Here is a 55,664-nt window from a genome sequence, read left to right as displayed (position 1 = left end):
CAAGGAAAAAGATTTGAGCAGTGCGGATCTGATTCGCCGTGCGTTGAAGGGGATGGGTTAAGTGATAGACGCCGACCGCCTGATAACCGCCACTGGTGGCCGTGATCGTGATGAACAGATGGACCGCGCGATTCGGCCACTGAGCCTCGCGGACTATATCGGCCAGCCGACCGTGCGCGAGCAGATGGAGTTGTTCATCCAGGCTGCCCGTGGTCGCAGCGAAGCGCTGGACCACACGCTGATCTTCGGTCCGCCCGGCCTGGGCAAGACCACGCTCGCCAACATCATTGCCCAGGAAATGGGCGTGTCGATCAAGAGTACGTCCGGCCCGGTCCTCGAGCGGCCTGGCGATCTGGCAGCGATCCTGACCAATCTCGAACCCAATGACGTGCTGTTCATCGACGAGATCCATCGTCTGTCGCCGATCGTCGAGGAAGTGCTGTACCCGGCAATGGAAGACTTCCAGCTCGACATCATGATCGGTGAAGGCCCGGCAGCGCGTTCGATCAAGCTTGATCTGCCGCCGTTCACGCTGGTCGGCGCGACCACTCGCGCCGGCATGCTGACCAATCCGTTGCGCGACCGTTTCGGCATCGTGCAGCGACTCGAGTTTTACAACATCGCCGATCTTTCGACGATTGTCTCGCGCTCGGCAGGCATTCTGGGTTTGGTCATTGAGCCGCAGGGCGCTTTCGAGATTGCCAGGCGCGCCCGTGGCACGCCGCGTATCGCCAACCGCCTGTTGCGTCGCGTACGGGATTTTGCCGAGGTTCGTGGCAATGGGCAGATTACCCGGCAGACAGCCGACAAGGCCCTCAACCTGCTGGACGTCGACGAGCACGGCTTCGATCATCAGGACAGGCGTTTGCTGCTGACCATGATCGAGAAGTTCGACGGTGGTCCGGTGGGCGTGGACAGCCTGGCGGCGGCCATCAGCGAGGAGCGTCATACAATCGAAGACGTACTCGAGCCCTATTTGATCCAGCAAGGCTATATCATGCGCACACCTCGCGGGCGTGTGGTGACCCGGCATGCGTATCTGCATTTCGGCCTGAATATCCCGTCGAGGATGGGCGAGATACCGGTACCGGACGATTTTGGCGATGGGCCTGTGGATTTATAGCGATGGCTTGCAATTTATTTGCGGTCTCTGTGGTCACATTGCCAGTCCTGCCGCCGATACCTGTAACTAAGTGGCAAAAGGTTGAAAAACAGTTGCCTGACCCGATTGGCAACCTGAGGAGTAAGCTCTAGAGTATGCGCGCGCAAAACGGGGTTCAGTCGTTCGCACATCGCTGTCGCGTTTATTACGAGGACACCGATGCCGGCGGCATCGTCTACTACGTCAATTATCTGAAATTCATGGAGCGGGCTCGTACCGAGCGGCTACGGGAATTGGGCTTTGCCCAATCCGAACTGGCGCAGGAAAACCTTTTATTTGTCGTGCACTCCAGTGAGGCTCGTTATCACAAGCCGGCGCGGCTGGATGACGAGTTGCTCGTCAGTGCAGAAGTAACCGAATTGAATCGCGTCAGCCTGCGCTTTAAACAGCAGATCAGGCGGGCGTCGGATGCAACGCTGCTCTGTGAAGGGCAGTTTCTGGTGGCGTGTGTACGCGCCGATAGTTTTAAACCCCGGGCCATTCCCGAAGCTCTGCGAGCGGCCTTCGCCGACCAGGGCGGCGCGGGCATACATTCAGAGCAGGAGATAAAGCGTGGAAGCTAACGTCGTCGACCATTCCTCCATGTGGAGTTTGGTCAGCAATGCCAGCATTGTTGTTCAGTTGGTAATGCTGATTCTGGTAGCTGCTTCGGTCACTTCGTGGATCGTGATTTTTCAGCGCAGCAACATGCTGCGCGCAGGTCGACGTGCACTGGACAGCTTTGAAGAGCGTTTCTGGTCGGGCATCGATCTGTCCAAGCTGTACCGTCAGGCGGGCAGCAATCCCGATCCGGACTCGGGCGTCGAGCAGATCTTCCGTGCCGGTTTCAAGGAGTTCTCGCGTCTGCGTCAGCAGTCCGGCGTCGATCCTGATGCGGTCATGGAAGGTGTGGCGCGCGCCATGCGTGTTGCCATCTCCCGCGAGGAAGAGAAACTCGAAGCCGGTCTGCCGTATCTGGCGACCGTCGGTTCTACCAGTCCTTATGTCGGTCTGTTCGGTACTGTCTGGGGGATCATGAACTCCTTCCGCGGTCTGGCGACTGCGCAGCAGGCAACGCTGGCTACCGTGGCACCGGGCATTGCCGAAGCACTGATTGCAACGGCCATCGGCCTGTTTGCAGCCATTCCGGCCGTTATTGCCTACAACCGTTTCGCCGCGCGCAGTGAGACCTTGATCAGCCGTTATTACACGTTTGCTGACGAGTTCCAGGCCATCCTGCACCGTAAAGTGCACACCAGCGAAGAGTGAGCAGGTAATTCCCCATGGCTTTAATCGCTCGAGATCGTCGCAGAAAACGCAAGCCGGTCGCCGAAATGAACGTAGTGCCCTACATCGACGTGATGCTGGTGTTGCTCGTGATTTTCATGGTCACGGCTCCCATGATCAACCAGGGCGTGAAAGTCGACTTGCCCAAGGTCTCCAGCGAGGCTTTGCCGCAAGACAACAACAATCAGGTCCTGACCATTTCGATCAAGGCTGACAAGACCTATTACTGGAACCTTGGCAGCGAAGTCGATACCGACAAGCAGATGGACAAGGCAATGACCCTGCCACAGCTGACCGCCGCAGTGACCAAGATCGTCGCCGCCGGTCGTGACGCAGGCAAGCAGACGCAGGTTTTCATTCGTGGTGACAAGACCGTCGATTACGGCTCGGTCATGGGCACGATGGGCGGGCTGCAGAAGGCTGGGGTCGGGAATGTTGGCTTGATTACCGAGGCACCCTGATGCAGCCGATTCGAGAGCCGTCCGCCTCGGAAAGCTACTTCTGGCCCAGTGTCTGGGCCGTGGCATTGCATATTCTGATTTTCGGCATGCTGTTCGTCAGCTTTGCCATGACTCCGGATCTGCCCGAAGCCAAGCCTATCGTTCAGGCAACGCTCTATCAGCTCAAGTCCAAGAGCCAGGCCACTACCCAGACCAACCAGAAGATTGCCGGTGAGGCGAAGAAAACCGCTGCGCGACAAACAGAAGTCGAACAGCTGGAGCAGAAAAAGATCGAGCAGCAAAAACAGGAAGCTGTAAAAGCTGCGGAACAAAAGAAAGAAGAGTCCGCTCAAAAAGCCGAAGAGCAGAAAGCTGCCGACGAAGCCAAAAAGGCCGAACAGAAAGCAGAGGAGGCCAAAAAGGCTGACGATGCCAAGAAAGCCGATGAAGCCAAGAAGGTCGCCGACGCCAAAAAGCTTGAAGATAAGCAACAGGCTGATATAGCCAAGAAAAAGGCCGAAGAAGAGGCGAAGAAAAAAGCCGAAGAAGACGCCAAGAAAGCTGCTGCCGAGGAAGCCAAGAAACAGGCTGCTGATGAGGCCAAGAAAAAGGCCGCAGAAGACGCCAAGAAAAAGGCTGCCGAGGACGCGAAGAAAAAAGCCGCTGCCGATTCCGCCAAGAAGGCGCAGGAAGCAGCTCGCAAATCCGCTGAAGACAAGAAGGCGCAGGCACTGGCCGATTTGCTGTCCGATAAACCGGAGCGGCAACAGGCTTTGGCTGACGAGCGGGGCGATGAAACGGCTGGCAGTTTTGATGACCTGATTCGTGTCAGGGCTTCCGAAGGCTGGAGTCGTCCACCATCGGCACGTAATAACATGTCGGTAACGTTACAGATCGGGATGTTGCCCGACGGTACGATTGCCTCTGTATCGATTGCCAAATCCAGTGGCGACGGACCGTTTGACAGCTCTGCGGTTGCTGCGGTGAAGAACATTGGACGTTTGACAGAAATGCAGGGTCTGAAGCCGGCTGACTTCGCGCCCTATCGTTCATTCAAGATGACATTCACACCTGGAGATCTAGCCTTGTGATCAACCTTTTTCGAGGACTGCTGGTCGTTCTCTGTTTCGCATCCGCAATGGTGTCGGCAGAAGAAAAGAACATTCTGGTCACCAGCGGCAGTGACCGTGCAGCGCCCATCGCTGTTGTGCCTTTCGGATGGCAGGGCGGTAACGTCCTGCCTGAGGACATGGCCGAAATCATAAGCAACGATCTGCGCAACTCCGGCTACTACGCGCCGATCCCGAAGCAGAACATGATCAGCTTGCCGACCCAGGCCAGTGAAGTCATTTTCCGTGACTGGAAAGCGCTGGGTGCCCAGTACGTCATGGTCGGCAACATCACGCCTGCCGGCGGACGTCTGCAGATCCAGTACGCACTGTTCAACGTGGCCACCGAGCAGCAAGTGCTGACCGGCAACGTGTCGGGTACCAATGATCAGCTGCGCGACATGGCGCACTACATTGCAGACCAGTCGTTCGAGAAGCTCACCGGTATCAAGGGTGCGTTTTCCACTCGTATGCTTTACGTGACGGCCGAACGCTTCTCGGAGAACAACACGCGTTACACCCTGCAGCGTTCGGATTACGACGGTGCTCGTGCGGTAACCCTGTTGCAATCCCGTGAGCCAATCCTGTCGCCGCGTTTTGCGCCGGACGGCAAGCGTATTGCGTATGTCTCGTTCGAACAGAAGCGTCCACGCATCTTTGTTCAGCACATCGACACCGGTCGTCGCGAACAGATCACCAACTTCGAAGGCCTGAACGGTGCGCCTGCCTGGTCGCCGGATGGCAGCAAGCTGGCGTTCGTGCTGTCCAAGGATGGCAACCCGGAGATCTATGTGATCAATCTGGCGTCGCGTCAATTGAGCCGCGTCACCAACGATTCTTCGATTGATACTGAACCTTTCTTCGGCAAGGACGGGTCTACGCTATACTTCACGTCGGACCGTGGCGGCAAGCCACAGATCTACAAGACCAATATCAATGGCGGCGGTGCCGAACGCGTGACGTTCGTGGGTAACTACAACGCCAACCCGAAATTGTCAGCCGATGAAAAGACGCTGGTAATGATTCACCGGCAGGACGGCTTCACTAATTTCAAGGTAGCAGTGCAGGATTTGGCCCGCGGTAGCGTAAAAATCCTCACAGATAGCAACCTTGATGAGTCGCCTACTGTTGCGCCCAACGGCACCATGGTAATCTACGCCACCCGCCAGCAGGGCCGGGGAGTCTTGATGCTCGTGTCCATTAACGGACGCGTAAGGCTCCCGCTTCCTACCGCTCAAGGCGAAGTCAGAGAACCTTCCTGGTCCCCTTACCTGAACTGACGCGGCGCTACACGATTTGCTTAACACACTGGGGTTCATTAGGAGTTTCAAGATGGAAATGCTGAAGTTTGGTAAATTTGCTGCGCTGGCTCTGGCCATGGCTGTAGCTGTAGGTTGCTCGTCCAAAGGCGGCGACAATGCCGGTGCAGGCGGTGCTGCTGTTGATCCTAACGCTGGTTACGGCGCCAACTCGGGTGCTGTTGACGGCTCCCTGAGCGAAGAAGCTGCTCTGCGCGCAATCACCACCTTCTACTTCGAATACGACAGTTCGGACCTGAAGCCAGAAGCCATGCGCTCCCTGGACGTGCACGCCAAAGACCTGAAAGCTAACGGCGCTCGCGTTGTTCTGGAAGGCAACACCGACGAACGTGGTACTCGCGAGTACAACATGGCACTGGGCGAGCGTCGTGCGAAAGCCGTTCAGCGCTATCTGGTACTGCAAGGTGTTTCCCCAGCTCAGCTGGAACTGGTTTCCTACGGCGAAGAGCGTCCAGTTGCTACCGGCAACGACGAGCAGTCCTGGGCTCAAAACCGTCGCGTCGAACTGCGTAAGTAATTTGACATGCGAACGTGCCGACGTGCTCTAACCGTTTTGGCCCTCGCCCTTCCGCTTTCAGCGTTGGGTGCGGCACCTGTGGTCGATAACAATTCTGGCTCTGGCAGCAGCAGTTATCCGCCAGCGGGTTATGGCACGTCCGGCGCCTATGCCGGGGGAGGGGTTACGGCCCCTGCCTCGGCACAAGGTCAGCTGTTCATGCAACTGCAGCAAATGCAGGACGAAATCGCGCGTTTGCGCGGTGTTGTCGAGGTCCAGCAAAATGACATCCAGCGCATGAAGCAGGAAGCTCTGGAGCGTTATCAGGAACTCGATCAACGTATAGCCAGTGGCGCAGCCGCTCCGGCTACCAATAATTCCCAACCTGCTGGTGGCGCTATCGACGCCGGCGGGACGCCTTCGGCCTCAGCGGCTCAACAGGCACCGGCAGCAGGCACCGAGCCTCCTGATCCGGTGAAGGAAAAGCTTTATTACGAAGCAGCCTTCGATTTGATCAAGGCAAAGGATTTCGACAAGGCCAGTCAGGCCTTCACCGCTTTCCTGCGCAAATACCCGAACAGCTCGTATGCGGGCAACGCCCAATACTGGCTGGGTGAAGTAAACCTGGCCAAAGGCGACCTCCAGGGCGCTGGTCAGGCGTTCGCCAAAGTCAGTCAGCAGTATCCGAAGCATGCCAAGGTGCCTGATTCGCTGTACAAGCTGGCTGATGTCGAACGCCGTCTGGGTCATACCGATAAGGTAAAAGGCATATTGCAGCAGGTCGTTGCCCAGTATCCGGGCACTTCAGCTGCACAATTGGCGCAACGAGATCTTCAGCGCCTTTGATGTTCTGACCCGCTGATCAAGAAAGCCGCGCTAGTCGCGGCTTTTTTCGTTAGAATCTCGCACCCGAAATTCCGGTACACCTTACGCTTTTCTGGATTCCGCGATTGCCGAGTCCCTTGAAGTGCCTGACGGAGGCGGACGGCCTGTTTAGCTGTTACGCCCGTGGCTGATATGCAAGACACATTACGCATCACCGAAATCTTTCACTCGTTGCAGGGTGAAACCCGTACGGCTGGCCTGCCCACCGTATTCGTTCGCCTTACCGGCTGCCCTTTGCGCTGTCAGTACTGCGACAGTGCCTACGCGTTCAGCGGCGGCACTATTCAGACGCTGGACGACATTCTTGGGCAAGTGGCCTCCTATCGCCCTCGCTACGTCTGCGTCACCGGCGGCGAGCCGCTCGCCCAGCCCAATGCCATTCCATTGCTGAAGCGTCTTTGCGACGCGGGCTATGAAGTGTCTCTGGAGACCAGTGGTGCTTTGGATATCTCGGCGGTGGATCCTCGTGTCAGTCGCGTAGTAGACCTCAAGACCCCAGGGTCAAAAGAGGTCTCGCGTAATCGTTACGAGAACATGGAGCTGCTGACGGCCAACGATCAGGTCAAATTCGTGATCTGCTCGCGTGAAGATTACGACTGGGCCGTTTCCAAGCTGATTCAGTACGGCCTCGATCGTCGTGCGGGCGAAGTTCTGTTCTCGGCCAGTCACCACGAACTCAAGGGTCGCGATCTGGCGGACTGGATCGTGGCTGACAACCTGCCGGTACGCCTGCAGATGCAGTTGCATAAAATTCTTTGGGATGACGAGCCGGGGCGCTGATATGAGTGAATTGACCAAGACTGAAAAAAGAGCCGTGATCCTCCTGTCAGGTGGCCTGGACTCTGCGACCGTCGTAGCCATGGCCCGTGCCGAGGGTTACGTCTGTTACACCATGAGCTTCGATTACGGCCAGCGTCATCGCGCCGAGCTGGATGCCGCTGCACGCGTTGCTGGTGATCTCGGCGCCGTGGAGCACAAGGTCATCGGCCTTAACCTCAACGGTATTGGCGGCTCGGCATTGACCGACAGCTCCATTGCCGTGCCTGAGTCGCCTTCTGAAGGCATTCCGGTCACCTACGTACCGGCACGCAACACCGTCTTCCTCTCGCTCGCCCTGGGCTGGGCAGAGGTCCTGGGGGCGCGGGATATCTTCATTGGCGTCAATGCCGTGGATTACTCGGGCTACCCGGATTGCCGTCCCGAGTTTGTCGAGTCGTTCGAGCGCATGGCCAATCTGGCTACCAAGGCCGGTGTGGAAGGGCAGGGCTTCACCATCAGAGCGCCGCTGCAGAATCTGAGCAAGTCGGACATCGTCAAGGCAGGCACTGCGTTGGGAGTCGATTACTCGCTGACGGTTTCTTGCTACCAGGCTGACGACCAGGGCCGTGCCTGCGGCAAATGCGACAGCTGCCGCTTGCGCGCCGAGGGCTTTACCGCTGCCGGTATCGCAGACCCGACTCGCTATTTTTAAAGTTTTTCAAAAAAAGTGTTGAATTACTGATAAAAATCAGTAATATACGCGCCACACAACAGAGGGTCGTTAGCTCAGTTGGTAGAGCAGTTGGCTTTTAACCAATTGGTCGTAGGTTCGAATCCCACACGACCCACCATTTCGAAAATCTGGAAGGCCCATGAAAATGCGGATTTCCAGATTTTTTTTTGCCTTGCAGATTATCCGGCCTGAGGTGGGGTAGCTGATTGGGCTTCCGTCACGGCATTGAGGCAACGATCTGTAAGGCAGCTGGCTAGTCTTTCGAAGCTGAAGGCAGGCGATACCGTTTGAGCGCGATGCGCACCCAGACAAGCAGCCGTCTGTCGCGAAACATAGCGCCGGCAAGCCGTGATGTCAAATTGCAAGGCGGAGTGCAGCTTCAGAGCTACTGGAGGCCACGCATATTTTTTCATCCTGACGCAGTGCGTGGCTGTTATCGGCTATCTTGCACGTTTACTGAAACTGAATACATGCTCTGGCGAGCGCTCATGATGATGGCATTTAGGGATCCGCCGCACCGTCGACTCACTTTACAGATCCACTGCTCCAAGGGATCCTGTAATAGCCGTCGGGCGATTGAATAGATGCCTTGCCTTCGCTGATTGTGCCTATGTCTTCTCCGGCTGCAATCTGAACAACCATCTCGCCAGCAGCATTTTCCCTGATCCAGCGAGCAATATCCTCCAATTCGCCGAACTCATATTCCATCTCCGGTGCGTCCGATATCAAACTCAATGCCTGCGCTTTGGCCTCGTTTGAGGTGACGGGCTCGCTATGAACAGAAACTGGTGTGGATTTTAATACATTGACCAAAGGTGCGGTCGACATCAGTTCGAGACGCTCCGCTACAGGGGGATTGGAGGCCGTATCGTCGGCTTTTTTGGCCTCACTCGATTCGGTCGTCGCCGGTTGCAGCTCTGTCCCGGATACCAAGCTCACCCCCGGTACTGCGCTGCCAGCCGCAGGGCCTGAACTTTTGGGGATTATCGGTCTAACTAGATAATTGATTTTGGCCTGTTGTTGACCTCTTTCATTCATAACTTCTCGCATCAGATCGTAGTCTGGTTCTATGTACTCCATCGTCGTTGCTATATTTGAATGATTCAGCAGATTCTTTGTGATGTGAATATTGCGCTCTGGCTGCCTCATCAGTTCGCTGGCTATCGTGTGCCTGAAGCGGTGCGGTGTCATGCGCGTGCCAGTCATATTGGTCAGCTTTTTGTACATGGCCTCCACCTGATCAGAGTTCATATGCTCCCGCTTGTAATGACCAGAGAATCTGTTGATATTGAAAACCTGGTCAGTACTAGAAAAGCCAACCTTCTTGGCTGTGTCCATCACCAGCACTAGATGCGGCATCAGTCCATCAGGTATCGGAATCATAAACTCCCGGTGCGTTTTCTCTGTTTCTCCCCTCACTCTTATCAGTCTCTGTCCCAGATCTACGTTTTGGTACCTTAAGCACAGCAACGCGTTGAGTCTTATGCCTGTGTAATAGAAGGTTTCAAACACTGCCAGCCAGAACCATGCCGGAGTGATCTCTGATCGTTTTCCAGTCGATAGTTCCTCTTGTACGAGAAACCTTAGCCAGTTGCGTGCCCGAACAATGACGTCGTTGCCAATCGTCTTCTTCGGACGTTTGGTAGGCATGACACGGGTATCCTTTAGCGGATTCACTTTCAGCTCGACAAGCCCGTGCTCCATTGCGTACCTGTACACCGTACGCAGATGGCTTGAGTAAGTATTCCAGCTCCGCTTGGAGATCCGTGCCAGTTCTGATCGGCGCCATTCGAGCATGTCTCGATGAGTGGTTTCGCAGGCTAGGCATTCGCCAAAAAAGTTCACGTACGCTTTTGTAGCCGCTCTGTAAATCTTTACTGTGTCAGGACGAAGGTCATGGGTGAGGATGTACTCCTGGGTCAGTTCCGGAAGCGTCATCGGTTTCATTCAGATGTGTCCTTGTCTACCAATTCTGCCAAGCTGATGACCGGGTTGTCATAGGGCACCTCGCTGAAAACGTCGGTAGGCTCTATGAGCAGATAGCCCCGCAGTTGCTTGCTTTTTCGTGGTCCTTTGACCAGGCATGTCCAGATGTTCAGGCCTGCGCCAGTCTTGCGATGTTTTTTCAGTTTCTCAAAAGAACGCTGAACGACCTGCCAAGCTTCCAGATCCCGCTCTTTAGCCTCACGCTCTATGTCTGGGTGCTCAAGTGCGTAACGTTTGAATATGTCCGGGCTAACCAGGAACGCAGTGCCATCCACGGTATGCACACGAGCCTTGGCGTCATTGATGATGATCCTGTGGGAGATCACGCCCCCCTTCAGCCAGGTGAGGAAATTCAAGCCGTGGCTTGAGCTACCTTCCGGCGAGACTTTTGCCGGCTCTTCGACCGGAGCTTTGTCGTTCGTTGCCTTGATACCCACTAGCTGCCGAGGTTGGCTAAGACTGGTAGCTGCCGGAGGAGGGGGCAAAAAGGGAATCTGATCATCATCGTCTAACGGCTCGGGTGCTGGTTGAGTCGGTGCTGTCGCTACCGGGTCGGGGAACAGATCGAGCAGCTCGTCCAGTGCATCAAAATCTTTTGCTGCAGCAGGCGCTTGCTTAGGTGTCGGGGGCGCTGCTGATACTGCAGGCGTATTTTTGCTGTTCACGGGTTGAGACTCTTCGCCTCCAGCAGGAGCTGGCTCGTTTTCATCTGCCGCTGGTGCAGATTCCACTGTCAGAGTGCCGGTATAGGTCTCAGGCCTATCAGTGGTGTTCGGCCAAATCAGCGCCGGCGCTATTTTCAGTACCGTGAACGTGTTCTTCCAGCCGCGACCATTGTCGATGCTGGCCTTCCAAATGGCTTTTCCCTCTCCGTTGGGCTGAATGATCGCCTGATCCTGGAGCAGGTTGAACATCGGGGCGTTGGATGAGGGGATGTGTTCGATACCCTGAGACAGTAGAAGAGCTCTGAGCTGATCTACGGCCGGCTTGCTGACAAGCCACAAGCCTTCCTGGGTCAGCCATCCGTCTGAGGGACCGTCGGGCTGGTTCAACTTGAATTTATCCGCAATGAGCATTCTCAGGCCTTCAGCCAGCTGCCGTTGGATAGACTGCTTGGGCGCTGACATAGCTCGGCCTGGATTGCCTCCGAGTTCCTGTGCCACGGAAGCCTGGTCAGCTTGGGAGACAATTTCACCAAGGATATCGGCATGCTCATATTGACCTGCGAACGCGAACACGAGTTGAGACCAGAGCTCGGGAAACCCGCTGAGCCAGTCCAATGCCTTCGCCGGAATCACATTGGAGTAGATCAGCGACGAAGCGGCTCCATGCAACCGATAGTCTCGACCTTTCACGTACTTGAATCGGTATGGCTGATCCAGAGGCCCGTGCCATGGATGCCAGATAGTGCCATCTGCGAGTTCAACCTTGACGTCTACCGCAATCTTGCCCAGGTCGTGGACGAGCGCACCATAGGCGGATGCTGCAGACCATGCTTCTGACTGGGCCGCCTGCGACTCGGGCGGTGCTCCGATGGGGAGCAGATACATTTGCCGTATCTTCAGCGCGTAGGCGACGATCTCAAGACCGTGATCCAGCATGCCACCATGATATGCATGGTGATGATTCTCAGAGGCAGGGAGATGCTGCACCAAGGCTGCGTAGCTCTTGAATGCCTGCATGTAAAGCGTCTCGAACTGCTCACGGGGCAGAGAGGTCCGCTGCCAGATGTTTTCAATCAACTGGCGCCGTCGGGAAGTCGACAGCAACGCGTCGGGAGATTCTGGTTTGAAAAAGCCTGCAGCAGTATTGGACGAGATCGGAGACACTTTTCTTCGCGTGAAGAAACTAAGCATGTAGGCACCCATGATGAAGTCATTGGTGGGCCTTTTGCTTTATATGGCTCAGCGTGACAAGTCGAAACCTATATCCATCCTGGAAAGGTTATATACACAAGCTGTCACTTGATTGGTTGGGATCCAAACAGTGCCAGTAATCGGATGTTGCCACGCTTGCGTCGAAAAATGTAGTCTCCAAGTACCTGTTAAGTAACATTTTTTTGAAATACATTTTTATGGAGGCCGCTTTCGAACCCTTTCGTCATCCATTTCCGGCGGACTCGCCGGCCTTTTCGGGTAAGGCACTTACCCTTATTCCCCCATTCCATTCAAACCCTTCGCTTTGCCATTTGCTTCAGTCCATTTCGCCCTTTCGGTGCGGACTACAGGGGGCAGACGAATACGGACAGCCGTTGGTCGGGTCGAAGTCAAAGGCGTGGGGCAGTCAAAGCTCAACGGGCTGGATGAGCTCCGGTCCTTGATTCCGCACGTTCCCCACTGCGCGATCAACCGGGAACCATTCAAAATCGTCAACAATCCTGCAGTGCTCTTTTGCCAAAGCTTCGGCTTTCTGCGGTGTAGTTTCGGAATCAAGCCATGCCCGCGCATCTTCTGCCGTCAGTACCACCGGGCGGCGATCATGAATGTCGACCATTCCCGAGTCGCTTGCCGACGTGATGATGACAAACCCGTCGCCATCATGGGGCTCAAGCCCTCTGTGGACCTGAGCCAATGCCGCGAAGAACATAGGCTTTTTACTCTTGAGACGGATGAAGTAGGGCTGCTTTTTCTTGGGGTCATCCGGGTCCTTCACCCATTCAAACCAACCGTTCGCTGGGGCAACTGCCCGTCCGGTAGGCCAGAGCTCTTTGAAGAACTTTCCCGTCATTACGGTTTCGACTCGAGCGTTGATTGGGGCTGGTCGCTTGTCTTTCGCCCAGAAAGGCTCCCACCCCCAACGAACCTTGTCGACACTCAGACCCTCCTCGGTGGGACGGATGATCTCAACCCGAGTGCTAGGAGCCACGTTGTAGCGCTCTATGGGCAGGAGGTCGTACCCATTGATCACGATCTGCTCTGGTGCAAGCTCCTTGAGGTAGTGGTCCATGGATTCGTAGATCGAGTAGCGTCCGCACATGATGTCGCCCCTAATGTCACTCGTCGAAAATGCCTTTCAGTACGATTGACCGCGCGCGGGCCGAAGAGTTAACTGTATATCTATACAGATAACTTATCGAAAGGTCTTCATCATGAGCGTAGTCATTCTTGGTCCGTTGTCTGAAGGGGGTATCAAGCTACCGCTCTACTCATTTCAGGTGCCAGCTGGGTTTGCTTCTCCCGCTGTCGATTACATCGAGAAGCACGTGTCCCTGGACGAGCTGGCCGAGGTACGGGCACCGCATGTGTATCTGGCGAAAATTCTCGGAGACAGCATGATTGGGGCAGGTATTTTTGATAAGGATCTGATCGTCGTAGACCGCAGCCGCACTGCCGAGCATGGTGAGATTGTCGTTGCAGCCCTCAATAATTCGGACCCTATTTGCAAGCGGCTCTTCATGATGGATGGGGTTGTCAAACTTCAATCCGAAAATAGTGCCTACCCGTCCAAGCACATCCTTGAGGGTGACAACCTCGTCATCTGGGGCGTAGTGAACTACAGCATGCGCCGTCATGGAAAAGCGTGAGCCCATTTTCGCGCTTATCGATTGCAACTGCTTCTATGCCAGCTGCGAGCGTGTTTTTCGTCCAGATCTGGAGAAGACGCCCATCGTGGTACTCAGCAATAACGACGGTTGTGTCATCGCTCGAAGTTACGATGCCAAGCCGTTTGTAAAAATGGGGGCTCCCTATTTTCAGATCAAAGAGGTGTTGCGCCGCAACGGCATAAAGGTGTTCAGCAGCAACTACGCGCTCTATGGCGACATGAGCGAGCGTGTCATGTCGATCATCGAGTCGATGGTGCCAGCCTCCGAGGTCTACAGCATCGATGAGGCGTTTGCAGACCTAACCGGGGTCCCTGGCGATCTCACAGCGTTCGGTCGACGCATCCGGGCGAACATTCTCAAATGCACTGGCATTCCTGTGGGTGTTGGCATCGGTCCTACGAAAACGCTAGCCAAGCTGGCCAATCATACTGCGAAGAGACTGCTATCCCATACAGGCGGTGTCGTAGACATTTGCGACCTGCATAACCGCAACTGGGTACTGCGTAATACGGCGGTCTCAGAGGTCTGGGGGGTAGGGAAGAAGATGAATGCCCACCTGGAGGCTATGAACATCCGCACCGCAATGGACCTTACAACCGCCGACCCGCGTACTCTGCGCGACCGGTTCAGCGTGGTCATTGAAAAGACCGCACGTGAGCTGGCAGGTACTTCGTGCCTGGAGCTGGGCGAAGCTGCACCACCCAAGCAGGAGATCTGTTGCAGCCGAATGTTCGGCAAACGGCTAACCACCATTCAGCCTATCAAAGAGGCGGTGGCCACCTACACTCAGCGTGCGGCCGAGAAGCTCCGTTCTCAAAACTCGCTGTGCAAGAAGATCCGCGTCAGCATCCGTACCGGCATGTTCAATCCGGAAGAAGCCAAGTACGCCAACGGCGCTTTGGTTGAATTGCCATACCCCACCAACGACGTGCGCTTGATGACCAGGGCGGCGACTGAGGCAGTGAATAGTTTGTTTCGACCAGGGTTCAAGTACAGCAAAGCTGAGGTTCTGTTGCTGGATCTGAGACAGCCTGGCGAATTTACGGATGACATGTTCGCAGCTTCGCAGCCGGCATCTTCAGAGAAGGTGATGGGAGTCCTGGACGAGATCAATACACGCTGGGGCAGAGGGACTTTACGAGCTGGGAGTGTTCCTTCCAATCCGGAGTGGGCTATGCGTCGCGTACTGATGAGTCAAAGTTATACGACCAGGCTCGATCAGCTGTGGGAGGTGAAAAGTCTCTAGTAGCTCTGTAACGTGCGTAATCGCATGGACTTGACCACCCATTTGCATTCGACTTGACCAATTGTTTGCATCGGATCTGACCCGCGCAATGGGCGCGCCTTGACCGGCAGGAGTCGACCCAAAGCGGACACCAGTTGCTGGAAGCAGTCGGCCCAAAGCGGCTTCAGATCAACAATGGGATTTCAGCTTCTGCGATTCACACCTACAAGCCGCATAGAATTTCGCGTCTCATCTGGAGAGCAATTGCTGCGAAGCCCTTTCCAGTGCCACGCTTGCGGGGCGCGTAGTCTTGATTAGCAGAAACATCCTCCCACTGAATCACCGATTCCACGTACCTATGAGAGCTATCGGTTTCAATTTCAAACTCTAGGAACCGCTCTGTGTGAGTGAGCAAAAGACCATAAAGGCTTGGCATTCCGGGAAAGTCGACTTCAAGGTCGAGTACGACGGTTTCTGACCATATAATGCCTTTTGACTCGCCATAGTTTTTTAAGGCGAGTGGAATACCTCTGGCCAACCAAACTTTGGCGGTTAGCATGAGCCTGTGGGCCACAAGAGCATTTTGCTCTTGCACGTTCACTTGCCGCTTTTTTAACAGACGGTCAATGTCCACTTCAATCTCCCCTAAAATGGTCGCTTCCAGAATGGCGATGACCTGCCAAACGCGCAACGACTCAGGCGATTCCCATCTCCACGCTGCTACCCAGTCCGCGCGCGGCGTAGCGAGGTCCCAATGTCGTTACCGAAAGACGCCTTTCGACCCAAAGCTTTCATCAAATTGAGGTAACGAAGCGCGTTTCGAGGCCCACGTTTACTGGCGGTAGGGCATTAATCAACACGACGGCATCGTCGCCTTGATTAAGGTAAATCAAGAAGTCACCAGTCTCGAACGTAACTCTGAATCCGGCCAACCAAGGCTCGTGTCCGCTGAAAGAGTCAAGAATTCCCTCGACTGCGCAAATTTTTGTGTTCCCAAGGTGCGTTGCTGATAAACCTGCGAGCAGGTTCTCCCTTTTCCAAGAGCAGGTCGCGTTCGGCTCTATCTCGAAAGCCGTTGGCGTATCGGACGGCAACCAGTCCGCGCCTACTCTCTCGCCGTCACTCAAGAGATACATTGATAAAACTTCTCGCTCGCCAAAATGCCACTCTAGAGAACCTATGTCTCCCAGTTCTTTCTCGTCGTTGAAATAATACTGGTCGTGCAGCAGCTCGCTCAGGCGCTTTCCCAAAAGCGAGCGTGCGTTTTGAAGGTCTTGTACAGCCCTTGATGGGGACGGAGAGTAGCGGCCAGACATCGTGTATCTCATACAGGTGGGAAGAGTGGCAGATACTACACAAACGCCATCACGTCTGCTTTTGGCCGGTTTCTGCCTATGCTGGCGGCGGGAGGGATACCGTCGCTATGCGACCCATAGCTGCCATCACTGACCTCATCGCCTAAGGGAACTGCTTACCTGCCTTTAGTAAAAATCATAATAAAGCGCCCACTTCCCCGTTTCGACATGCTTCCAGAACATCAGGCTGCCGCTGTCGATTACGTTCAGGTTGATCTTCGCATCCGACGAAATCTGGAACACAAATTTGAAGCCTTCACCGGGATCAACCCCTGATTGGCAAAACGAGGGGTAGCCGCCGATTTTATGTTCGTAGGTGTGGGTGATAAGGTCGTAATAGCTTTGTATCGCGCCCTTGCTTTCCAGCTTCAATATCTCTTGCTCAAGGTCCGCCGGGACACCACCGCCATCCCACAGCGGAAAGTCCTCCGCCACCAACTCTGCGTTTAGTGGGAAGGGTTTGAGGAACGACCCTTCCACGGGCAATGCCTTGCGTACCAACACGTCCTCTGGCCCATATTCACGGATGACCCAGTTTTGTCCCATCGGCTCAAAATGCTCGGGAAACGGGTTTGAAATAAACACCGTCAGTACACTGATTCCTGTCAGTAACGGGCTGGTAAAGGGCAGGCTGGGCAGATAGAACTGTGCATAGGGAAGCATCGGTTGCCCGGCTTGATTGGTCGGTACATCTTCATCAGGACGAAACAGAAAGATGCGACCTAGCCAGCTTTCTTCGTCAGTACCGGCAGGGCGGAAGCCACCGGCGCTGAACTTTACAGCGGGACGGGCCAAGAGCTGCTTTATTTGCTGAATTTCCATGGCGGTATAAAGCTCCTTTGCGACTCAGGCGTTCTGTACCGGGCCTCACAGAGGGCTTCGGCCAAGAGCAGACTTCAGCTATCTACCAGGCGATATAGCGCTTGAGCGTGGGATGTCGCTAGCCCTGTAAGCTGCAAATTTCGGCGACTTTGCGAGCTGGGAAGCGCGGTTGCGGCGATCACAAGACTGCCGTGTTTTTTTGCTTGCTCTATCCGATGAGATATCAGGGCTCCATGGTAGCCTTGGCCTCGTGCATTTTTTCGGGTGGCAGCCGTCCCTAGGTAGGCAACTCCATTGCAGGCCAAGTACATCAACGCTCCTGACACGACCTTTCCATCAACTTTAAGGACGTAGATTTTCAGACGATCATTTGACATCAGTCCTGCGAACGAAGCCTGGCTCAACTGAAGATGCTCTGGCTTGGTATGAAATCCACTCGCATGCACGGCTGCGAACTCAGGAAGCGTTTGTGAGGTGGCTTCTTCGATTTCGAATGAGTGGTGATTCAAGACCACATTTTCGATGGTGCACGCGAGTTGCAGATGCGTCCACCCCCTCAGACGCTCCAGCCGCTTCTCACCCACCAAAGCGTACTGTTCCAAAGTCGAGGCCTTTCCGATAAGAGGCGTTACTGTCGAATAGGCTGCTGATTCCTTGAGCAAGCTCAATAGTGACTTGGGGCTGTCGGTACTATCGCCGTAGATGCGATTGAGCATCGGGCTAGGTGATGCCTTCACCTGAAAGCATGGAAAAGCTTCGTTGAAAAACACACGAGCACCAAAAGGGTTTCCACTTATCCGAGACAAACTCTCGACGCGGGCACACAAATACTCGCTTTCTGCGGCCTCAATCGCATGAGCCATTCCGACATTCATGTGCAAGTCCTTATTGCGTGATGTCCAAAAGGGTAACGGCAAATTCAACAATACACACCTCCAAACCCACTGCTGGTAGAAAACCTGCTCCGGTGTCCCTTTGAGATCGATAACTGCCTGTCGCGAAGGGCTGCAATCGACCCAAAGCGGACGTTATCCGCAGGCAGAAATTGGCGGAAATCTCCAGTAAAGTTAGGGATCAAGGCGCGGATGCACTTGGATTACTGTGACAGTATTTCATTCGAAAACACTGTCGAACCGAACATCTGAACGGTTTGTATCAGTTGGTCGGCTATTCGCCGGGAGGTTGATTTCTAAGGGGAAGTAGGTTGAATATAAGATGGGATAGGTCTATAAATGATGTCAGAACGATATGTTCTATGACTGGTTCAAGGGGTGGGCTATGACCACAAACGCTGGCAAAAACGGTAGTGCTGCAATGCGCGTAGGGCATGTGCTCGGCCGAGGCGTGGGTGGGATTCTTCATACTGAAAAAGCTATATGGACCACATTGGTTCGAGCCGGTGTACCTAATGCAATCTTGACTCCAGTAAAGTGGGCCGCTCGCGCTTCAGCAATGGTGCTCACTGTAGGATTCGCAGCATGGGGGCTTCTTTACGCCGCAGGATTGCTTGCAATGGTGTCTGTTGCATTCGCTTTGCTCTCTGGCAGTAGAGGATCTATCTCAGGGTCCGGATCCTTGCAGACGAAGTCTTCCAACGCTGAGCTGCAGGATGGGTATGAAGGGTGCGGTCTATACGTAGACGATGTCCGCGTAGATTGATCCCGGTGTTGATCATTGGACCTGATCAACACCAGTCTCACGTCCAAGATTTTAAATCCTTCCCTTCGCGATTCCAATTGCGACATCAGCGCCTTTACCTCCTGCATCTTTAGCCCCGTTGGTGCCGATGGTAAGTCCTGTCATGAGTGAACCAAGTTGCATCCCGCTCCAGCCCAGCGCGACTACCCAAAACCCCGGAAGTGCTATAAACATTGCGCCCATCACAAAGTCCAGCAGTAAGTCTCCTTGGGCATTGCTGGCCCCAAACACTGGGTCAAAATTGGAGTGGGGGACGTTGCTGCCGATCCCGTTTCCATAAAGGGCGTCTAGAATCGTGCTGTCCACCCAGCGGGCCAGCTGGAACCAGAAGTCGACAAAGATCAAAGCGAACGCCGCAAAAGTAATCGTCATCACGACCTTCAGATCAAACATTCCGATTACCATGACAAATGGAATGCTGATGATGAGAGCCATCTTTAGGAAGGCCATCACCATGGGCGCTGCTTGCCTTACACTGTCCATGGCTGGATACATCACAAGAGATCCTGCTGCCTGACCAGCTGTAGCTGCAAGGCGTGTGAAGTCATTTAGCACAGAGCCACCGACTTGACCGCCATAGTCTGAATAAACCTGACCCTGGGTCAGTTGCTGCTTCCTCGGAGAGACCAGATCCCGGATGACCGAGTCGCTCACTTCGGTCTGGGTCATGAATTTTGCCCACTGAGCAAGCTTGCTCAGCAGATCTGGACTGACCTGTTCCAGCAGCCTGGTTCTGAGCCCGACGCTTTCATCCGACCACCATTGAGTGCATGTAGGAAACCCACCACCACCAGTGGTTTGTGGCAGGCCCGCGTCCCGGGTTGCGTCATAGGGCCATTTGGTTCGGGGAGTGTGTGACCTGAACCCAGAGAAACCATCGCTGTAATAGCCGGATGTTTGCAGAAAGAAGTGCGAACCGATCCAGTTGACGTCGTTGAGTTGATCATTGCTGAGGGTAGGCTGGGTCATGAACAGCTTTGCGCGCGCACGTGCGTAGCAATTGTTCGTGAAGTCAGCGACCTCCTGGGCAAGCAGCGGGTCGTTAATACGAGCCTTGTTGACGTCCATCCGGACCTGTTGCAAGTCCACTCCACAGGGAATAGCTGCAACTGAGGCTGCAGTTGCTGCCTTGGACATCGCATGCACAAATAGCCACCAGACGGGCACGGTGGCGCTTTTGCCGTTCAGCGTACTGAAGGAGGTTTCCCAGCCTGTGTCAGCTGGATTAGGTATCGAGTATTGGCATTGATCAGAGCGGCTTCGGTCGAACTGGATGGTATCGATGCTGACGTTCACCAGAGGCATGCAAGCCAGGATGATGACTAGGATTGCCGTGTAGAACCGGTTTTCTACTCGGGCCAACGAGAGGACGCCCTTGTTGCCCTCATCAGCTCCCTCACCGCGGGCTCTGAGCCATTCGCTGATGACAATGGCGGCAAAGGGGGCTGCGAAGAGTCCGCTGTCCTCGATCATGTTCCAGATGCCGCCGTTGATGAGCCATCCGACCAGCGTCAGGTAATACTCAAGGTAGTCATTCGTGTGCAAGATCATGGCAGGTCAACTCCCGCTACATTGGCGGCGCGCCGAAGCTCGAAAAGGAGGATGACGAAGATGGCCATGACCTCGCAGCGACGAAGTCCCGAGGGGAATAGATTAGTGTCTAATGCTCGCTGTTTAAGGGTGCGCCTTAGCATGTACCAGCCGAGCCCTATCGCCGCATAAAGCGACAGCCGCCAGGCCAGCATGTAGTTGTAGTGCGCTTTTTGCCATTCCCTGAACTGCTCAATATCTCCAAAGAAATGTACGATGGCTGTCATGAAAATCACAGCCAGAACAATGGTCAGCAAGACCGGCCAGGTGAACGACACTAGCGCCTTTGCGCCCCTACGTAGCCATCCCTTGGCAACCGGCAATGAACTCATGATCAGTTACCTTTCTCAGGGTTCTGCAGCTGATCGAGGCGGTCGGGCGTTGGATCCCCTTGAAAGATGCCTTTGGAGCTGTCCTTGCGGCTCTGAGCCCTCTGTAGGATGGCTGTCGGTGAGTTGCTGGCCAAGCTGCGACGCATATCCAACTCGGTCTTGAGGTTATCAATTTCCTGTTGCAGGCTGCTGTTCTGCTGACTGACCGCCTGCAGGGCCACATCGTTGGCGGCAATGTTCGGTTCTTTGCTGCCGGTGAACATAGTGCGCTGAAGCAGTAGCGCTTTGCCGAGAACCTCAGATAACGCTACCTCTGAAGCAAGACGTTTTGCGAGAATGTCCTGGTCATGCTCAGTCCTGAGTGCCTCGACCACTCCACGGGTAACAGGCAGAGAATCGCTGCTCGCTGCAGTCAAGTTTTCTGAAGTGAGGGCCTTGCTGCCCGAGATCAATTCCTGCAGCGCCTTGAGCTTGGAGTCGTAGGATTCCTGTATGAGAGGTGTGAGGCCAACGCCGGCAGTGGAGGTTGTTTTGGTGCAATCCTCACAAGTGCGTTGTTGTTGCTCTCCCAGTACCCGGTTGGCGAACGTGGTAGCTGCCTGAGGTGAGGACCAGGTGGAACACACCATGCCGTTGTTGCAGGCCGAAGGACTAATGGAGGATGTATCGGCAGCACTGCGTCCGTTCAGCAAGTTGTATCCCGCGCGAGTAACGTCGCCTACGACCTTAATAGGTTGCTGGCCAGATCCGCCGGCCTTATTTCCTCCGAGCCACGTGATCCCGTCATTCCCTCCTTGTTTTTCGACCTGCGCAACGGCTGAGACAGCATCTGTGTTCCCGTTTTTCACCGCCTGACTCATAGCCTGGCCTTCGGCGATCTTGTTCCAGCCCATCTGACCTCCAGCGACATCGAGCATCTTGTCGGCAATGGCGCGGCATGTGCCTTTGGAGCGGTCGAAGTCAAGACGACCTTGCAGAATGCCGTTTGTGAGGAGGTTGTACAAAGCCGGGTTAGCACGCTGAATAATCAGTCCTGGCAGTGATGAAACGGCGCTGGTTGCGTTAGAAATCATCGACCCCATGATCGTCTGAAATCCAGAAGTTGCTCCATTCAACTGATTCTGGAGCGTGTTGTTCATGCTCATGTTTCCGCAGACCAGGTTGCTGTTCCAACCTCCGCCGATGTTGATGCTATCCATATTCCCCGCCGTACCCATCGTCACTGCGTTGCCGCCGCCAACGCTGTACAGCACATCGTCACCGATCACACTGCCTGACGAGCTTGCATTGATTCCCGGGGTCTCAGCGAAAGCACTGTGGGCTGTCAGAGTGCTCATGAATGCAATAGTCAGAAAGGCAGCGCGGCGCATAGTTGAAGTCCTCTTGATCATCATTGAAAGTCCGTACTGCCAAGAAAGGTTTGTCCTTCCCGCTTGCAGCAGGAATACGGGCGCCATAACGCCCAGGCGTAACCACCATCGGTTGCCTGCACACGGGGTTGGGAGTTTGGAAATACCGCGCAGCTTTGACTGAGGGTCGGCGTGAGCTCTTGCCACTTACCGGTGGTAGCGTCGGTCTCGATCAATTCTCCTGCCGGCCAGTAGCCTGGCTGCGGCTGTGCCAGAAGCGGTTGATAGACGTGGACCTGACCGCTGCGAGTGACCACATCACCGGCACGCTGCGCGATCACGGATGCTGCCTTATAATCGTCGGCTTGATGGATAAAGCCACTGCGAGGGTAGACGCTTCCCCACATGTCCCCTGAGGTGAGGCCACCCACCTCTCGCCGGCCGGGAATCAGAGCTTCCGGATACGCAGATTCTGGAACGCCGTAACGCCAGGCGACAGTGTCCAAAGTGCTCAGCAGGTAGGGCATGTAGGGCGTGGCAGCACCCTGGCAGGCATAGCCCGAGGCGCTGGCAAACTTACTGAATGTTGCTCCTCCGGGGTGGCCTATGACGTCAGCGTTTTTGAATTTAGCCAGGCTATCTTCATTGTTGTGATTGGTGGTTCCGTCACCGCCGTCCTGGGCAAACGAAGTTGATGAGCTCAACGAAGAGACCTCAATCCACGGGTTTTCACCGGTATTCGAGTAGCTTGAGACCACGGCGTCTGGAACGAAGTGACGAACCTTGGTCGACGTCTTTACCTTGCATCCAAACGGGGTGCAGAGCAGCCAGTAGCAGATTCCGACCACCTTATACTCCAGGCAGTCAGGCGACAGGGTTGAGGCGACCAGGGTGGCAGATGTCACCGTGCCCGCTGCTGCCGGCCAGGTTGAGATCGACAAGGCCAAGGCTGCCCAGGCTGGAGGCTTTCGCAGGTTCATCGCGGGGCGTCTCCCTGGCCAGATGCGTTCTGAGGTTTGGCGGCGGCGCGCCAATGGGCAATGCGATTTTCGGCTGCCGTAGCGTTGGTTTCCCCGTACACAACAAACTTGCGGTCGACCACCACTGCAGGCACCTTAGTTACCCCCATGCTCCAAGCGTCTACGAGGTCTTGTTGAGCTAAAGCCAGATCTCGTTGCAAGCGCTGCGCGTCATTGCTTTTGAGGCGTTTATGCATGATCGATATGGCTTGTTGCTGATTTGCCGGCAGTCCTTCAGATAGCTTGGCCTCAAGTCGTTCTGATTCGTCCAGGAGGATCACCCGGACATGTGCAGGTGCCTGAACTGGGTGGTTCCGGTCAGTAATGATCCACGTTTCCGCGTTCGCGAGGGGCACCTGTGGGGCCGCAATCAAGATCAGGAAGGCCACGCGGTTTTTGCAACTGAAGCTATAGGGTCTGGATGGGGGCATGAGGCAGTACCTGCAGGTGGTGTCAGGTACAGAAAACGCGATTAATCAACGGTCTTCATTAAGCAACCGTTATCGGAACGGTTGGGGTTTGCGTACGTGCGATTTGACCTCACACGCGCCAGTGATCTATTACCCCAGTCCCTAGAACTCAGATGGATAGGTCACCCATTGTGATTAGCGTTCTATCTGACTATTTCTATTGGGATGGACATGGCATAGGATACAAAAAACACAGGGAGTGGCATTTTGCTGATACTTCATCTATCCGACATCCATTTCCGCAAGCAAGAAGTCGGAACCGTGCAAGACCCGAATTTCCATCTTCGGCATGAGCTGGTCCTTGACGTGGTTGAACAATGTGATCGTCTCGGTCCCCCTGACGCCATCGTTATTTCTGGGGACGTCGCCTTTGCAGGGGATCCAGATGAGTTCACCTTCGCCACCAACTGGCTTCGGGACCTTTGTAATGCCTGCGGGTGCCCGACGTCAGCTGTTTTCGTCGTCCCTGGAAATCATGATGTGGTTCGTTCATCTGCAGATCACAATCTTGTTCAGATGGTTCACGAAAGCATTAAGCGTTCTGACAACCCTGCGGCTGAAATCACTAGGCAGCTCAGAGATCCGGAAGCATGCAACTTGCTTTATCGGAGTCTGGATAATTACAACCAGTTCGCAGGTCAGTTTTTTTGCAGCCTGCTTCCACCTGAGAGAACTCGCGCTAAACGCGACTTGAAGATGAATGATGGTTCTACCCTTCGCCTCTGGGGGCTGAATACCTCGTTCGTATCAAGCAGCCGGGATCAACCTAGAAGTTTGTTCGTAGACACAGCTTCGATGCAGATTCCCCGTGAGACGGGTGTAGTCAACCTAGTAATCGCGCATCATCATTTATCTTGGCTGGCTCAGGCGAGGGAGCTGGAAGATCATCTAAATCATGTGGCTTGCCTGCAAATGTTCGGTCATGTTCATACCAATCGAGTAGAGATGAACCGTGACTACTTCAGGCTAACCGCAAGCGCTGCCAACCCTGACCGACACGAGCAAGGCTGGGAGCCGGGCTACAATCTAGTCGAATTAGCCGTTCAGACAAGGGCGACAGGCAGAATGCTGGACATCAAAGCGCACGTCAGAGTTTGGCAGACTGGTCCAGATGGTTTTTTTGCTAAAAGAGACAAGATGGGCGTTGATTATTTTGCCCATACCCTAACACTAGGGAGTTGGCGACCGCCTGCCGCTCCAGCGAGCGTTCCTGACATGCGAACTCCCTCCACGATCGAATCGGAGGCAATTCCAGTGGGGGAAGGTGACGTCATGGATACTCTCCGAGACCTGGGACTGCGTTTTTATCGCCTGTCTTTCAACAAAAAGTCTGAAATTGCTGGTCGGCTTGACCTTTTGCAAGAAAGTGATATGCGTCTTCCGGACCATGAACGATTCCGGCTTGTCATTATTCGCGCGCACGAGCGTTGTCAGCTTGACGCCCTTCGTGACGCAGTATACTCCGCCGAACAAGGATGAAATAAAGGAATATGAGTCAACCTACACTTGCGGACCGGTACGCCGAGGCTGGTTTGGTAACAACTGGCCCGATCATTAATGCTCGGGGCGAGTCAATCAAACGCATTGTGGCTGGCACGACACCAGCACGTATTTTTGACCTGGTCGGAGCTTATTATGAAATACCGGATATAGATTTGAGCTGGTTCCGGGACGAAGTAGCCCAGGACGATCCGACATTTAGCCTTATGACTGGGGCGCGTGAAGCTTGCATTCTTGCGGCAATTGCACTCGACCAATTGATTAGCAAAGGCAACGCTCGAGCAATTTTAGCTGTAAACACCACACATGTAGCTGGGAAGTTTCGTCCGGCTCAAGCTGACTGGTTGATTACGGTCGCGAAGGACGCCCTCGCAAAATTTTCAGTTGCCAATCGTACTCCGAAAAAAATTACCACTGCTATCACCGCTCCTACACCCGCTAAAGCGTTAGGGGAGCAATTGGAGGGGGTGGCAATAAATGATTGGGCTGGACTGTTGTCTGTGCTGAGCGACATGAGGTCTGAGACGCAGTTACTTGTAAAATCTAACGCTACTCAGACAACTAGTGCCCTTGTTGAACTTGATAGGCATGTAAAGCTCATGCGCGAAGAATCCCAAATGCTGTGGTGGATTTTTGGTGGTCATAGTAGGTCTCTTTGTCGAGGATTTAGCTGCCTAGATTCTTATCAAGCAGCGCTAGTGGGCGCGGTAGATCTAGCTAACCTGACAACCTTTACGCTACTCGGCCCAATTGCGGCGCCTGCGATGCTTGAGCGAGTCATCGCATCTTCAAAAAAACAAAAAGCGCCATCGGCGAAGTCGTTGCTGGCGACGCTTGAAAGCTTCGATCAGAGCGACCTAAATAACCTTGAGATCAGTACTGAACTCCCGGCAAGAATTACCCCCGTTTCAAGTGCCATCGATTTGGCTCGAACTCTTGGGAAGGGGGCATGGCATCAAAGATTCAAAACCTTGACAGGCGTTGATGCGTCTATCGAGCTCGAGCCAATTTCGCTCGCCGTCCAGCTGTACCATGAACATCTCTTAGGACAATTACTGTAATGGACCAACATGACGAGGTCGATGCGCTGGAGGATGTGGACGAGGACATTGATGTTTTTGAGCAGTCTCAAGGCAACGAACCGTCTGACACCGATAGCGATTGGATACAGCTTCCTTCTTCTGAGCTGTTGACAGCTGAAACCGCCAACGAATTTCTGAGGTGGCGTGCTGCTTCGATTGTCGCGGTGGTCGGTGAGCGCAATGGCGGAAAGACCACGTTAATCTCTGAGATTTATGAAAGGTTTCTTCGTGGAACCTTTGCAGGCACATGCTTCTCCGGAAGTTGGAGTTTGTCTGGCTTTGAGATGAAAAATTTCCAATCCCGTGCCGAATCGGGCGCAGAGCGTCCGGATACTCCTCGGACTTCTGCCCGCGATGGTCTCAGATTCTTCCACCTTGCAGTAGCGGACCTAGAAAATCTTCAAAGTCGTACAGACTTGCTCATCTCAGAGCGCGCTGGCGAAACTTATCGTGACGTTAGAGATATTCCTGCTCGCGCCACAGAGATGTTGGAGTTACAACTAGCCAAAGCAATCGCGTTCGTAGTAGACGGGGAACGAATATTAAACGACCGGAAACGAACCGAAGTGTTTGCGTCCGCGCGAAGTATCGTGCGTGCTCTTATCGAGACCGGCACAATCAGGCCAGGTGTTAAACTTCAATTTGTGACCACGAAATACGATTTATTAGATGGGGATGATGCTGTCGACGCGCGTGCTGCTCTAGATGGCTTTGAGAATCAAATGCGGACTCTGTTTGGGGAAATATACAGAGTTGAGTCTTTTCGTACAGCTGCTCGCGATCCTTCTGGAGGGCTACCCGCAGGAACTGGAATTGCACCGTTGTTTCGCAGCTGGCTAGAGCCGTCCCCCATAGTCGAACTGGTCGAACCGGCTCTACCTGAGTTAACTGATGAGTTTGATCGCTTGATATTACGAAGAGCTCTGTAATGAACGCAAAATTTGTTGTGATGGGGCTACCTGAGTCGGGAAAAACTACCTTTCTAGCTGCTCTTTGGCACCTGGTTGAGGCTGGAGACACCGACTGCAATTTAGCGCTTGATGGTTACAGAGGTAATCTGAAATACCTTAACAAAATATCGGAGGCATGGCGTACATTTCAACACGTGCCCCGAACTACCTACGGAGAAGAGGTCGATGTCTCTATCGGCCTTCGCAACCAAAAAACCGGAGAACGTGGCATTGCATTCTTCCCTGATGTTGCTGGCGAGGTGTTTGATAGGCAGGTGATTGAGCGTCGTTGTCGGTCTGAGTTTGTTGATGCTGTGTCGGCAGATGATGGCGTTTTGTTCTTCATCACTGCAAATACGTATGAGGATTTTCTTTCGCTTGCAGAGTTAAATGCACGACTGGGGTTTGCAGGGACTGAGACACCCATAGATGCTGATCAAACTCAAACTGCGGAAAGAAATGATGAGAGCGGAAATTCTGGAGCTAGCCCAGCAGGCCATGGGCGTGCTTGGCGGCGAGAAGATCTGCCAAGGCAGGTAAAGATTGTACAAATACTAAGCGATCTACAGCGCAGTCCCTTTACTCAGCGCCGCAGGCGTGTCGCAATTATGATTTCAGCGTGGGATTTGGCTAGGGGCATGAATATGACTCCGCGTGATTGGCTTGCCTGTCACATGCCATTAGTCAACCAATATTTGAAAACTAATAATGTATATTTTGAGCATGAGATTTACGGAGTCTCGGCCCAAGGAGTTGATCTCCGAAATGCTGATGCCGTTGATGCAGCGGCTAAGCTTCCCCAGTCAAGCAGACGAATCTCTATCGTCGGTCCAGAGGGTGATGGGCACGATCTTACCTTACCCTTGGTCTGGTTGATGTCGGCTATAAAATGAAAATTGATCAATGTCTCTTTGGCTACGACGATGGGCATAAACTCCTGTCATCTTCGCTTTCATTGGGAGGGGAGTTATCCCTGCTCACCGAGCTCAGCGATCTTGCGCCCAACACCATGTTTGGGGTATCTGAAGGTTATTGGACAGGGATTCCGGCGCCTAGCATAGGACGCTATGTGCTTATGCGCACATGGACAGCGCCTGAGATGTCACGGCCGGGATGTGTGTGGACACATGCCTTGTTAATTGAGCCCTCACTTCTTGAATCATTAGATCATTTGTCCAAACTGCAGCGATTGTTCTCACGGCCACGGGGAAGTATAGATTTCGGTCGATATAACGACGCGCTTCATAGCCGCGATATTCCAATTTGTGAACTTACGAATCTCCCCAGCGATAATATGGTCAAAAAATTAATCAATGCGCTGTATGGCCGGGGAGACTCATCAATTCATGTAGCAGCGCCCGATGATCTGGATATACCACTTTTTGCCGTTTGGTCACAACAGTGGCCGCGACTGAGGAGGAATTTCCGTTTTCAGACTGCTGCAGTCCGCAGCACCTCTTCTATCGGTAGTGCTCGTTTTGATATAACGGCCTCAATCGAGAGCCCGCTAGAATCACTAGGTGCTCTTAGCGATCGCTATCCAGAGTGGGTGACCGCAGCATGTAAAGATTTAGTGGAGTTCTCAAGAGGAGAGCTACGTAAGTTTCTTTGGCATTATGGGCTGGACGTCAGACGGCAGAAAAGCTCTTTCAAACCCCTTGTTGAGTTGTGGCTCGATTCCACTCGAATGTCTAGTGTAGATGGGGAGAAAATAGGTGAGCTGTTGAAGAGGAATTTTCCGAACCTGGAAGATGCACTTGATCTTAAATTGGACCTTTTAAATGGTGTTTTGATGCCTGCAGCGCAACCTGCGCTAATACGTCGATGGGTTCAGCAAAACAAGATTCCATCTTTGCCAGATCCTTCTATTGAAGGTGTCAGGCGTATTAAAGAGCTTTGGGCTAGTTGTTCTCAACAATTGCTTGAGCTCGCGGAGCTATCTGCCAGTAAAAACGGTCCCATCGAAAGCGAGATATTAAAATCCGTGACTGATAATATATCTTCTGCAGAGTTTTGGGAGTTGACTCGACACTTTGCAGATCTGCAGGGCCGTATGCTTGATGAGCGGCCAGAACTGTTATTTGAAACTGGTGCGCTTGAGCTAGAAGATGAAAACTTAGCTAGCAAGCTATCCCTCTTCGATGAACGGGATTCCAGGCTGGATGACTTTATTCAATCCCTGATACATAGGGGGAGTGAGAAGCTGATTGTACCCATATTCAATTACTTCCCACTGCGTGCAGCGAAGCAGGTTATAAAGGCTGAGAATAAAAACAGCGCTGCATGCGCAAAAGCGTGGCGTGCAGAATTGGTCCGTCGCCCAGAGCTACTCTTGACAAGCGAAGTCTTGGGGGCTGTCTCGCATAAAAGCACGTTGTATGATTTTCTTCAGCTTCTGGGGTTGTCTTCCCAAGCGGTTCTGTCAGTAGGCTCAGAGCCATGGGTTGTTGCTCTTTCAAGGGCTACCATCGACTTAAATGGCGAGCGTGATGACATTTTCAACAGTTCATTATTGGTTCTTTCCCTAGTTTCGAGTGCCACTGGACAGAAAGGAGTCGAGTTGCTTTTTGAATCAGTTCATGAAAAACTCATGGACAACTGTCTACACGGAAAAGCCTGCGAAATTTTGGATTCTTGGTTACCTAAGTCAGGTTGGTTTTCCAACTGGGACTTAGGGCTGCGATTAAGATTGATGGTTCTAAATGCATATATTAAAAATCATTGGCCTATCGAAAGTTTTATTGCCCTGTCCCACGACCCTCAAACTCGGGTAATGCTTTCTGAAACAGCATCTGATGTTCCCGGCGGTAAAAACTTTGCACGGGCGCTTAAGGGTTAGTCTCCCGGTTGTAGTTTGGATTTTCGTCTGTAACGCTTTAGGTTTGCACTGGCGTATCTGAGAGATCGAATTCACTATAGCGACAACGCATAAAATTTAAAAAGCGGTTACCTCCTACCCTCCTAGCCACTTAAACTGCCCGAGAATCGGATTATAAGCGCTCACTCAGTGACGCCGCTTGATCTCGTGGTGGCCAGCCAGTCCATTGCGGAAAGAAGCACGTCACCGTCAGGTGCTCCCTGCAGCTTGATCGAGCGGCCAGATTGTTTGTCCTTGATGACTAGCGTAGGTGTGGCCGTGATGCCGTCCTGGCTTGCCTTGTGAGCCTGGCTAATGACTGCCTGTTGCACGGACGGGTTGCTCGCAGCACAGGTATCGATGAAGTGCTGTCGATCTTCGAGCCCAGGGATCTGCGGATTGCCAGCAGTTCCAGCACCGTTCGACCGAGTACGCTGATAAATGAGCTCGACTGCGAGCCAAAAAGCGTCATTGCCTCTCTCAATCCCCGCGCACTCAGCCCACCGGGCCTCATAGCCCGCTGCAGGCTCATGCATAGGTAGGGGCAGATGGTGCCACTGAAGATTCACGTCTGGATGCTGATCAACCCAGGCTTTGAGATGTGGGAAGTAATCCTTGCAGTAGGGGCATTCCAGATCTGCATATTCGACGATGGTGAAACGGGCGCCACGGCTCCCGTATACCCATCCGCCACTATGTCTCTTCTGATCGGCTGCCGGCGCCACGGGGCCACCTGTGACGCCAGGCTTATTCTGCAGCTCGGTCAGCAGAAAAGCTGAGATAGCCAAGGCGACCGCACCGATGCAGTAGAGGATTTGCCGGCGCGTCGGTCGCTTCATGCGGAGGCCTCTTTGTCGAAAATCTGTTTTGCCAGCAGCTCCTGATCCAGCAGCGTCAGAAGAGCTTTCTGAGCGCTTTCAGGCTGAGGGTGATGCTCAAGCCACTGATCCAGTGCTTTGTGCAGTTGGGTTTGGATCTCTCGACGATCAACCGCTACATGTTTCACGACTTGCAAGTGCTCAATCAGTACCGGCGCGCAGATCTTCAATGCAATCAGGGATTCTTCCTGCGGGTTCGTAAGAATTTGAGTCAGACTGTCGATCAGGTTCTGAGTCAGGGCATCCATGGCTCTCATGCCAGGTTCTCCAATGCAGGGGGGGGTGGGAATGTAATGTTCAGGGGTTCAATACCTCGTTTCCGGTCGAGATCTGCAGCTACTTCCAAGGCAGCTCCCAACTCGTCGACACCCATGGACTGCATCAGGTCGTAACGTTGTTTTTTCTCTTCCGGCTCGGTCATGGCCAATGCCAGGTACAGGCTCGGCGGAACAGCGCGAAACAGGACTTCCATCGATTTCGAAAGAACCACGCCTTCGGTGTATTTACCGCTCTCTTTGCGTGCTGACAGCATCAAGCCCTTCTGTGCAGGTGTGAGCTCACGGAAACGGGAGATCTTTTCCACTTCGTCAGGCGGCATGTTCAAGCAGATCCACCACTCGATCATGTTGAGCATTGGTGCAGTCGAGGGAGGAAAGTCATCCATGTTCTGTGTTGCCAGCCAGAACCAGGCCCCGAGCTTTCGCCACATTTTGGTGATCTTCATAATGTAAGGGGCGAGGAGGGGGTTTTTGGTAATGATGTGGCCTTCGTCTGTCACGTTGACCAGAGGACGGCCCTTGTACTGATCACGCTCCGCTATGTTGTTCACGGTGTTGATCAGCGAGATGTAAGCGATCGACAACTGGGCGTTGTAGCCCTCACGTGCGTAGGTGGCCAAGTCGACGATGGTCAGATCTGCCTCAGGCCAAGGCGTACCGGTACGGTTGAACATCTCCCCGTCGGCGCCCATGCAAAACATGTCCATGGCTTCGGCCATTTCAAGCATCCGATTGCGTCTGCCCTCCGGGATGGAGGTGTCTTCCCCGGCCGCGCGCAACGCATTACGGACATCTTCCGTCAGGACGGTGCGATCGGCGTCGGAGCAAATTCTGGCCGCTGCAAGGATGCACTGTCGGATTACGCTGCGGTCAGCCCGGGTCAGCCGAGCTTCCTCTTTTTCCTCACCGCCGGTGATCATCAAACGGGCTACGATTTCCATCTCGCCGAGGACATCCCGTTCATCATCGTCTTCATCGGGCTTGGCATTCATGTCCTCGTCAGAGCTCTCTAAGTCATCAGCGTCCAAGGTCTTGACCTGGCTCGGTGTGTTTACCAAGCGAATAGCGTCGGCGAACGGAGCCAGGCTAACGCCTGAGTTCGGGGCCAGCTTGATCCTGTTGACTGTCAGCCCAAGCTTTTTCGCGAAATCCCCGAGTAGACCGAAACTGTTACCCGCCTCGACGATGAACAGGCGCGGTGCGTAAACCGCAATGAGCTGGTTGAGCAGGTTATTCAACGTGGCGGACTTACCTGCACCTGTGGGGCCGAACAGAAACATGTGGGCATTCATCTGACGATCCAGCTTGTTGAATGGATCAAATGTCAGTGGAGCCCCACCACGGTTGAATAGCGTGATGCCAGGATGCCCAGTACCACTGGAGCGACCCCACACCGGGCACAGGTTTGCAACATGCTGGGCGAGCATCATCTGCACGTACCAGTCCATGGCTCGCTTTTGATTGACGTCGAAATTCCCGGGAAGCCAACGCAGGTAGCTGTTGAGCGGGGCCACCTCGTCGTCAGATGCTACGGGTTCCATACCGGCACCCAGCAATGCGTTGGTCAACTGCATGCTGCGCGCGGTGAGCTGTGCTTCGTCATTTCCCTTGAGGTAAAAGGCGATGCTGCCTCGGTACAGCTTGTGCTCACGACCGATCAGTTTCCTGGCATCGTTTACCGCTTCGCGGGTCAGTAGTGAAGCCTGGTTGTCACCCACCGACTTGCGTGCCAGCTTTTCAAGATGAGCCTCCAGCACGTCTTGAGGTGTGATGACCAGGGTGATGGCCAACACAGTGTCCTCAGGCAACTTGTCGAACAGGGCATGCAAGGCATCACCGCCTTTACGTGTTTCGCCAGTCAGGTGGCCGGTCTTCGGGGCTTCGCGCAGCCGATCCAGCATGATGACTCTGTGAGGCTGGCCATCGAAGTACCACAAGCCTTTTTGACTGTCGGATTTTGGCTCTCGATAAAAGAGTCCCTGGGCGAAGTCGTCGCCAGTGACCAGTGGGAGATCCTCGCCTGCATCCTCTGTGCGTTTGTTCACCAGTTGAAAGAAGCGATCAAAGTCTTTGAGCGTCGTGCCCAGGTGATCAGGGTGAGGGTTGAACCACTGCAGGAGCCAATGTCGGATGTCGTAACCGTCCATCCGTTTGCTTTCAATGCCGGCGTTGGCCAGACCTCCTGTGAAACGCTGACAAATGTTGTCCAGGTGCATGGCAGGGGTTTGGCCACGGAACGCTGCATCACCGACTACCCGGCGATATACGACTACCCGCACTCGGCGCTGCTGGCCACGCCAAGGCAATTTTGAAACTGTGGTGTCTTCAAAAAGACCACCAGGTTTGGCGATTGCATCGAGGTGATGCTTGAAAAGATCCAGATACAGCTCCGAGAACGGGCTGCCTTTAGCCTGTGGTCGGATGTATTCACGCAGGTTACGAAGGTAGTCATCCCAGCTGGTTTCGTCCTTCGCGTAGAACTGCACAACCCAAGGTGAAGTATCGAGCTCGTCAAAACTGTTTTGCAGCGCGTTCTCCAGGGCATCGCGCACCTTGCGAAGCCATTCGGGATCACGGCCTTCAGTGCCGATCGGAGTCAGTTCGAAGAATGCTGCCAAGGATTTGCCATCCTCAAGCAGCATCGCTTGCTCAGCTGGCAGGTACTCAATCCATGGAAGGAGGTCGACAAAGCTCGGCTTGACGTCGTACAGCGCGGCGACGTCGCCAACTGTGGCAGGCTTCTGCTTCGGGTTTCTCCAATCGCCCGGCGCGGGTATGCCCTGATCCTCCAGTCGCTTCAGGTAACGTTCAAGGGCAGCATCCACATCGTTTTGATCTGAAGCTTTCAAATCCCCAACCAGATCATCCTCAGGCTGTTCAAGTTCGACCGCTGGAGGCTCGCTCAGCAGAGGGTCGCCCGCTATATCCGTCTGCGTAGCTGAATTGAGGGACGCGCGGCTTTTGAGCCGTTGAAAAAGAGTCATCAGTAGTCCTCGACCCGCTCGCCAGGCATGGCGTACTGCACACGCTGATAGAGAGGGAACACAGTGGTGTAGCCAGGGACTGGTGCTGGATCGGAGCCCGCAAGGTGCGGAAACACATACATGACAAGATCCGGATTGGGCAGTCGTTTGAACTGGCTGTAGATCTCGTTTTGAGCGGTACGGGTGTAGGCCGCGCTGTCCTGCAAGGGCTGGGTTGCGCGTACATCGATTGGACGGCGCAACTCCGAACGCGCATCGAGCAGCTGCCGGCCACTAGCGCTGCCGGCCGAACCGGTCGTGCCTTGATTCCAGACGTCCATCATGGTGTTTTGACCATGCGGCAGCATTTGCTCTTTGTTTGTCGAGCATCCAGCCAGCAATCCCGCCGTGAGAACGCAATACAACAGCGCGCTGCGCGCTGAGCCCAAGTGATCAATCCAGGTTGGCATTGGCATGGTTCGCTCCTGAGGCGTACTTGACCTTGCGGCCTTTGAGTTCGTAGTCAATTTCCAGCTCTTGATCGATGTGCAGTGAGACTTGCGCACCAGGCAGGACATAAATGGCCGCGAACGCTTGTCCGTAGAGTTTGTTAACCCAGCTCGAAACGTCCGTGACTCCTTGGGTCAGGATCTTCCCCATCGCCTCGTTACCAGACAAACCGGTGCTACCCAGCGTCCCAGATGCGTTCGAGACGTATGAGGAGGTGCTTCCCTCGGTCTTGATCAACGATGCTGCTCCAGCGCCTGCTGCGGTGATGAGGGCTTGTGAACCGATGTACTGCTGCGCATTGCTGCGTCGCTCGCCCGCAATACAGGGAATGCCATATGGATCACTGATCCAGCCAAGACCACCCTGGATGGGTTGTTGGTCTCCAGAGTTGTTCTGGTTGTTGTTCTGTTGATTGCCACCCTGAACCGGTGCCGGCAACGTGCGGACAGTGCCGTCGGTAAACACGAAGGTCAGACTTTTGATCTGCCCCCGCACGCATGAGAGGGTCCAGTCGCCGGACGCTGTACCGCTGGCCACCGCACCGGCTACGTCAGGAAGGTCGATGCCATTGGCAGTCAGGTTGTCCGGACCGATCAGAACCTTGAACGGGTAGGGGTCATTAACCGTCCCATCAACAGGAACCCGGCCGATCAATGCGGACATGGCCACCGAGCCCATCAACGTCGAGTTTTGAGGGAGGGTGTAGGCACGTCTTACCTTCTTACGCTCCTGTTGCTGGCCACCCATGTCATCGCGGACAGACTGAGCACCTGTCGTGAGCGCTTTCTGTCCTCGGTCTACGGACTCGCCGAAGGCTGTAGGAAAGCTGTAGGCGCTGGCTGGGACGCTATTGCCGGCAGTGATCGGTTTACCGTTACTGTCCAGGGCCGTCGCGTCCTGTGGATCAATCCACACGATGTCTGAACCGCTTGTTTCCGATTTGAACTGTTGGCCATCACCAGGCTGAACACCCAAACCAATCGGTAGGTCCGAATTGGAATTACTGTTTTGTCCCATTCGGGTCAGTTCATCCATCTGTTTGCGCAAGCCCTCCAACACGCTCTGCTGTTGCTGCTGACTATCCAGCTTGAACTGCTCCTGGGCGTTTTTAAGGCGCTGGTCGACGGTCTGATCAATGTTTGCCAGTCGTTGTTTGAGTGTCTCGTTATCCTGTTTGACCGCAGTGTTCTGTGCGATGACGTCGGTGATCTGTTGCTTGAGCTCGCGTCCTTCAGCGACGACCGTGCGCAGCGTGTCGCTCGGCGTGTCGCCTTCCACACCCAGGGCTTTGGCTTGCTCAGCCGTCAGTTTTGGAGCAGGGGTTTCGGTACTTGGTGCGGGGGCACTTCCCAGTGATTTGATGCCGACGAAAATCACAAGCAGGAGGAATGGAATCACCAGGTACTTGAGCAGCGGATTACCTTTCATGCTTCGCTCCTTGCGCTGCACGCGGATCTGTTTGGGTCGCCGAGAATACGGCCGCCTGTGTCAGCCCGTGTCCCCGCGTGACCAGGTACAAGGTCGTGGTGTCACTGGCATCGCCGCGTGATCCAAGATAAGGATGTTGGAACGCTGCAGTGACGAATTCACCCATGAGCTCTCGAGGATCAAGCGTGATCCGCTGCGCCGTCTGATTCTGCAGCTTCACGGCAGTCACCCAAAAATCATCCAGACGCCATGCGCCTAAGGGTGTGGACTTCACAGGTAGAGTGGGAAGCAAGGTCGCCAGATCAAGGCTGCGCTCAACCTTCACCTGGGCGATGCCGTCTACAGGCTCAACGGTGCGCAACGGCGCATAGAGCATCTGGGCTGCATAGCGGGTGAGGACGACTGGGACGGGCGTTTCTCGCTTGACCACTTCCTCTGGTTCATCGTCTTCATCGCTTGAACGGCTGGTTGAGTCCGTGTTCTTCGTAGTGGCGTTGGCTGAGCGTGCTGTAGCAGCCCCTCCATAGCGTGCTGATGATGTTTCACCTTCGACTATCTTCACCGGCTCGAGCGGCGTTTGATCCGTAGATGCCTCTGTAGCAGCGATGTCGACTAGAATGATCTCACCGGTCTTGGCGTTTTGCAGCTGAAGTCGAGTTGGCTCTATCGCTTCCTTCGCATATAGGTAGATCGCGCCCCCCGTACTCTGCACCCGCAGCTTTTCAGTCAGCGAACGCGGGAGTCCAACACGAACATTCTGATCAACGAAGACGATGCGTTCCTGATTGATGCGCAGAGGAATGGCCAGCGGCAACCGCTCCCAGCGCAGAATCTCGACCGCTGAGGCGACTTGGGCGTTGCCAGCCAACACCGCCAGTAATGTCGAGCATGTGATTACTCGCAAAACACTCATTTGAAGACTCCTTTTGACGGAGTTGCAGGAGCTTCAACGTTGCCCTCGATGCGTTGTGGTGCGCCGTTGTAGCAGTCCCAGGCCAAACCGAAGGGATTGGTTTCGGGGTCGACGTCCATACGTACAACGTGGAGCGGATATCTCGCGAGGGCACGCTTGACCAACTGCCCGCCGTAATACTCGTCTGCTGTGATATCCAGCGTCACGGTCCAATCGTCGATAGAGTTGGTCACCGTCCTAATCTCTGGCGAATCTCCATAGCCTCGGCCTGGAATTTCGTACACGCCCCGGACGCGCTTGCGTAGCTCACCGCTGGACCTGCGCAGTTCAAAATCACTCTGCAGGTAATGCTTGCAAGATGGCGTGATGTAAGCATCCAGACGGGTGATATTGGCTTGGTAGTCCTGCTCGCCGTCGACCGGCCACCGGTTCATTTGCTGAAAGATGTACAGGCCGAATGTGTATACCGATTGGGGAGGGACATCCCACCACATTCGCGTGCTTCCAGACCTCAGATCTGGCGGAACGTGAACGGTCAATTGCTTGGGGGCGCTCCACCAGCCGACACCGAGCCCGGCATTAATAAGCGCGAGCAATACAATGGCTATTCTCAAGCTTGTGATGTGGGCGCGTTGTGAGTCGGCCAACTTCAAGAAACGGCTCATCGGTGCTCGCTCCGGCGGCAAGTCCAGTTGCCTGATCGAAGGACCAGGTTGGCTTTGTTGAATGAGGTCGGGCCGAGCATCGCCGTTTGTAGCTGCAACCTGCGGTAGACCCATGTCTCTGGTCTACCGCGTTTAAGGCGTCGCAAGACCCTAGATGCGATGAGCATTCCCAATACTCCTCCTATGAGGGCGCATACCACCGGCATGGATGGAGTCACCATGAAGGCCAGCGGCAGACCAATCACAAAGCCAAACCCACCACAGCCAAATACAGTGACCCACATCTCGTCCGCCGTAAGACCGCCAATCACCACTGGCTGATTGTTCAATCGACTTGGCAGAAAACGCAGGGTGCCGTCTTCATGCTGATCTTGCTGGAGCTCAGTCATGGAAGCCTCTGCGACTCAAAGGATGTTGGAAGCTGTAGTGACCAGGTAGATCGTGACGCCAATCAAGCACACACCGACTATGGCAGTGCTGCCCAAGTCAGCCCATTTGGCTTTGCCCATATGGATTTCGTGGAAGACGCCAAGCGCATGGCGTCCGACCATCACGATGCCGTAAGCGCAGAGACACAACCCCAGTAGTGTGAAGCCATCAAACGCGTAGTTTTGAATCGTCTGTATGAAGCTGGTCCCCGTGCCGCGCGTCGGAGCCTGTGCGCCTGGTAGCGCTGCAAAAGCACTACCTGGGGTTACCGCCATCAGGACGATCGAGCGGCGGGACTGAAAAAGGGCAAATGCCTGGGAAAGTAATCGATACAGCGTCATCTTTGTCTCCTTGGAAAAATCAACTCAACAGCATGAAAGTCATAATCATGAACAGCACCGCCCAGCGAGTAGCTGCTACTGCAGCCGCTGGAGCTGCAAGATTTCTTGTCGCCCAACCGCGATAAATGCTTGTAAACACCCAGACGCCCCACAGAATCAGGATGCCCATAGCAAGCCCGGTCCACAGCGTGTTGCTGTTGGCCGGTGAAAAGCCGGCAGCGGCCTGAAAGGCACTGATCTGGGTGGAGGACATCGTCATCGCGTGTGATCACCGCTGACGTTGTATTGGCCTGATATCTCGACTGGGTCGCGGGGCTGTGCCCGAGAGGGAGTCAGATAATCCTGCAGGCCTTGGCGAATGCGTGCGATATCGCTGACTAATCTGGAGTAGTCCAGGTGATAGCGCTGGGCCGATTCACTGGGTAGGTCAGCGCTGCGCTGTGCTACGGCCTCAAGCGCATTGAGCTGGCGAATCATTACTTCCACGTTGGCCTGTTCAGAAGCCGTGCCGGCCGCCCGGGCATACGTGGAGAGCATCGGCGTGCACAGGAGGACTGCGGTCAAGCAGATCTGCACGTGTGAAGACGTTGATCTGATCGCGGGGAGTTTGATTTTCACGTCGCGGGCCTTGGAAGCTGTAGGAATCTATGTCCACAGCATGCCCATCGGCCCGGATGGAATCAGTACGAAACCCTTTTTAGGTCTGAGGGGGTTTGTCCAATGAAGTTAACGGTGTGGTGCAGCGTTTGAAGAAGAACAAAAAACCGGTGCTGATCGCGTAGCCAAACGCCCAGCCCTGCGCGTTTTGGTTGCCGATCTGTTCATGGCCGCGGTTGATCTGCTGAACGCTCACCAGATCCCATCCTTCTTTGCCATGGCGATTCAATACGGCCAGAGTTTCAGGGTTGCTCAGATACCTCTCAACATCCGGTTGAGTTGTCTCATCTGTCGACTTGAACATAAACACGCCGCTGGTCACGGTTTTGTAAGGGAGGGGGACGAAGGTCTGGGTGTATTCAAAAGTGCTCATGGGTCAGCCTCACGCTATGGCCGCGATTACGGATCGGTTGTCTTTGAAGCGTTGCATGATGTCGATGACCAGCGAGTTGACGGCCAGAATCTTCATGGCCCGTGTGACAGCGACGTATAGAAGGTTCAGCTCATCGTCGCGCTTGCCGGCATCGATGTCAGGCGAGAGCGGATCCGCAGAAAAATCCTCATAAAGCCCAACGAAGTCCCACTCCAAACCTTTGGCTCTATGCGCGGTGCTGAGGGTCACGGTTGCATCGAGCTCCGACGTGACTGAAGCAGCACGCAGCTGCTCGATTCGGTGAGGTAGGTCTGGGTAGTTTTCGATGATTTTGATCGAACGCAGCATCTCAGGATCCTGCGTGGCCTTCGCGATCACGACATACTGGTCGTAATCGGCATAATCAGTGAGCAGTTTTCGCTGCTGAATCTGGTCATTCATGTGCCGGCTGAAATAGAACAGGTCCTCCAGATCGCGCAAGGAATAGCTGTCGATCCCTCCGATCCACTGCATGCGGTGGTTTTGGTTGACCAGGCGCAGCGCGTTCTCGATCACACCGCTCACAGTGCGGTGCAGGTAGGTTCGGTGAGGTAGATCCTCCGGTAGGGCTCGTTTTACCAATGTTGGCTGTCCCAGGCCTTGCAGGGGGATCTTTTCACCCTTGAAGGACAGGATGACGTTGGCCACGTAGGCAACTGCCGGCCCAAATCTGAAGCTCTGGGTCAGAAAGTGTTTCTCAGCGTCCTTCATTGCGGGGCTGTTTAACGCATCAACAGCGCCCCTGAACCGATAGAGCTGCTGATGTCGATCACCGACGGTGACTTGCGTGATTTTTTGGATCTGGACCAGATTCGCAATGACCGGGTTCACGTCTTGCCCTTCGTCGAGCAGGATCGCACCGAAGCGCTGGCTCAGATCTGGTTGGCTCATCTGGTAGAGCTTCAGATAGCCATCGTGCGTCATGGGGACTGAGCGATCGTTGATATCGACCATCTTCTCCCAAACGTCTCTGGTCAGGTTGAGCGCTTTACTCATGTACTGCTGCTGGACCGAGGTCAGTGTGCGGTTGCTCTGGAATCGCACAAAGTGGTCTTCAAGCAGCTCCAGATCCTTGCTGGCCATGAAGGCATTGAGGGTAGAAACGATGTCTTTGGCCAGCTCCCAATCCTGGGTATTGATCGTCCTCGCGACGTCGGTCAAACGCAGATTGCCTGCCTGCTTGTGTTTGTACTGGCTGCCATAGACAGCGTAGGCGAGGCCGTGAGCTGTTTTGCAGGTCACATTGCGTGGAAAACGGTTCTTTGCCGCGATCTCAACGGCTTTGTTGTAGCAGAGGTACAGCATTTTGACCGACGAGTTATGTGTGGCGTAACCGACGAGTGTCGTTGTCTTCCCGGTACCGGCAAACGCCTGGACCAGTAGCTTCTTTGCGAAGGAGTGAATAGCTGGCAGTTGTTCTTCTGTCCATTGCATGGAGGGCACCTAAAGGTATTTTTTGAAGCTGGACGCCGTAATGCTGACCGCCAGGCCGAGCAGTGCTGCGCATGGCAGGAGCACCAACAATGGGCTCACGCTGAATGGCAGAGCCAGGTAGAGGCTCCAGGGGATGATCACCAGCGGCACCATCGTTGCTCGAGCTTTGTGATACAGGTAGCTGGACTCACGGCCGGCACCGAACCGCCGCAAGTCTCTGCGCACCAGTCCGTCCACAAAACCAACAAACGCCGTCATCACAAATAACGGGATTGCGAGGGTCAGGATCACCAGGCGCACGCAAAACACCAGTGTCGTGTAGAGCGCCGCAAGGCCGTAATCTTGAAACTTGCTGACTCCCACGCCGAGCATGTAGCGCATATCGACACCGCGTGATCGTTGTCCTGTCGCAGCATAATCAGCGGTATGTTGAACCCAGTCCTGAAGCCCAGTCTTGACCACTAGCCAGTCATATGTGGTTTGGACCAGCCATGTCGCTGTTCGGCCTGGCTCTTGAACAACCACACTCTGCAGGAACCCCTTGGAGAGCCAACTGAGTTCATGATTGAGCATCGCACGAGCATGCTGCCAACCGGCCTCCGGCCAGAAGAAGTACATGCAGATCCATTCGACGATAATGGCTCCCCCCAGAGAGAGGAACATAACTGCAGCGAATCGGAATGGCAGGGTGAAGAGAGATCCTATGAACGACTGTTCGTGGTCTTGTTGCTGTTTCGCGCGATCGGCAACGTCAGCCATATCAGATGCCCCCTTGCCGATCGCTCAAACCGCCGAGAGTCATGCCACATCCTCAGGTGCAACAGCGATTTTTTTGAAGTCGTCGAGCAGATCTGCAGGCAGCGACTCGTTGAGCGTCTGATAACCAGGCGCTGACCACCAGCCAGTGTCGTCGACCTTGCCCACCTGATACGTCTGACGCATGCTTTCCGCCAAGGCCTGCAGATCTGCCGGCATTACTTCATCAGGATCATGGCCAGGCAAAGGCATTCTGATTTTCCACAGATTGCCGCCTTCCATGAGCGCAAAGCATTGGCCCTTGGGGAGGCCGACGACATGCGCTGGCTCAATCATTGGCACGCTGACCTGCTGCACCTGGTCATGACTGGAGGATGTGAACGCGGTATTGCCCGTTGCACTGTCATTCGCCGAGCTGGCCGGGGTGGATGTGAAAACCTGAACCTTAGGCAACTGGTTTGTCAGCAGCTCGGCAGTGGACGTTTCGCGGACGCGCAGCATGAACACGTTGTTGAAGTTACCGATCACTTGGCCAGCCTTGGCCTTGTTGCCGATCTTCGCTTCGATATCGCTCATTGTCTGGGTGTAGGCAGTCACCTGCATGCCGGCACCGCCACCCTTGTTGATCATCGGAATGAATTCCTCACCCATCAGCTCGTTGAACTCATCGGCATGGAGGTTGATAGGCACTTTGGTGCCAGGGACGCTGTCCGGTAGTCCGTCGTCGACACCGAACTTGTAGATATGGCCAGCGACCGAGACCAGGTCGGAGAACATAGAGTTGCCGACGGCAGCGGCGACCTCTGTGTCCGACAAGGCGTCCAGGCCGATATAAACCACGGCCTTTTTGCGGACCACTTGCATCCAGTCAAAGATCGGTCGAGGATCGTTCACGTCCTGATAGTCGGGCGAGATCAGTTCCGCCATGCGGCCTGTTGTCAGCTTCTCAAGCAGTGGCAGCAGCGAGGCGACGATCTTGTCGAAATAGGTCTTGTCGTAGCGGACCGCGCTGCGCAGTCCATCCATCACTGGATCTGCCACGCGCGTCTGAGACAGGTATTGATCGATGGCCACCACACGGAACGGCCGGCCCTTCATGTTGAACGGTACGTTTTTTTCGTTGAGCTTGCCTTCAATAGCGACGATCGCCTCCCAGGCCTTTGGATCATATTCATCAAAGTATTTAGAGGCATACTCCTGGAAGATCCCTTCGATGTTGATCACGTGCTGCTGGATCTGCAGGTAGTCAGGTCGACGGCCCAGCGCGACGAGGGCTCTTGCGATGATGTTCACGAATCGCCAAGCGAATTCACGGAATGCTGCTGAGTTACCTTCCCCGGAGAGTTGCCCAGCGATCCTGGTGGCCACCTCTGAAATCCGCCCAAAACGCCCAACGGCGTTGTAGCGTGCCGAGTGATCTGGCCAGCCCAGGTGGAACACATAAAATTCGTTCAGGCGGCCGGCGCGTTTGGCTTCGAGATACATGCGCTTGAGCAAATCTGCATCGCCCTTTGGATCAAAGACGATGACGACCTCGTGCTTGCCGTGCTTTTTCCGCCGAATGTCCTGAGTGATGAACAATTCAGCCAGGCGCGTTTTTCCGACACGGGTGGTGCCCAGAACAATCGAATGGCCTACTCGCTCGCCCAACGGGAGAGAGACGTTCTCCTCGTATGGCTCGATGCCGTGCAGCCTTGGCAAGCCGCCTACGGGTGGCAGAGGTCGCACAGGATTGATGGGCACGTCCCATGATGTTGCTCTGGCCAGAAGCCGGACAGGGTATGGAGCGAACTCAGCTCTCTCCTCAAAGCGACGCGCTGCGCGGAACAGTGAGGTGGCCTCAACGTAGCTGGCGTACTTCGGCAGGTAAGTGTCCATCAGCCGCTGGGTATGGCGCTGCTGCCAACGGAAGCCAAGACCGATGAAGAGACGTTGATTGCTCACCGGCACTTCTTTACTGGTCATCGTGTAATGAGGCAGTCGACGGATGTTTAGACGATAGCGCAGCACCTGCCAAGCTTGTTTCAGACGCACTAAGCCCAAAGCGAGAAAGCCCGCGGAGGTCACGATGCCGAACAGCGGAGTAAGCGCAAACGCCCAGGGAGCGAACACGCACAGGAATGCACCTGCAGCGCACACGTACACGGTGTACAGCTCTACAGCGGGTCTGAGAAGTGATTCAATGGCGTAATCGTGAGCCATAACCCGACCTCCTATTGCTCGATGGCGGTTGGGGTGATCAACACCGGATAGTGATTCAGGCCGAGTCGTTGAGAAAGCTCGTCACCTGATGCGGGGGACACCAGCGCGTCGGGCAACCAACTCCTGACTACGGCAAGTCGTTCTTGTGTGGCCACGTTGACCACCAGTCCTACGGCCTGCATCTGCTTCAGCACCGCACCGCGTTCTTGTAGCCATCGGCGTGAAGTTTCATCGTCCCCGACCAGGAACAAAGGCTGCAGGCCTGGCGCGTTGATGATTCGGCCCTGAACTGTCCCCGGAGTCATTCGAGTGGTGCGTACCGGCAAACCCTGTGCTGCTACAGGATCCAGTTGCGAGGTCAGGTCATTTGAGACAGAAGAGGACGGCTCGGGATTGAGAGATCGATAGTAAGGCAGCGCTGAGTCACCACCTTTGTCTTCAACCACGGTGAGCTCTGCAGCTTGGCAGATCACAAATGGCAGGCAGAGCGCTGCGCCGAGGATCACTGATCGGGTCATGGATTGGTCACCAGCATTTGGATGCCGGTTACCCGACTGAGATGTTTGGCAAAGGCCTTGCGGTAATTGGCTGCTGGAGCGCCGCCGGCAGGGCGGTGATAGCGTCCGGCTACGGTGATCCAGTCACCGCCAAGCGCGCGCAGTTCGGCGAGCATTTGTGCAGCTACATCGAGGTTCTTGTAGGGATTGAGCGCGTCGCACGGATTGCTTGATTTAAATCTCTGGCCGTTCCAGCCCATGTTGACCTGACCTAATCCGACGTCGACCCGCTTGGGACCCGCCTGCGCGAGTGCGATGATAAGTGCGGTGCAGGCATCGGCACGGGTTGCAAAACGATAACTAGCGCCGGCAACGTTCAGCGTCCAAGGCCACGGGACCAGTTGGCCCCGCAGTGGGGTCCCACTTTCCTGCAGTGCCACCGAGTAGAGCACTTCCGACGGAATGTTCGCTGCGCGGGCAGCCAACTGATAAGCCGGCGGGGGAAGCTCGGCTGCATGGCTTGTCAACACGAAGCACAGCAGGGCAAGGCCTGCCCACGTCACTGACGCAGCCATTGCCCATTCACCTCTCGCACAACGGCCGGTAACTCGCCACCCAAGCTCAGGCCAAGCCAACGTCCACCGTCATGGTTGAGGGTGATTTGTCGGGTTCTGACATTCGCAGGGTCGATCCCCGAGACAATCGCCCAGTTGCGAATTCGCTCATCGTCGTTCTGGCTACCCACCATGTACACGTCAAACGGCTGCTTCTGAGCTTGAAGGGCCTTAACCCGAACTGAGCACTCCGGGCAATCGTCCTTGACGAACACTGCCAATCGGCCATTGCCCTGGTTAGCAGGGCTTGCGGTCGCCCCTTGGGGCGCCGAACTGGCGATGGGCATCAGATTGGGATAGAGGCGTTTAAAGGCATCGTCATATGCGCGTTGATACGCCAATTCTTTTGCCGTGCGCTGCGCCTCGGCTTTGACCTGGAGCTCTGCATACCGCCGGCGCTCTTCATCATTGCGGGCTTCGATACCCAATGCAGTCAGCGGATCCAGCCCGGGGGAATACACACCTCGTGAACTCTGCATCAGCGTTTGATAGCGCTGCCATTCCTGAGGACTCAGGTTCCAGTCTCGTGCCAGCATCTCGTCGCTCGATTGCGACTGGCTGTCCAGCAAAGCGCTCTGGTGCTCTCTACTGGTGGACTGTGCGGAGGTGTTGGTTGCAGCGTTGGCCATGCCAGCTGCTGTGATCAGGATGACTCCCGTCATTGTGAACATTCGCAGGTTGTAAACGGTCATGTGAACCTCTAAAGGCGCAGGGGCAGAATGCGGGTTGAGCCGTTGATGCTGAACAGGGCGCGCGAATCATCCAGGCTGTTGAGCTGCCAGTTGCTCCCCGCGACCATGTCGCCCGGGCGTATCAGGTTCAGTTGACTCAGTTGAGTGCTGCCAGGCGGGGCAACTGACAAGAAACGTTCGCCTCCGCGATACTCCACACCCACTACCGAAAACGGTGGAGGAGCCTCCGGAACTTTGCTTTGTGCTGTTGATTTGCGGGAGGGGGGTGGAGTCTTTGGCTTGGCTGCCGAGATTTGAACAGATGCTGGTTTAGCCGCACGCAGGTCCTGAAGTTTCACCTGCAGCTCCTCGATCCGAGCGTTCATGACCACAACTTCTTGCATTGAGGCACCCTGTTGGGCAGCGTCCTTCGCCGCCTCCTGCACCTGCTTCAGGAGGGCTTGAACGGCATCGATGCGGTTGGAAAGAGCCTGCTGGCCAGCCCTGAAATCATCGATGGTCACGGACTTCAGCTGGCTGGCAGCATCGAGCCGGTCATCCACGCCATTGATGCGTTGGGTAATGGCGTTGACGGTTTCCAGGTTCGCAGCTGATTCAAAACCTGTCTTCAGGTGGAGAATCTGCCACTGCTGGTAGACCAGCATGCCGATCAGGACGATCAGGGCCAGGATTTGCAGTACGGTGGCGCGGGAAAGAGAAGGGCGCAGTGGCAGCTTCATGGAGGACCTCACTCAAGATGTGAGGTACGTTCGCAAAAACCATGATTTGAAGCATTAGGAAACCCTTTTCCTATCGGATGGGGTTTCATGAGGGGCAGGTCTGGCTTTGAGCATTGACACCGTTTTGATGTATAGCCGAAGAGTGTTTGCTATGAATCGCGGACTCGTCAAAGCCATCTTCAGAAGACTCCAATGGATGAGTTTTCCCCTGATAGCACCTCGTAAGGTCCCGCGGAGAGCCGTCACACTTAATCGCCAAGTCTGGCAGTCAAAACCATCACCTACAACGGATTGGAAGAAGCACAATGGACTGCAATTCAAATTGTAACATTTTGTAAAGAAAACAGACATCAGTAAAAGGTATTCTGAAGTTCTTGAATCGCTCATTTTCTTAGAGGCTTAATAGCAGATGAGTGTTTTCAAGAACAACCAATCAATCAATCGATAGAGGGATTATCTATGAACGCTGATATGGATGCAAAAAAACTGACACTCGTGCCTGAAGACACTTTGACAGCCGATACGGTCTCCTACCCTTCAGAGGAAGAGATGGAATTATTCCAGCACGCTACAACCATGATGATTGATCGTGGTGACAACGACTGGATGGGTAACGGCATACAGAAAGCTGCATAATTTCATATGCAGGCGCGTCACCCCACCGGGTGACGCGTTGGAGATAAATATGAATAATGCAGAATTAATAGCTACTGCTTTTTGTGACGAAATAATACGTACGCTACACGGTTTGCGTTTTTCAATATATGTAGGTGGGTCGATAGCTTTAAATAAACATGACAAGTTTTCGGATATAGATATCTGCATCATACATGATGGGGATATTAGCATTGCGGATATTCCAAATGCAGAAAGGATTTTAAAAACGCCACAGGGGATTCAATCAAGCGTTAATTTTAAAGGTGAGAAAATTGATTTAAGGCTGGATTGTTTAAAAACCTTGACTAATAGCGTTGAGGATTTTATATCCCGAAATGACCTAACGCCCCGAGGTCAGCTCTATTTGTCTGCATTGAAAGCAGGGCGTTATTGCAAAGACGATCTGAACGTTAAAGGGCTAACCAGAAACTTGAGTATTGACGAAGAAGCCAGATCTAAGGTTATCGAAGATAATTGTCGATTTATTAGAGATTACGGATTTTTAATATATCTTGAGCGAGGGGATTACGCAACATTGGCAGATACGTTGCTGTTTACTTACCGTGCTTTCATTCATGTGTATTATGCTCTTGATTTCAGTCTGTTTCGAGGTTACAAACACGCAGCAGCCTTCGAGACGAATAAAAACAAAGGTGGGCAAGCAGTTATAGAAGCGTTTCAAAGTATATTTATGCAGCCAGAGGCAGGCAAGCTTAAAACTCTTTCACGCCATTTAAATTCTTTTTTTCAGCTTCACTTGCCTCAGTTGGAAATGAATTTTGACTTCCAAATCGGTCGATAACTATGATGGACAAGGAAACGCCAATAGTAGTAATAAATAGAGCCGAATGGAGTATTCCATGTATTTCCATAGATTGGCTTAAATTGATTCTTCAGCGAGACTGGGACTTAAGGGATTTTTTAGTTATAAAGAAAGGCAGCACATGTAAAGAGTCTGTTTATATCAGGCCTTGTAAAAAAGAAATGCTTTCCTTGATAGATAGACTTTACCTTGCCGAAGGATGTACGCTTTACTTGAGGAAAATTGAAAATTACGACCCTTCTTTCTTTAAATTCAAAACAGAGCTGGAAAAAGAATTTCCAAACTGTGCAATACAACTAAATGCATTCTTCACACCCCCTTGGTCGTGTGCATTAACTGCCCACGCAGATGACCATGATCTTCTAGCAATACAAATCGCAGGCAAGAAAAAATGGTCTTTCTGGCGACCTCTGTATGAGGTAGCTTGTAAGGGGCTAGATGCTCATCAAATAAGTGTGCTTTCCATGGAGCATGCAGGCAATTTTTCAGAAGAGCAAGAGCATGTTTTAGAAGCCGGCTCGTACTTTTTTATGGGTAAGGGCACCATTCACAAGGCTCAATGCTTCGATGAGCCATCTATTCATGTAAGTGTATGGCTTGAATATGATTAACTTTTATTTGTCTCGAGCAAGATTTGCAAATGAGAGGCTAGATTTTATCAGCCACATGAAAGTCTCCTCGCCGTTACTGTTCGCAAACTTGATTTCTAGCACTCAAGCATTTGTGCTACTTGCAATATCCATATCACTACTTTCACACCAAGCAATTATTTTTACTTATGCTGCAAGCATCGGGTTATTTTACACCTCGATGGTGCTAGCGGTCACTAATCCTGTAGGATACCGAGTAAGCTCGCATGTCGCTAAAAAAGACCATAGAGCTGCATTGATAACAATTGCGCGAGCTTACCCTTACTTGTTAATACTTATAGGTATTCTATGGCTTGCATTGGTGTATTGTCACGCATACACTATAAAGCCCATATCGGCTAGTGTTGATTTGGCTGTTTCAGCACAGTACATGAAGATTTACTGGGCTGACTCTGCTATCCTTACACTTTCTGTACCACTATACTTACTAGCACTTGCGCTCAAGAAAAATTTACTGATTTTGATGATTGCTATCTTTGGTGCGGTGGTAACATTAGTATATGCCTTTTACCAGGTATTCATCTTGCACGCACAGATACCCAGCCTGGCTGCTGCATCGCTTTATGGGAGAATCGTAATGGCTTTGGCTTACGCCATTATTTTTCTTACATATCTGAAAAGTGTTTGGCATGACCTAACGGTCGACGCAAATAGAAGTGATGAGAAAAGCAAAGACTTATTTTCGGACATAGTTGATTATGTTTCTGCTTCTCTCGCTAGTAATGGCTTGAGCCTTACTCAAGCTCTGGTGCTCTCTTTGACGCCTACGATACTTATTGTTAACGCAGCAGTTAGTAGCGTGTCCAATATTTTCAACTCGCTGGGACTTGCTTTGGGAACATCCGGCGGCATAGCTTTGGCGAGAGCAAATGCAATCGGCGAACCGTATTGTCTAGAAGTTTCAGAAGCGATAAAGATATATGCAAAAATATTTACTATAATTGTTTTTCTTTGTGGCCTTGTCATCTTAATTGTTCAACTTGGCCTGACAAAGTATTTTGATGGTCTTAAGTTGATTTATATAAGCGTTGTAACTTCGCTTATCGTATGTACGGCTTTTTTTACTAGCTACACTTCCAAAGCTATTTTAAGGGGGGACGCTCGCTTTCAAAAGAACCTGACTTTTCGATTTGTTAAATTCAGAGCCGTGGCGCTCGTTTTTTTCTATGCACTAACGCTCAGCGACATGCTTACTGAAGTTGTTTATTTCAGTTTGATGCTGCTTATGGCATTCTACTATGCACTAGCTATTTCAAAACGTATTGACAGTGGCTTGTGGGTGGAGAAATTCAAAAGGATATAAAAATGAATATATTACGGCCTACGCTAACTACACCTAGATTGAAGATTCGAGCGTTCCGTCCAGAAGATTTTGAATCGTTTTACACTGCGATCAATGAACCGAAAATAGCAACCAGTATGGGGGCCTTAAGCTACCCCTACCCAAAAGAAGAGGCTATTAAATGGTTTGAATCTCACGAGGAGATGGAAGTGTCAGGGCGGTCGTTGGTAATGGCTATTACCTTTGAAGAAAAAGTTATTGGCGCAGTGAGTTTGGTAGGTATTTCTTATCAACATTCGAGGTGCGCAGTGACATATTGGATTTCTACGCCGTACTGGGGGAACGGATATTGCACTGAAGCTCTGGAAGCCGTAATCCAATTTGCGGCTAATGAACTGTCGATTCACCGGATATTTGCACAATGCTTTGAAAGAAATTATTCATCGAGAAGAGTGCTCGAAAAAGCTGGCATGACTTTTGATGGGCTTTTTGTCGACGACTATAAAAAAGACGGTGTATTTGAAAATATTGTGCAAATGTCATTGATTAATAAAAAAGACTGACGCATTCATTAGCTGGCAGTCCGGCTAAGGCGTCTCGTAAAGCCTATAACGCAAATAGATGTGTCATACGCACGATGAACTTGGAGCCACCTGAAGGTTGATCCATCTACATATATACCAAAAAATGTAGGAGGTAGTGCGTTCAAAAAGCACATCAGGTCGTCGATGCGGTACCTTGCACAGCGCGGTGTGAAAAGGCCACCCGAAGGTGGCCATGTTCAAGCGTTGATGAGTTGTCTGGCGAGTGCCATCTCTACGGAATCGCCATCCTGGTTCAGTGAATCCAATCCAGACTCTGGAACATCCCCTGAAGTGCTCTGCGATACGGCGATCTTCTTGGCCATCAGCTGCAGGCAGGTGATCTGAGAGCTGCCGATGTAGCCGAAAAAGATCACTCGGACGTCCTGCTTCTGTCCGATCCTCCATGAGCGCCTTGCCGCCTGTTGCACCGTGTAGACGTTGTAACCAGTCTGCATGAAGGCAATGGTCGGAAAGTCGAGCAGATCCAGACCTGTTTTTACGAGCTCCGGGTTGGTGATCAGTACGTCGACACCTCGATCAACCTGGTCGAGGATCCAGTCCTCGCGCCTGGCGGTGTCCACTGATGCACGCAGCACTGCCACCTTCAGCCCCGATTGCTCGAGCACCCGCTTCATGCGGCTCGTGGTGTCTCTGGTACCCGTGTAAACCGAGTAGGCCAGAACCTTGCGGTTCCGGGCGTTTTCAGCAAGACATAGGTCCAGAAGGGCCTGTTCCTTCGGCATGAGCTCGTCGTCATCGAAGACCGACGGCACGAAAGCCAACGTGTCTCTGGATCGAGGATGTTTTACCACCTCAGGTCGAAAGCAGCAGTCCGGCCATGCCAACAGCACGTTCAACACCACCCCTAACAGCGTTGTATCTCTTCGGGCCAGCGCCTGCCGAAGCTCGACGGTCAATGTCTGGGCAAGCTTACGGTGAGCCGCCTCCTGGTCTGGAGACATCGGTACGTCAATGAACTCCTCCCGGTAACCAGGTAGCACGTTGCCGCCGATATCCTTGAGTTTCAGGAACACAGTGAAGGGTAGAACGAAGCGGTGAATGCCTTTCGGGCCGAACCCCGGAGCTTTGACCGTCCGCACTGAGAGTTTCTTGCCTTTGGCAGTCTTGTGAGAACTGCCATCACGCTCGGTGTAGATATCCTTCAATACCCCATGATCTCGCATAAAAGACATCGCCGCCGGCGCCATGCTTCCTCGCACGTTGGGCTGATAGCCGTCCTCGATCATACGTCTGGTGAGGATCCGGAACAGTAGGTAGAACAGATCGTCCGCATAGCCGCCCATGAGAGTGCCGGTCAGCAGCACAGTCTTTCGTGCTTTGGCTGCGAGCACGCCCATAGCCTGACCTTGTGCCGATCCACTGTTTTTGTACTCATGCCCCTCGTCCACGACCAGTAGGTCGAAGCACCCATCAGGCAGGTAGCGCTTGATGAACTCGGTGGGTTGGTAACCCCCCTCGCCGAACCCGAACTCGATGTTGGCCATCGCACGCTCCATGCGCTTGGCTTGGCGGTCGCTGAAGATGAAATTGCCTTTGGCGTCCATCAGGTTGATGAACTCAGAGACATTGTCCAGAAGCATCGAGGCGAGAAAGTCTTCGCCGAAGTCAGATAAAAGCCGTTCTGCACGAACAGGTCCGATTGTAGGGATGCGACACATCGACTTTAGGATCGTGTTACGGCGGCTGCCGCCATCCGATTTGCCCGGACGCATCAGCGTCCATAAAGCGGCATCACAGTGGTCGCAGCGTCGACGTCGCTCTTCACGCTGAAATTCCTCAGCAGTGATCAGATTGCCTTCCTGGTCCTGGAGCAGACGTCCACAATCTGGACACGCTGCCAGGCTCCTTCCACCGCCGGCACGTCGCTGCCAAAAGGCAAGACGCCAGTGAAACCCCATCCGCATTCGCACGCGGCCGAGAATAAAGAACTCCTGACGTCCGTCGTAGGTATCACCCAGTTGATCGCGCAGCTTCAGCAGCTTGACCAGGGTATCCGGTCCGTTGAGCACCCAGACGCGAGCGTCAGGGATGGTTTCGAGGATCTCGCGCCGCCACTTGTAGACCAGGTGCGGAGGCGCGATGACCATCGTCCTGCGATAACCAGCTCCATGCATGACTGCAGCGAGAGCGATGGCCATCATTGTTTTGCCTGTCCCCATCTCGGCATTGATGATGCCAGCCTGCTCATTCTGATCGAGCAAAAGCGCGGCAATTGCCTGGACCACTTGAGCCTGGGCAGGGAAGGGCTGTCGTTTGAGGCCGTCCAGCACCCACTGCCGAGCCGGATTGTCGATGCCGGCGTAGAGCGGTGGGTTGGAGCGGTTGAGTGACTCCAGGAGTTCGTCGCCAAACTCTTCGATAAACTCAGTGAGCCCGATGTTCAAAGTTGGCACACAAGGGTGGCCTGCAGGCGCAGCCAAAGGCAGGTCGTTCATGATGTTTCTCCACTATAGGGTTAAACAGGGCATGCACGACACCACCAAGGGTATTGTTCATACCCTGAGGTGCGGTTAGATGATTGAAAGGTCTTGGTAAAGTTTCTTAGTAGTGAGATGGCAACATGACTGTTGTTGCTGAGCGATCAGACTCGGTAATGATCCAGAGTCTGGTCTCATCCTCTGCGTCGATGTCATACCCTGAAAACAATCGACCTTCAGCACTCAGTGCTTGCTGATTGCTGTCCCAGTCGTCGTTTGAAATCTCGCCCCAATCGCCCGTCGCGTGACGCTTTAGGTACTGCATCACGTCGAGAGAGTTGTTTTCGAGCAGACTTTGAACGCTATGCGTGAGCACCACACGGCCCAGTTCAAATAAAGCGTCCTGGCTACGTGCTTCAGTGTTTGAGGTGGTTTCGTGTGCCGCTGGTGTTGTCGCATCCGAGCTGATGGTCAGTGCGCACCCGAGATAGGATGAGCCTGGCGTCATGTCCCATGCCCGGATTCTGGGCACAAAACGATCAGTCAAGATCCGAGTCTCAAAAACGTTGCCGTCCTCGTCCTCAGTGAATTCGGTCTTGGGAACCTTATCCTTGTAAGTGTCGCCCTTGAGCACCAGGACACGCCCGGAACGAGAGGTCACTACACCAGTTATGGCTCCAGCAGCGAGTGCCAGTGCCAAGTGCCACCGTGAAAGTGCCTTCACCGGGGCCCGCGGTTGAGCGCCAGTCTGGCCAAAGTGCAGCGTGAAATCAGGCCATAGGCCTCTCAGACGAAGAACCTCTTCACTGAATTGCTCGGGTTCAAGAGTGATTCGGTAGAAGTGTTCCAAGTCATTAGCGATCGGTAGGACAGCGTATTGCTCCCATGGCCAACTGGCGGGTAGCAGATCAGCAGCTTCTTCCCCGGATCCGATTGCCCGCAGATACTCACGCATCGCCGCCAGTTCCCGGGATCTTGCCAGATCCTGACGCCGTACCCTGATTCCGAATATCACGACCTGTTTGAACGTCCGGTCTACCGCGGCGCAGATCCGCAGCCCGGTAAAGTGATTGGTGAGCCAGCCACACAGCTCGTCGTCCAGCACGTAGTGAGGAACGATGAATACCATCACTCCTCCGTACTGAAGCAACGGCAATGACCGTTGGTAAAATGCCTTCTCCAGCCTTTTGCGGCCGCTACCCTGGTACTGTGAAGCGCCAGAGTGATCAGCGACCAGATCCCCGTAAGGAGGGTTGAGCCAGAGCAGTCCGAAGGACTGTCGAGAGATCATGGTGTCCATCAAGTCACCCTGCAGCACTCGGTCCAGCAACGTTTTCGAGTGATCAGCGCGCTCTTTGTCGTACTCAACTGCATACGTCTCTGTTCGGTCTCGCTCCAGTCGGTGTGCGACCTCAGCCAAAGCCACTCCTTCTCCCGAGCACGGATCAAGAATCCGCATCCGTCCGGAGGTCGCCGGCAACAATGCCTGCAGAGTGCGCTCCAGAGTCAGTTCGTCAGTCGGGTAATAGCCGTTGCGTGCAAAATTACGGGCAAGCCGTGAGAACATCAAAGCCATGGTTGGATCCTTGGACTGGTGGGCGTGAACTACGCCGTAACGTCAGTGGTGAGTTTCCCTGCGCGAATGAGTTCGCCGAGAGCTTTTTCGAGCACGTCCAGCTGCAGCGACAAACGCCAGGCTGTCACCGAGCCAATAGCTCCCGGTAGCGGGTGCAACATGTTGTGCGCAGTAAGGACCTCCATCACCGGCTCACGCCAATGTGGAAGGAACGGAAGAGGGCAAGTGTCTACGATCAGCGGCCACAACCTATCGAACGGGTCTTGGGCTTGATTGATGAGCGCGTAAGCAGAATGGTTTGCTCTATCCGGCTGCGAGCAACGCTGATCGAACAGCCATAAGTGCAGCAGGCTGCCGAAGAGCGTTCCGCGAAGCTGGCGAGTGGTGCGTTTTTCCAACAGATCCGTATCAGGGAACACCGGGATGCGTTGGTCATTCATGACGATGTGGAACTGGCCCAGGCCGTTCTCGGTGGTACCGAGTGTGAGTCTGGCCAGAAACTCCTGCATGGCCGTGTCGCGGCCCCAGGCTGATAGAAATATCAGGTTTCGCTGCTCGTCACAGACGCACGCGTCGACGTACAGATCCGGGCATTCTTCGATGTGAAAGAGTTGAGTGCGGTTCGGCATTAGGTCCTCCAAAACAGGAGGGGAACCGCCCTGAGGGGCGGTGATGCCCCTCGGGATTCAATGTGTTTAGCGGATAAATTCGGGTTTATAGATTGCCGCCCGAGTTTGTTCTTCTGTCTCGTACTGCCAGCGACCATCAACGAATGCATCGCGGTCGAAGTCGTAAACTTCAAACATGACGTTTTTGTCGCATGGGTTTAGATGGGTGCAATACAGCTCACCCTCTGAATTCAAACCGGCTGCCCAGTGAGCCCCCAGTTTGAGTCGGTAACCCGGTCGACTCTTCAGCAGCATCGTGTATATCTCTAAGATCTGATCGAAACTCAAAGGCTCAGCAGCCACGAGTTTTTTCTCAAGCGGATCGAAGGTTACGGTGTTTGTTTGATACAACGGGCTTTGCCCAGCAATGAATATCTCGCATCGGAAGCGCGGTCGCATTGCTATGGCCGCGTCTGCCTGTTCTACGGTCAAGTCAAGTTCGTCGACCAGAATGTTCCAGATTTCTGAGTCAGGCGCTTCTTCGTTGTTGGTGAGTTGATCCTCAATGATATCCAGGATCGCTTTCTTGATATTTATGAAAAGCGGATGCATGTGATGCTCCTTCAGTTAGTAATGAGGAGCACCCATGAGGGAGCCCTCAGGGGATGTAAAAGTAGAAAACGCTCAGTTCTGAGCAAGGTCAATAAGTG

General features: G+C 53.8%; 60 protein-coding genes and 1 tRNA gene (2 of these 61 cut by a window edge). 25 read left to right on the top strand and 36 right to left on the bottom strand.

Translation table 11 applies throughout. The annotated features are described in order from the left end of the window. From ruvA to JOE29_RS17555, 12 genes are all read left to right on the top strand, one after another. Positions 1-61: the final stretch of a Holliday junction branch migration protein RuvA gene (gene ruvA, locus JOE29_RS17610; protein ID WP_003364731.1), read on the top strand. The gene continues 548 nt to the left of window position 1, outside the view; 61 of the gene's 609 nt are visible here — the last part of the coding sequence; its start codon lies off the left edge, out of view; its stop codon occupies positions 59-61. Continuing rightward, positions 62-1,123, top strand: coding sequence for a Holliday junction branch migration DNA helicase RuvB (ruvB, locus tag JOE29_RS17605; RefSeq protein WP_024650274.1), 1,062 nt, complete (start codon positions 62-64; stop codon positions 1,121-1,123). Positions 1,124-1,257: 134 nt separating this feature from the next. Then, on the top strand, positions 1,258-1,725 hold the full coding sequence (ybgC, locus tag JOE29_RS17600; protein WP_003314364.1) for a tol-pal system-associated acyl-CoA thioesterase: 468 nt from the start codon (positions 1,258-1,260) through the stop codon (positions 1,723-1,725). Next, positions 1,715-2,410 carry a protein TolQ gene (gene tolQ / locus JOE29_RS17595; protein ID WP_002554655.1) on the top strand — a complete coding sequence of 232 codons (696 nt, stop codon included), beginning with the start codon at positions 1,715-1,717 and terminating at the stop codon, positions 2,408-2,410. Before ybgC ends, tolQ begins: the two co-directional genes overlap by 11 nt. A gap of 23 nt (positions 2,411-2,433) precedes the next feature. After that, a complete protein-coding gene (gene tolR / locus JOE29_RS17590; RefSeq protein ID WP_161420636.1) occupies positions 2,434-2,889 on the top strand; it encodes a protein TolR in 456 nt (151 codons plus the stop codon). Further along, positions 2,889-3,959 (top strand): cell envelope integrity protein TolA, encoded by a 1,071-nt coding sequence (tolA, locus tag JOE29_RS17585; protein WP_003314366.1) that lies wholly within the window; start codon positions 2,889-2,891, stop codon positions 3,957-3,959. The genes tolR and tolA overlap by 1 nt, the downstream gene beginning before the upstream one ends. A gap of 47 nt (positions 3,960-4,006) precedes the next feature. Then, on the top strand, positions 4,007-5,257 hold the full coding sequence (tolB, locus tag JOE29_RS17580) for a Tol-Pal system beta propeller repeat protein TolB (protein WP_210434907.1): 1,251 nt from the start codon (positions 4,007-4,009) through the stop codon (positions 5,255-5,257). A gap of 52 nt (positions 5,258-5,309) precedes the next feature. Next, positions 5,310-5,813, top strand: a complete 504-nt coding sequence (gene pal, locus JOE29_RS17575) for a peptidoglycan-associated lipoprotein Pal (RefSeq protein WP_003314369.1) — start codon at positions 5,310-5,312, stop codon at positions 5,811-5,813. Between the two features lie 6 nt (positions 5,814-5,819). Continuing rightward, positions 5,820-6,638: a tol-pal system protein YbgF gene (ybgF, locus tag JOE29_RS17570; protein ID WP_210079723.1), complete on the top strand. Its 819-nt coding sequence runs from the start codon at positions 5,820-5,822 to the stop codon at positions 6,636-6,638. A 171-nt stretch (positions 6,639-6,809) separates the two neighbouring features. Beyond that, the gene (queE, locus tag JOE29_RS17565; RefSeq protein WP_003390957.1) at positions 6,810-7,457 is read left to right on the top strand and encodes a 7-carboxy-7-deazaguanine synthase QueE; all 648 of its coding nucleotides are present in this window, start codon (positions 6,810-6,812) and stop codon (positions 7,455-7,457) included. 1 nt (position 7,458) lies between these two features. After that, entirely contained in the window at positions 7,459-8,148 is a 690-nt protein-coding gene (gene queC, locus JOE29_RS17560; protein WP_003390955.1) for a 7-cyano-7-deazaguanine synthase QueC, read from the top strand. Between the two features lie 63 nt (positions 8,149-8,211). Continuing rightward, positions 8,212-8,287, top strand: a tRNA-Lys gene (locus tag JOE29_RS17555). Positions 8,288-8,694: 407 nt separating this feature from the next. Here JOE29_RS17555 and JOE29_RS17550 read toward each other — a convergent pair. The 3 genes from JOE29_RS17550 to JOE29_RS17540 form a co-directional block, all read right to left on the bottom strand. Continuing rightward, complete coding sequence (locus JOE29_RS17550; protein ID WP_058443961.1) at positions 8,695-10,116, bottom strand: site-specific integrase; 1,422 nt, start codon at positions 10,114-10,116, stop codon at positions 8,695-8,697. Continuing rightward, entirely contained in the window at positions 10,113-12,023 is a 1,911-nt protein-coding gene (gene mobH, locus JOE29_RS17545; RefSeq protein WP_058443962.1) for a MobH family relaxase, read from the bottom strand. Before mobH ends, JOE29_RS17550 begins: the two co-directional genes overlap by 4 nt. Positions 12,024-12,438: 415 nt before the next feature. Then, complete coding sequence (locus tag JOE29_RS17540; protein ID WP_058443963.1) at positions 12,439-13,131, bottom strand: SOS response-associated peptidase family protein; 693 nt, start codon at positions 13,129-13,131, stop codon at positions 12,439-12,441. Positions 13,132-13,243: 112 nt separating this feature from the next. On the opposite strand from JOE29_RS17540, the gene JOE29_RS17535 reads away from it, so the two are divergent. Next, a complete protein-coding gene (locus tag JOE29_RS17535) occupies positions 13,244-13,678 on the top strand; it encodes a S24 family peptidase (RefSeq protein WP_044311809.1) in 435 nt (144 codons plus the stop codon). Further along, positions 13,665-14,945 (top strand): translesion error-prone DNA polymerase V subunit UmuC, encoded by a 1,281-nt coding sequence (umuC, locus tag JOE29_RS17530; protein WP_058443964.1) that lies wholly within the window; start codon positions 13,665-13,667, stop codon positions 14,943-14,945. The genes JOE29_RS17535 and umuC overlap by 14 nt, the downstream gene beginning before the upstream one ends. A 202-nt stretch (positions 14,946-15,147) precedes the next feature. Here umuC and JOE29_RS17525 read toward each other — a convergent pair whose 3' ends face one another. The 4 genes from JOE29_RS17525 to JOE29_RS17510 form a co-directional block, all read right to left on the bottom strand. Continuing rightward, positions 15,148-15,615, bottom strand: a complete 468-nt coding sequence (locus JOE29_RS17525) for a hypothetical protein (RefSeq protein ID WP_235592811.1) — start codon at positions 15,613-15,615, stop codon at positions 15,148-15,150. A 103-nt stretch (positions 15,616-15,718) separates the two neighbouring features. After that, positions 15,719-16,240, bottom strand: coding sequence for a hypothetical protein (locus tag JOE29_RS17520; RefSeq protein WP_058443966.1), 522 nt, complete (start codon positions 16,238-16,240; stop codon positions 15,719-15,721). A 165-nt stretch (positions 16,241-16,405) separates the two neighbouring features. After that, on the bottom strand, positions 16,406-17,101 hold the full coding sequence (locus JOE29_RS17515) for a DUF1963 domain-containing protein (protein ID WP_058443968.1): 696 nt from the start codon (positions 17,099-17,101) through the stop codon (positions 16,406-16,408). A 74-nt stretch (positions 17,102-17,175) separates the two neighbouring features. Then, on the bottom strand, positions 17,176-17,976 hold the full coding sequence (locus JOE29_RS17510) for a GNAT family N-acetyltransferase (RefSeq protein ID WP_058443970.1): 801 nt from the start codon (positions 17,974-17,976) through the stop codon (positions 17,176-17,178). A 373-nt stretch (positions 17,977-18,349) separates the two neighbouring features. Here JOE29_RS17510 and JOE29_RS17505 point away from each other — a divergent pair, with 373 nt between their 5' ends. Then, positions 18,350-18,760, top strand: coding sequence for a DUF3742 family protein (locus tag JOE29_RS17505; RefSeq protein WP_327187176.1), 411 nt, complete (start codon positions 18,350-18,352; stop codon positions 18,758-18,760). 51 nt (positions 18,761-18,811) lie between these two features. Here the strand turns inward: JOE29_RS17505 and JOE29_RS17500 are convergent, their stop codons facing one another. The 5 genes from JOE29_RS17500 to JOE29_RS17480 are packed head-to-tail and all read right to left on the bottom strand — an operon-like array spanning position 18,812 to position 23,520. Further along, positions 18,812-20,350, bottom strand: coding sequence for a conjugal transfer protein TraG N-terminal domain-containing protein (locus JOE29_RS17500; protein WP_058443972.1), 1,539 nt, complete (start codon positions 20,348-20,350; stop codon positions 18,812-18,814). Further along, positions 20,347-20,721 carry a hypothetical protein gene (locus JOE29_RS17495; protein WP_058443974.1) on the bottom strand — a complete coding sequence of 125 codons (375 nt, stop codon included), beginning with the start codon at positions 20,719-20,721 and terminating at the stop codon, positions 20,347-20,349. Before JOE29_RS17495 ends, JOE29_RS17500 begins: the two co-directional genes overlap by 4 nt. A gap of 2 nt (positions 20,722-20,723) precedes the next feature. Further along, positions 20,724-22,115: an integrating conjugative element protein gene (locus tag JOE29_RS17490; RefSeq protein ID WP_058443976.1), complete on the bottom strand. Its 1,392-nt coding sequence runs from the start codon at positions 22,113-22,115 to the stop codon at positions 20,724-20,726. Continuing rightward, positions 22,112-23,050: a TIGR03756 family integrating conjugative element protein gene (locus JOE29_RS17485; RefSeq protein ID WP_058443978.1), complete on the bottom strand. Its 939-nt coding sequence runs from the start codon at positions 23,048-23,050 to the stop codon at positions 22,112-22,114. Before JOE29_RS17485 ends, JOE29_RS17490 begins: the two co-directional genes overlap by 4 nt. Then, entirely contained in the window at positions 23,047-23,520 is a 474-nt protein-coding gene (locus tag JOE29_RS17480) for a TIGR03757 family integrating conjugative element protein (RefSeq protein WP_058443980.1), read from the bottom strand. Before JOE29_RS17480 ends, JOE29_RS17485 begins: the two co-directional genes overlap by 4 nt. 246 nt (positions 23,521-23,766) lie before the next feature. Here JOE29_RS17480 and JOE29_RS17475 point away from each other — a divergent pair, with 246 nt between their 5' ends. The 5 genes from JOE29_RS17475 to JOE29_RS17455 are packed head-to-tail and all read left to right on the top strand — an operon-like array spanning position 23,767 to position 29,930. After that, complete coding sequence (locus tag JOE29_RS17475; RefSeq protein ID WP_058443982.1) at positions 23,767-25,038, top strand: metallophosphoesterase; 1,272 nt, start codon at positions 23,767-23,769, stop codon at positions 25,036-25,038. A gap of 11 nt (positions 25,039-25,049) precedes the next feature. Then, positions 25,050-26,120 (top strand): GTPase-associated system all-helical protein GASH, encoded by a 1,071-nt coding sequence (locus JOE29_RS17470; RefSeq protein ID WP_058443984.1) that lies wholly within the window; start codon positions 25,050-25,052, stop codon positions 26,118-26,120. Next, positions 26,120-27,070: a hypothetical protein gene (locus JOE29_RS17465; RefSeq protein ID WP_058443986.1), complete on the top strand. Its 951-nt coding sequence runs from the start codon at positions 26,120-26,122 to the stop codon at positions 27,068-27,070. The genes JOE29_RS17470 and JOE29_RS17465 overlap by 1 nt, the downstream gene beginning before the upstream one ends. Further along, positions 27,070-27,984, top strand: coding sequence for a hypothetical protein (locus JOE29_RS17460; protein ID WP_080397496.1), 915 nt, complete (start codon positions 27,070-27,072; stop codon positions 27,982-27,984). Before JOE29_RS17465 ends, JOE29_RS17460 begins: the two co-directional genes overlap by 1 nt. Next, complete coding sequence (locus tag JOE29_RS17455; protein ID WP_153000351.1) at positions 27,981-29,930, top strand: hypothetical protein; 1,950 nt, start codon at positions 27,981-27,983, stop codon at positions 29,928-29,930. The genes JOE29_RS17460 and JOE29_RS17455 overlap by 4 nt, the downstream gene beginning before the upstream one ends. A gap of 161 nt (positions 29,931-30,091) precedes the next feature. On the opposite strand, the gene JOE29_RS17450 is transcribed toward JOE29_RS17455, so the two are convergent. The 19 genes from JOE29_RS17450 to JOE29_RS17360 all read right to left on the bottom strand — a co-directional run bounded on the left by JOE29_RS17450 (position 30,092) and on the right by JOE29_RS17360 (position 46,336). Beyond that, the gene (locus JOE29_RS17450; protein WP_058443990.1) at positions 30,092-30,787 is read right to left on the bottom strand and encodes a thioredoxin domain-containing protein; all 696 of its coding nucleotides are present in this window, start codon (positions 30,785-30,787) and stop codon (positions 30,092-30,094) included. Beyond that, positions 30,784-31,083, bottom strand: a complete 300-nt coding sequence (locus tag JOE29_RS17445) for a hypothetical protein (protein WP_058443991.1) — start codon at positions 31,081-31,083, stop codon at positions 30,784-30,786. The genes JOE29_RS17450 and JOE29_RS17445 overlap by 4 nt, the downstream gene beginning before the upstream one ends. Beyond that, positions 31,080-34,088 carry a conjugative transfer ATPase gene (locus tag JOE29_RS17440; RefSeq protein WP_210078035.1) on the bottom strand — a complete coding sequence of 1,003 codons (3,009 nt, stop codon included), beginning with the start codon at positions 34,086-34,088 and terminating at the stop codon, positions 31,080-31,082. Before JOE29_RS17440 ends, JOE29_RS17445 begins: the two co-directional genes overlap by 4 nt. Next, a complete protein-coding gene (locus JOE29_RS17435; RefSeq protein WP_074321243.1) occupies positions 34,088-34,543 on the bottom strand; it encodes a TIGR03751 family conjugal transfer lipoprotein in 456 nt (151 codons plus the stop codon). Before JOE29_RS17435 ends, JOE29_RS17440 begins: the two co-directional genes overlap by 1 nt. Further along, positions 34,521-36,005: a TIGR03752 family integrating conjugative element protein gene (locus JOE29_RS17430; RefSeq protein WP_011267022.1), complete on the bottom strand. Its 1,485-nt coding sequence runs from the start codon at positions 36,003-36,005 to the stop codon at positions 34,521-34,523. Before JOE29_RS17430 ends, JOE29_RS17435 begins: the two co-directional genes overlap by 23 nt. Further along, on the bottom strand, positions 35,995-36,918 hold the full coding sequence (locus JOE29_RS17425; RefSeq protein WP_058443999.1) for a TIGR03749 family integrating conjugative element protein: 924 nt from the start codon (positions 36,916-36,918) through the stop codon (positions 35,995-35,997). The genes JOE29_RS17430 and JOE29_RS17425 overlap by 11 nt, the downstream gene beginning before the upstream one ends. Then, on the bottom strand, positions 36,915-37,583 hold the full coding sequence (locus JOE29_RS17420; protein ID WP_054994239.1) for a PFL_4703 family integrating conjugative element protein: 669 nt from the start codon (positions 37,581-37,583) through the stop codon (positions 36,915-36,917). The genes JOE29_RS17425 and JOE29_RS17420 overlap by 4 nt, the downstream gene beginning before the upstream one ends. Further along, on the bottom strand, positions 37,580-37,972 hold the full coding sequence (locus JOE29_RS17415; RefSeq protein ID WP_058444001.1) for a TIGR03750 family conjugal transfer protein: 393 nt from the start codon (positions 37,970-37,972) through the stop codon (positions 37,580-37,582). Before JOE29_RS17415 ends, JOE29_RS17420 begins: the two co-directional genes overlap by 4 nt. A gap of 15 nt (positions 37,973-37,987) precedes the next feature. Continuing rightward, positions 37,988-38,353, bottom strand: coding sequence for a TIGR03745 family integrating conjugative element membrane protein (locus JOE29_RS17410; protein WP_058444003.1), 366 nt, complete (start codon positions 38,351-38,353; stop codon positions 37,988-37,990). A 19-nt stretch (positions 38,354-38,372) separates the two neighbouring features. Next, entirely contained in the window at positions 38,373-38,612 is a 240-nt protein-coding gene (locus JOE29_RS17405; RefSeq protein ID WP_005783177.1) for a TIGR03758 family integrating conjugative element protein, read from the bottom strand. Then, positions 38,609-38,971: an RAQPRD family integrative conjugative element protein gene (locus tag JOE29_RS17400; RefSeq protein ID WP_080397498.1), complete on the bottom strand. Its 363-nt coding sequence runs from the start codon at positions 38,969-38,971 to the stop codon at positions 38,609-38,611. Before JOE29_RS17400 ends, JOE29_RS17405 begins: the two co-directional genes overlap by 4 nt. 79 nt (positions 38,972-39,050) lie before the next feature. After that, on the bottom strand, positions 39,051-39,383 hold the full coding sequence (locus JOE29_RS17395) for a DUF4177 domain-containing protein (protein WP_058444005.1): 333 nt from the start codon (positions 39,381-39,383) through the stop codon (positions 39,051-39,053). 9 nt (positions 39,384-39,392) lie between these two features. Further along, positions 39,393-40,856: a UvrD-helicase domain-containing protein gene (locus tag JOE29_RS17390; RefSeq protein WP_058444007.1), complete on the bottom strand. Its 1,464-nt coding sequence runs from the start codon at positions 40,854-40,856 to the stop codon at positions 39,393-39,395. Positions 40,857-40,865: 9 nt separating this feature from the next. After that, positions 40,866-41,615: a TIGR03747 family integrating conjugative element membrane protein gene (locus JOE29_RS17385; RefSeq protein WP_058444009.1), complete on the bottom strand. Its 750-nt coding sequence runs from the start codon at positions 41,613-41,615 to the stop codon at positions 40,866-40,868. 39 nt (positions 41,616-41,654) lie between these two features. Continuing rightward, complete coding sequence (gene traD / locus JOE29_RS17380) at positions 41,655-43,814, bottom strand: type IV conjugative transfer system coupling protein TraD (protein WP_058444011.1); 2,160 nt, start codon at positions 43,812-43,814, stop codon at positions 41,655-41,657. A gap of 11 nt (positions 43,815-43,825) precedes the next feature. Then, entirely contained in the window at positions 43,826-44,332 is a 507-nt protein-coding gene (locus JOE29_RS17375; RefSeq protein ID WP_058444013.1) for an integrating conjugative element protein, read from the bottom strand. Then, a complete protein-coding gene (locus JOE29_RS17370) occupies positions 44,329-44,886 on the bottom strand; it encodes a transglycosylase SLT domain-containing protein (RefSeq protein ID WP_011267029.1) in 558 nt (185 codons plus the stop codon). Before JOE29_RS17370 ends, JOE29_RS17375 begins: the two co-directional genes overlap by 4 nt. Next, entirely contained in the window at positions 44,871-45,617 is a 747-nt protein-coding gene (locus JOE29_RS17365) for a TIGR03759 family integrating conjugative element protein (protein ID WP_011267030.1), read from the bottom strand. The genes JOE29_RS17370 and JOE29_RS17365 overlap by 16 nt, the downstream gene beginning before the upstream one ends. Positions 45,618-45,625: 8 nt before the next feature. Continuing rightward, positions 45,626-46,336: a hypothetical protein gene (locus JOE29_RS17360; protein ID WP_044311788.1), complete on the bottom strand. Its 711-nt coding sequence runs from the start codon at positions 46,334-46,336 to the stop codon at positions 45,626-45,628. Positions 46,337-46,795: 459 nt separating this feature from the next. Between JOE29_RS17360 and JOE29_RS17355 the strand changes: the two genes are divergently transcribed. From JOE29_RS17355 to JOE29_RS17335, 5 genes are read left to right on the top strand one after another with little or no spacing between them, the layout of a single operon-like run. After that, on the top strand, positions 46,796-46,972 hold the full coding sequence (locus tag JOE29_RS17355; RefSeq protein WP_154292353.1) for a hypothetical protein: 177 nt from the start codon (positions 46,796-46,798) through the stop codon (positions 46,970-46,972). Between the two features lie 49 nt (positions 46,973-47,021). Continuing rightward, positions 47,022-47,795, top strand: coding sequence for a nucleotidyltransferase domain-containing protein (locus JOE29_RS17350; protein WP_058444015.1), 774 nt, complete (start codon positions 47,022-47,024; stop codon positions 47,793-47,795). Between the two features lie 2 nt (positions 47,796-47,797). Next, complete coding sequence (locus JOE29_RS17345) at positions 47,798-48,427, top strand: cupin domain-containing protein (RefSeq protein WP_210079722.1); 630 nt, start codon at positions 47,798-47,800, stop codon at positions 48,425-48,427. Further along, complete coding sequence (locus tag JOE29_RS17340; protein ID WP_161937020.1) at positions 48,414-49,769, top strand: hypothetical protein; 1,356 nt, start codon at positions 48,414-48,416, stop codon at positions 49,767-49,769. The genes JOE29_RS17345 and JOE29_RS17340 overlap by 14 nt, the downstream gene beginning before the upstream one ends. A 2-nt stretch (positions 49,770-49,771) precedes the next feature. Then, positions 49,772-50,311, top strand: coding sequence for a GNAT family N-acetyltransferase (locus JOE29_RS17335; RefSeq protein ID WP_044311785.1), 540 nt, complete (start codon positions 49,772-49,774; stop codon positions 50,309-50,311). 218 nt (positions 50,312-50,529) lie between these two features. Here the strand turns inward: JOE29_RS17335 and JOE29_RS17330 are convergent, their stop codons facing one another. The 5 genes from JOE29_RS17330 to JOE29_RS17310 form a co-directional block, all read right to left on the bottom strand. Further along, entirely contained in the window at positions 50,530-52,788 is a 2,259-nt protein-coding gene (locus JOE29_RS17330; protein ID WP_058444020.1) for a DEAD/DEAH box helicase, read from the bottom strand. A gap of 106 nt (positions 52,789-52,894) precedes the next feature. After that, positions 52,895-54,346 carry a DUF6094 domain-containing protein gene (locus JOE29_RS17325; RefSeq protein WP_058444022.1) on the bottom strand — a complete coding sequence of 484 codons (1,452 nt, stop codon included), beginning with the start codon at positions 54,344-54,346 and terminating at the stop codon, positions 52,895-52,897. A 29-nt stretch (positions 54,347-54,375) separates the two neighbouring features. Further along, on the bottom strand, positions 54,376-54,975 hold the full coding sequence (locus JOE29_RS17320; RefSeq protein WP_044311782.1) for a hypothetical protein: 600 nt from the start codon (positions 54,973-54,975) through the stop codon (positions 54,376-54,378). Positions 54,976-55,041: 66 nt separating this feature from the next. After that, positions 55,042-55,566 (bottom strand): hypothetical protein, encoded by a 525-nt coding sequence (locus tag JOE29_RS17315; RefSeq protein WP_044311781.1) that lies wholly within the window; start codon positions 55,564-55,566, stop codon positions 55,042-55,044. Positions 55,567-55,654: 88 nt separating this feature from the next. Beyond that, positions 55,655-55,664: the 3' portion of a DUF3275 family protein gene (locus JOE29_RS17310; RefSeq protein ID WP_058444024.1), read on the bottom strand. It continues 602 nt past the right edge of the window; only the last 10 of its 612 coding nucleotides appear in the window; its start codon lies beyond the right edge, outside the window — the gene reads right to left on this strand; its stop codon occupies positions 55,655-55,657.

It is taken from the genome of Pseudomonas sp. PvP009 (assembly GCF_017832995.1).
In the GTDB taxonomy this organism is placed as follows: Bacteria; Pseudomonadota; Gammaproteobacteria; order Pseudomonadales; family Pseudomonadaceae; genus Aquipseudomonas; species Aquipseudomonas syringae.
The sequence above is the reverse complement of the archived record's forward strand: the minus strand, read 5'-3'. Positions and strand labels throughout refer to the sequence as shown.

Excerpts from the sequence above, each read along its gene's own strand:
- ybgC (WP_003314364.1), top strand. The coding sequence starts at position 1,258 with ATGCGCGCGCAAAACGGGGTTCAGTCGTTCGCACATCGCTGTCGCGTT.
- tolA (WP_003314366.1), top strand. The coding sequence starts at position 2,889 with ATGCAGCCGATTCGAGAGCCGTCCGCCTCGGAAAGCTACTTCTGGCCC.
- tolB (WP_210434907.1), top strand. The coding sequence starts at position 4,007 with ATGGTGTCGGCAGAAGAAAAGAACATTCTGGTCACCAGCGGCAGTGAC.
- pal (WP_003314369.1), top strand. The coding sequence starts at position 5,310 with ATGGAAATGCTGAAGTTTGGTAAATTTGCTGCGCTGGCTCTGGCCATG.
- ybgF (WP_210079723.1), top strand. The coding sequence starts at position 5,820 with ATGCGAACGTGCCGACGTGCTCTAACCGTTTTGGCCCTCGCCCTTCCG.
- queE (WP_003390957.1), top strand. The coding sequence starts at position 6,810 with ATGCAAGACACATTACGCATCACCGAAATCTTTCACTCGTTGCAGGGT.
- queC (WP_003390955.1), top strand. The coding sequence starts at position 7,459 with ATGAGTGAATTGACCAAGACTGAAAAAAGAGCCGTGATCCTCCTGTCA.
- JOE29_RS17550 (WP_058443961.1), bottom strand. The coding sequence starts at position 10,116 with ATGAAACCGATGACGCTTCCGGAACTGACCCAGGAGTACATCCTCACC.
- mobH (WP_058443962.1), bottom strand. The coding sequence starts at position 12,023 with ATGGGTGCCTACATGCTTAGTTTCTTCACGCGAAGAAAAGTGTCTCCG.
- JOE29_RS17540 (WP_058443963.1), bottom strand. The coding sequence starts at position 13,131 with ATGTGCGGACGCTACTCGATCTACGAATCCATGGACCACTACCTCAAG.
- JOE29_RS17535 (WP_044311809.1), top strand. The coding sequence starts at position 13,244 with ATGAGCGTAGTCATTCTTGGTCCGTTGTCTGAAGGGGGTATCAAGCTA.
- umuC (WP_058443964.1), top strand. The coding sequence starts at position 13,665 with ATGGAAAAGCGTGAGCCCATTTTCGCGCTTATCGATTGCAACTGCTTC.
- JOE29_RS17520 (WP_058443966.1), bottom strand. The coding sequence starts at position 16,240 with ATGTCTGGCCGCTACTCTCCGTCCCCATCAAGGGCTGTACAAGACCTT.
- JOE29_RS17515 (WP_058443968.1), bottom strand. The coding sequence starts at position 17,101 with ATGGAAATTCAGCAAATAAAGCAGCTCTTGGCCCGTCCCGCTGTAAAG.
- JOE29_RS17510 (WP_058443970.1), bottom strand. The coding sequence starts at position 17,976 with ATGAATGTCGGAATGGCTCATGCGATTGAGGCCGCAGAAAGCGAGTAT.
- JOE29_RS17505 (WP_327187176.1), top strand. The coding sequence starts at position 18,350 with ATGTTCTATGACTGGTTCAAGGGGTGGGCTATGACCACAAACGCTGGC.
- JOE29_RS17500 (WP_058443972.1), bottom strand. The coding sequence starts at position 20,350 with ATGATCTTGCACACGAATGACTACCTTGAGTATTACCTGACGCTGGTC.
- JOE29_RS17495 (WP_058443974.1), bottom strand. The coding sequence starts at position 20,721 with ATGAGTTCATTGCCGGTTGCCAAGGGATGGCTACGTAGGGGCGCAAAG.
- JOE29_RS17490 (WP_058443976.1), bottom strand. The coding sequence starts at position 22,115 with ATGATGATCAAGAGGACTTCAACTATGCGCCGCGCTGCCTTTCTGACT.
- JOE29_RS17485 (WP_058443978.1), bottom strand. The coding sequence starts at position 23,050 with ATGAACCTGCGAAAGCCTCCAGCCTGGGCAGCCTTGGCCTTGTCGATC.
- JOE29_RS17480 (WP_058443980.1), bottom strand. The coding sequence starts at position 23,520 with ATGCCCCCATCCAGACCCTATAGCTTCAGTTGCAAAAACCGCGTGGCC.
- JOE29_RS17470 (WP_058443984.1), top strand. The coding sequence starts at position 25,050 with ATGAGTCAACCTACACTTGCGGACCGGTACGCCGAGGCTGGTTTGGTA.
- JOE29_RS17465 (WP_058443986.1), top strand. The coding sequence starts at position 26,120 with ATGGACCAACATGACGAGGTCGATGCGCTGGAGGATGTGGACGAGGAC.
- JOE29_RS17460 (WP_080397496.1), top strand. The coding sequence starts at position 27,070 with ATGAACGCAAAATTTGTTGTGATGGGGCTACCTGAGTCGGGAAAAACT.
- JOE29_RS17455 (WP_153000351.1), top strand. The coding sequence starts at position 27,981 with ATGAAAATTGATCAATGTCTCTTTGGCTACGACGATGGGCATAAACTC.
- JOE29_RS17450 (WP_058443990.1), bottom strand. The coding sequence starts at position 30,787 with ATGAAGCGACCGACGCGCCGGCAAATCCTCTACTGCATCGGTGCGGTC.
- JOE29_RS17445 (WP_058443991.1), bottom strand. The coding sequence starts at position 31,083 with ATGAGAGCCATGGATGCCCTGACTCAGAACCTGATCGACAGTCTGACT.
- JOE29_RS17440 (WP_210078035.1), bottom strand. The coding sequence starts at position 34,088 with ATGACTCTTTTTCAACGGCTCAAAAGCCGCGCGTCCCTCAATTCAGCT.
- JOE29_RS17435 (WP_074321243.1), bottom strand. The coding sequence starts at position 34,543 with ATGCCAATGCCAACCTGGATTGATCACTTGGGCTCAGCGCGCAGCGCG.
- JOE29_RS17430 (WP_011267022.1), bottom strand. The coding sequence starts at position 36,005 with ATGAAAGGTAATCCGCTGCTCAAGTACCTGGTGATTCCATTCCTCCTG.
- JOE29_RS17425 (WP_058443999.1), bottom strand. The coding sequence starts at position 36,918 with ATGAGTGTTTTGCGAGTAATCACATGCTCGACATTACTGGCGGTGTTG.
- JOE29_RS17420 (WP_054994239.1), bottom strand. The coding sequence starts at position 37,583 with ATGAGCCGTTTCTTGAAGTTGGCCGACTCACAACGCGCCCACATCACA.
- JOE29_RS17415 (WP_058444001.1), bottom strand. The coding sequence starts at position 37,972 with ATGACTGAGCTCCAGCAAGATCAGCATGAAGACGGCACCCTGCGTTTT.
- JOE29_RS17410 (WP_058444003.1), bottom strand. The coding sequence starts at position 38,353 with ATGACGCTGTATCGATTACTTTCCCAGGCATTTGCCCTTTTTCAGTCC.
- JOE29_RS17405 (WP_005783177.1), bottom strand. The coding sequence starts at position 38,612 with ATGACGATGTCCTCCACCCAGATCAGTGCCTTTCAGGCCGCTGCCGGC.
- JOE29_RS17395 (WP_058444005.1), bottom strand. The coding sequence starts at position 39,383 with ATGAGCACTTTTGAATACACCCAGACCTTCGTCCCCCTCCCTTACAAA.
- JOE29_RS17390 (WP_058444007.1), bottom strand. The coding sequence starts at position 40,856 with ATGCAATGGACAGAAGAACAACTGCCAGCTATTCACTCCTTCGCAAAG.
- JOE29_RS17385 (WP_058444009.1), bottom strand. The coding sequence starts at position 41,615 with ATGGCTGACGTTGCCGATCGCGCGAAACAGCAACAAGACCACGAACAG.
- traD (WP_058444011.1), bottom strand. The coding sequence starts at position 43,814 with ATGGCTCACGATTACGCCATTGAATCACTTCTCAGACCCGCTGTAGAG.
- JOE29_RS17375 (WP_058444013.1), bottom strand. The coding sequence starts at position 44,332 with ATGACCCGATCAGTGATCCTCGGCGCAGCGCTCTGCCTGCCATTTGTG.
- JOE29_RS17370 (WP_011267029.1), bottom strand. The coding sequence starts at position 44,886 with ATGGCTGCGTCAGTGACGTGGGCAGGCCTTGCCCTGCTGTGCTTCGTG.
- JOE29_RS17365 (WP_011267030.1), bottom strand. The coding sequence starts at position 45,617 with ATGACCGTTTACAACCTGCGAATGTTCACAATGACGGGAGTCATCCTG.
- JOE29_RS17360 (WP_044311788.1), bottom strand. The coding sequence starts at position 46,336 with ATGAAGCTGCCACTGCGCCCTTCTCTTTCCCGCGCCACCGTACTGCAA.
- JOE29_RS17355 (WP_154292353.1), top strand. The coding sequence starts at position 46,796 with ATGAACGCTGATATGGATGCAAAAAAACTGACACTCGTGCCTGAAGAC.
- JOE29_RS17350 (WP_058444015.1), top strand. The coding sequence starts at position 47,022 with ATGAATAATGCAGAATTAATAGCTACTGCTTTTTGTGACGAAATAATA.
- JOE29_RS17345 (WP_210079722.1), top strand. The coding sequence starts at position 47,798 with ATGATGGACAAGGAAACGCCAATAGTAGTAATAAATAGAGCCGAATGG.
- JOE29_RS17335 (WP_044311785.1), top strand. The coding sequence starts at position 49,772 with ATGAATATATTACGGCCTACGCTAACTACACCTAGATTGAAGATTCGA.
- JOE29_RS17330 (WP_058444020.1), bottom strand. The coding sequence starts at position 52,788 with ATGAACGACCTGCCTTTGGCTGCGCCTGCAGGCCACCCTTGTGTGCCA.
- JOE29_RS17325 (WP_058444022.1), bottom strand. The coding sequence starts at position 54,346 with ATGGCTTTGATGTTCTCACGGCTTGCCCGTAATTTTGCACGCAACGGC.
- JOE29_RS17320 (WP_044311782.1), bottom strand. The coding sequence starts at position 54,975 with ATGCCGAACCGCACTCAACTCTTTCACATCGAAGAATGCCCGGATCTG.
- JOE29_RS17315 (WP_044311781.1), bottom strand. The coding sequence starts at position 55,566 with ATGCATCCGCTTTTCATAAATATCAAGAAAGCGATCCTGGATATCATT.